This is a genomic window from Sulfitobacter guttiformis (assembly GCF_003610455.1).
Taxonomy (GTDB): domain Bacteria; phylum Pseudomonadota; class Alphaproteobacteria; order Rhodobacterales; family Rhodobacteraceae; genus Sulfitobacter; species Sulfitobacter guttiformis.
Map to the genome: position 1 here is coordinate 286,748 of NZ_RAQK01000001.1, position 57,671 is coordinate 344,418.

Sequence of the window (57,671 nt, forward strand, 5' to 3'; positions counted from 1 at the left end):
CTCGTTGTTCCATGCGACCGCATACCATTCGAGCGAAAAGCCACCCCACTGGTTTACCGAATTGCCGCCGTTGAATGAATAGATCACCAGCGTGATGATCGGCGCATAGAGCAGCACAAATGCCGTGATGGCGATAACCGTGAAGCCCGGCAGGGTCGTCACATCGAACGCGCGCCTAGCGGCCATTCTGACCCTCCTTCGAAGTGACCCGAGTATACAAAATAAGTGAGCCCAGCACGATCAGAAGCAGCACGGTCGACAGCGCAGCACCCAAAGGCCAGTTCTGGCCCTGCCCGAATTGCAACTCGATGAAATTACCGATCATCATATTCTTGCCCCCGCCCAGCACCCGCGGCGTCACATAGGCGCCAAGGCTCGGGATGAAGACAAGTATGGACCCGGCCACAATGCCCGGTCTGATTATGGGCAATATCACCCCGCGCAGCACCTGCCACCGTGAGGCGTAAAGATCATACCCCGCCTCGATCAGTTTGAAATCGAACCGGTCGATGGCTGCATAGAGTGGCAGGACCATCAACGGCAGATAGACATAAGCCATGCCGATGAGAACCGCAGTATCGGTATAGAGGATCTGGATCGGCTCGGAGATAAGCCCGAATTTGATCAGAGCGTTATTGAGAATACCCTGATTGCGGATGACCTCCATAATCGCGAACGTACGGATCAAAAGGTTTGTCCAGAATGGAATGGTGATTAAAAACAGCCAGATTGCACGTGATTTTGCAGGCCGCGTGGCAATGAACCATGCCGTGGGTAGACCGAAGGCAAAAGTGATCAGCGTTGTTGCGATCGAAAGTTTGACCGAGCGCCAGAAGATCGACAGATTGGCATCCGCGAGGCTCACGGTTTGATCAAAAATATCGCGCTGAAACAGGACATTGAACCAGCCATCACCGGAAAGTATCCACCGAACACCTGAATAGTCACCCTTTTCCAGCACTGAATAAAGAGCCACAATCAGCAACGGGCCACTCGCCGCAAGCACCAGAAGTATAAGTGCCGGCGCTGACAACAGCCATCCGTTGGCCCCGTTGCTGCGTCGCCGCCTCATGATTTCAGCACCTGAACTGCACGCGCATCAATCCGCAGGCCGACCACATCACCGACCTTCAAGCCGCCAGCCGAATTTGACTGTATCCGCGCCACCATCCGGCTTTGGTCGCCCAGTTCCAGCATGTAATGCGTATCGGTCCCCAGATAGGTAGCGTCGATGATTTTTGCCGCGATCCCCATCCCCGCCTTTGTAATGCTTACCTGTTCCGGCCGCACAGCAAGGGTCACCTCCCCCGCCTGCCCGTCCAGCGTGACCGAAAGAACGTCGCCCGTCCCGATCCGGACGCCCTCTCCCTCGACACGGCCCTCCACAAAATTCGTCTCGCCAATGAAGTCGGCTACAAAACGGTTCACCGGGCGGTCGTAAATATCATGCGGTGTGCCCACCTGCAAAAGCGCCCCCGCGGACATCACCGCAATCCGGTCGGACATCGTCAACGCTTCTTCCTGGTCGTGGGTTACGAAGATAAACGTGATGCCGGTTTCGGTTTGCAGGCGCTTCAACTCGGATTGCATCTCCTTGCGCAACTTGAGGTCCAACGCCGACAACGGCTCGTCGAGCAACAGAACCTCCGGCTCGGGCGCCAGCGCGCGCGCCAGTGCAACCCGCTGTTGCTGGCCACCCGACAGTTGTGCGGGCAGGCGATTGGCAAAATCCTCCAGCTTGACCAGCGCCAGCACACGTTCCACTGAGGCCTTGATCTGCGCACGCGGCTTGCCCTGCATCTTAAGGCCGAAACCGATATTATCGGCCACACTAAGATGCGGAAACAGGGCGTAGGACTGGAACACGGTATTCACCGGACGCTCGTTGGGCGGCGTATAAGTAATGTCGCGCCCCGACAGCGAGATGCACCCCGATGTAGGCGTCTCGAACCCCGCGATACACCGCAGGAGCGTGGTTTTTCCACATCCCGACGGCCCCAGCAGGGTGAAAAATTCGCCCTGTTTTATCGCGATGGACACATCCCCGAGGGCGGTTACCGCACTTGCCCCCGCACCATAAATCTTGCCGACATTGCGTGCGTCAATCGCGATATTTTCAACCAAATTCAACGTCCCCCTGCTGCTACTGTGCGATTTGCGTCCCCATTAGGCAAGGTAGTTGCGCAACATTTCCGGTTTGCGCTGTGCCCAGGGCGCGCTCTGCTCAAGTTCTGCACAAACTGCGATCAATGTTGCATCCGCACCGTATGCCGCGGCCAGATGAACCCCCACAGGCAATCCACTATCGGTCCAATGCATTGGCATACTTGCCGCAGGTTGGCCGCTGGCATTGAACGCCGCACAGAAAGGCGAATATTCAAACACACCGCCCGCACCTACGCGATAGCCTTCATAATCATCGCGGTCATGGGTGAACCGCCCAACAGATGCGGGCGGCTCGGCCAATGTGGCTGACAGCAAAATATCATACTTGTCAAACGTAGCTGCCATTGCCCGCCCGTAGGCATGCACCTTGTTGACCGCCGCCAGATACTCCGCCCCCGAAATTCCGCTTGCGAAGTCTCGCGCACTTGCGGCCACCCCCTGCACATCGCCCTGCCGAAAGGCTCGCCCCTGCGCCTCAAGCGTTTTATCGATCCAAAGGGCTGTGCCGCAGGCCACGATTTTGGTCCATGCGTGCATCATGCCCGCATGATCCGCCACCGGACAGGCAGGGAACACCGCATGCCCCATCTCCTCCAGCAGCTTGGCCGTCTTTTGAACCGCCACGCGACATTCGGGATCAACCGCTCCACCAGAAAACGTAGTTTCGCATACGCCGATCCTCAACCGCTTTGGCGGGCGGGCAATGGACTCCATGTAAGAATACTCCATCGCGGGGGCTACATATGGTGCGCCCAGATCAGGCCCCGCACAGGCATCCATCATCGCGGCATTGTCGCGCACAGAATGGCTCAGAAAACCGTCAATCGCCATACCGGCCCAACCTTCGCCCGACGCAGGCCCGTCGGGAAAGCGCGCGCGCGTCGCCTTGAACCCGAACAAGCCACAACTTGAGGCAGGTATCCGCACCGATCCGCCACCATCCGAACCATGCGCCATCGGCACGATTCCAGCCGCGACCGCCGCCCCCGACCCGCCCGATGATCCACCACTGGTGCGCGACACATCCCACGGATTGCGCGTCGGGCCGCCATAGACAGCCGCCTCTGTCACCGGCCCGATGCCGCCTTCGGGCGATGTGGTACGCCCGAATGTCACCACGCCAGTGCTCCGCATCCGCTCGAATATCGCGCTGTCAAATCCGTATTTGGTACCCTGCAAAAGATGCGAGCCGCTGTGTGATGGGAAATCAATCGCCTCTGCGCCCAAATCCTTGATCAAAAATGGCACGCCGCGGAATGGCCCCTCGGGCAATCCGGCCTTGATCGCCCGCCGCGCTGCATCTTCCTGCACCAGCACCACAGCATTGAGCGCAGGGTTCAGCGCCGCAACCCGCGCCAGCGCCTCGTCGAGCAACTCATCAGGGGAGGCCTCACCGGAGGCCACAAGCCCCGCCAGATATGTCGCATCTTCGCGCAGGGCATCGGTCATGTTGGCAACTCCTATCAGCCGGACGCGGAGGGTAACACCGGATGGTGGCATCGCCCCGCCTCTCATTCCCGCTCAGCATAGGCTGGCCTGCGCGTCACACAAATATAATTTTCGCTATAACATCCGCCTTGAACCGCCGCCCTCGACCCATGAGGCGTATTGCTCCGTCTTGCTGTTGAAAACTGTCCCCGACAGTGAGACAAGCACGGCGAAAACCGCACACGCTCCCCCTGTCACAACGCGAAAGCATCCCCATGGCCCCCAAAATCCGCATTGCCCTGTCCAGCGATCATGCAGCTATTGAACTGCGCCAGATCATCGCCACCCATATTGCCGCAAAAGGTTTCGAGGCTGTCGATATCGGCCCTACCTCACCGGAAAGCACGCATTACCCACAGCACGGTGAAGCAGCGGCGCGCCTTGTCGCCTCGGGCGATTGCACGCTGGGTATTATTCTATGCGGCACAGGTCAGGGCATCATGATGGCAGCCAACAAGGTGAAGGGCATCCGCTGCGGTGTCTGCGCGGATACGTTTTCCGCGAAAATGATCCGCGAGCATAACGATGCAAACATGCTGTCTATCGGTGCGCGGGTGGTTGACGAAACAAAAGCACTCCAGATCGTCGACGCGTTTCTTGGCGCGCAGTTCGAAGGAGGCCGTCACGCCACGCGCGTCGATATGATCAAAGCACTCGAAGGCTGATAGCTGATAGACGAAGCTGCCGGACATCGCGGCCCCTTGAACCGCCGCACTCCCGCCGCTAAACCAAAATCACCAATCATTGATAAGGTGCCACACCATGCTCGACCTCAGCTACGACACACCAAAAGTTCGCACAATTGCAGGGGCCAAGCAGGACTGGGAGCTGGTGATCGGTATGGAGGTTCATGCGCAGGTCAGCTCGCAAGCCAAGCTCTTCTCTGCCGCATCGACCAAATTCGGCGCAGAGCCCAACAGCAACGTGTCGTTCATCGACGCCGCCATGCCAGGCATGCTGCCCACGCTGAACGAGTTTTGTGTCGAGCAGGCTGTGCGCACGGGTCTGGGGCTCAAAGCGAAAATCAACCTGTGGTCTGCGTTTGACCGCAAAAACTATTTCTACCCCGACCTGCCCCAAGGCTACCAGATTTCCCAGCTTTATCACCCCATCGTGGGCGAGGGTGAAGTGCTGGTCGAGATGGGCGATGGCACGGCGCGTCTGGTCGGCGTCGAACGTATCCATCTTGAACAGGACGCGGGCAAATCGATCCATGACATGGACCCCAATATGTCCTTCGTCGATCTCAACCGCACCGGCGTCGCACTGATGGAGATCGTCTCGCGCCCCGACATTCGCGGGCCGGAAGAGGCCGCAGCATATCTGGCCAAACTGCGCCAGATTCTGCGCTACCTTGGCACCTGCAACGGCGACATGCAGTCAGGTGCGATGCGCGCCGACGTGAATGTCTCTATCTGTGCCCCCGGTCAGTATGAGAAATACGCCGCCACCGGTGATTTCTCCCACCTCGGGACGCGCTGTGAAATCAAGAACATGAACTCCATGCGCTTTATCCAGCAGGCGATCGAAGTCGAAGCCCGCCGCCAGATTGCCATTGTCGAGGCAGGCGGCGAAGTCACGCAGGAAACCCGCTTGTTTGATCCCGAAAAGCAGGAAACACGCAGCATGCGGAGCAAGGAAGAGGCGCATGATTACCGCTACTTCCCCGACCCCGATCTTCTGCCGCTGGTGATCGAGCAAGCATGGGTAGACCAGATCAAAGCAACCCTTCCCGAATTGCCCGACGCCAAGAAAGCGCGTTTTATCAACGACTTCAGCCTGAGTGACTATGACGCCTCCGTGCTGACCGCCGACTTGGACAGCTCCGCCTACTTCGAGCAAACAGCCCAAGGCCGTGACGGCAAGATGACCGCCAACTGGGTCATCAACGAGTTGTTTGGCCGCCTCAAGAAAGACGAAAAAGACATTTCTGAATCTCCCGTGACCCCTGCGATGCTCGGTGGCATCGTGGACCTCATCGCTTCCGAGGCGATAAGCGGTAAAATCGCCAAAGACGTGTTCGAGATCACCTACACTACAGGTCGCGACCCCGCCGAGATTGTGGACACCGAAGGCCTCAAGCAAGTCACCGACACAGGAGCTATTGAGGCCGCAGTGGACGAGATCATCGCCGCCAACCCCGATCAGGTGGCGAAAGCGCTGGAAAACCCCAAGCTCGCAGGCTGGTTCGTCGGTCAGGTGATGAAAGCTACAGGCGGCAAGGCCAACCCCAAAGCCGTCAACGACTTGGTCGCAGCAAAGCTCAAAGGCTGACATAAAAACTGGGCGTCACCATCGGTGCGCCCAGTTCGATAAATCCTCGGTCTTTTTCTTTACAGTTAGCGAACCTGAATGATGGCTCTAAATTTCTACCTTTAGGATTTTAGGTAATGTTATAGCCCAACAAGATCGTCATTACCTCCAACACCATCGGGAGTTTCGTCTGGACCGGTCACAGCCACACCATCCCGCTGCGTCTTTACCCCACCAATCCCCACACCAAAATCAAACTCGCGGCTCTGTAGATCAAGCCCCATATCCAATCCGATATAGCTGCCGTCCATCAAATACGCCGCCCCCACCGTGGGCCGCAGGCTGCGCGATTTGAGCATGTAATCAAGCCCCAAAGTCGCGGCAAAACTGTCCTCGTCATCGTCCGAGAACAGGCGCACGCCCACACCCGCATCCGCCTGTCCACCGCCGAACGACAGACTGAAGCCCAGCCCCACAGCAGGATCCGCCGCCACAGGCAGGGCAAGGGTCAGCGCGAAGGCGGATACCGTGAAAAATGTCTTGGTCAAATCAAATTCCTTAAATTCTGCAAATTCTGCGCCCGGATCACACACGCGGCATTGCCAAAGTTTAGCTCCAATCCCCCCCCCCAACGACAACCCCTGACAAAATAATCGCGCCCGACTGTAGTCTGAAATACACATCGCATCTCGCCCTATCCAAAACGCCATGCTAGCCTTTGCTCATGACAAATACATTCCGCTCCACGCCCCTCACCGTCCTGCCTGAATGGATCGATTATAACGGCCACCTCAATATGGCCTACTACTCGGTGCTGATGGATCAATCTGCTGATCAGGCCTATCCGCTGTTGGGCTTTGGCCCCGATTACCGCGACCGCACCGGCTGTACGACCTATGTGGCCGAATTCCACATTTGCTATGTGCGTGAATTGCACGAAGGCGATCTGGTGACCTCGACCTTCCACCTCATCGACTATGACGCCAAACGCTTCCATGTATTTCAGGAACTCTGGCATCAGGATGGCTGGCTCGCGGCGACGGGTGAAGCCCTCACACTGCATGTGGATCAATCTGGCGATACCCCGAAGGTCGCCCCAATGCCCGACGATATCATGGCGAATATGGCCGCGATGAAGCAGTCACAGGCCCATCTGCCTCTACCCGAACGGGCAGGCCGGAAAATCGGGATCGTAAGAAAGTAGTGCAAGAGCGCGTGAAAGTGCTGCACGCAGTACTGTTTGCCTGTATTTTCTGCACAAAGCACACCCTCCCTTCCGACAGCAAATAGGCCGCTGCGCAGGTCGCGCTGCTGCGCTGAAACCGCTGTTCCCTTTCCGCCCGCGCCACGCTAAAACACATCAAACAGTCCGAAAGCATGCACATGCCCCGTTACGAATACAAGGTCGTTCCTGCCCCTACAAAAGGGCTTAAAGGTAAAGGCGTGCGGGGATCCGAGGCGCGGTTCTCCTTCGCGGTTCAGGAACTGATGAACGGTATGGCAGGCTACGGCTGGGAGTATCAGCGCGCAGAGACGCTGCCCTCACAGGAACGATCCGGCCTGACCGGCACCACCACCGAATGGCGAAATGTATTGGTGTTTCGCCGGATCCGCGCTTCAGACGCTTCGGAGTTCCAACCAGAACTGCTGCCTGCCCCCGAAGAGATAGCCGAAGACGACAGCGAGACCATCGAGCCCCCGACAATGGGTCAAGACACAAAGAATGCGCCCCTGACCGATAACGGCGTCGAGGATACGCAGGCAGACAGCTCTATCGGGGCCTCCCTCAGCATACTTGCCCGCGCCCGCAATCTGGCGCTGAGAACTCCCGAAGCAGACCCCAAAGAAGACACCGACCCTAAAAGTTAAGGTGCAATATCCAGTGATAGAGCATGGATGCGACCAATCAGCCCAGCCCCGAGCGCGCTGTGTACAGCGCGGTGCTTTGCCACACGGCTGAGGCCTGCAAATTCCGGTGCAGTGATCGCAACATCAAAATGCGTCTCGCCCCCTTCGCGGTGCCCTGCATGGCCGCGATGAGCTTCACTCACATCCTCGACCTCCAACCGCTCCACAGTGAACGCTGTCCGCAGCGCCGCTTCGATCTCGTCTTTGACTGGCATAAACCCTCCTACAGGAGCGATTTTTTTTCGCCGCCCCCTTCCCTCTGACAACCACACGTCTAGAGTGATCGCCTTGAGTCGGAAAGGTGTACCCATGCGAAAGAACGATCCCTTTGGTTTTGACATGTCGGTTTCTTCCGCGAAAAAGAAGAATCCGCGCGGCCGTCGCGGCATGTCCGGCGCGTCCGAGACGTCAACACGGGTCTGCGATCATGACGGATGTGACGAGGCCGGCAAATACCGCGCGCCCAAAGCGCCTGACGTGCTGGATGATTATTTCTGGTTCTGCCAGCAGCACGTCCGCGAGTATAATACGAAGTGGAATTTCTTCCACGGCACCACAGAAGCGGAGATGAACGCGCAGCTGTCCGAAGACAAGGTCTGGGATCGCCCGACCAAGCCTATGACAGATCCCGAAGCCCGTGCATGGGCGCGTCTGGGCATCGAGGACCCGCATCAGGTGCTAGGGGCCAATGCCACGCAAAACCCCGGCAAAGGTCCGCAGGCAGGCCGTCGTTTGCCGCCTACCGAGCGTAAGGCGCTGGAGGTTCTGGACGCTAAGGACAATCTGACAAAACCGGAAATCAGAAAGATTTACAAATCCTTGATCAAGGTTCTTCATCCGGACATGAATGGTGGCGACCGCTCGCAAGAAGAGCAGTTGCAGCAAGTTGTCTGGGCGTGGGATCAGCTTAAGTCGAGCCGCAACTTCAAAGACTAAAGCGCGGCAAAAAATCAGTCGGGTCACGGGCTTCTCCGTGCCCGATTAAACAAAAAGTAAAACCGTTTAGGCAGGCAATGTTTTACACCTGACCCAAACGCCGGAAAATCCCTTGTAGATCAACGGAAATCAGTCAGGTTTCGTGGCTGCCGGCATTGCGCGGTAAATTTTAGGCCTTTCCCTTGAACCTCTGCGCGATATGTTGCATCGCAGACGTGGTTGACCCCGAGCGGGGCATATAGATTTAGGATGATAAAGCATGGCTGACGGCGGACTGGACCTCAACGCAACCCCGACCAAGGAAATCTCGGTTCGTGAGGTGTTTGGCATCGACACAGACATGACGATCATGGGCTTCGAGCATCGCACTGATCGCGTGCCGGATTTGGACAGCACATATAAATTCGACGCAGACACCACGCTGGCGATCCTTGCAGGGTTTTCGCATAATCGCCGCGTTATGGTTCAAGGCTATCACGGGACGGGTAAATCCACCCACATCGAACAGGTGGCAAGCCGCCTGAACTGGCCAACCGTGCGCGTTAACCTCGACAGCCATATCAGCCGGATCGACTTGATCGGTAAGGACGCGATCAAGTTGGTCGATGGCAAGCAGGTCACTGCGTTTCAGGAAGGTATCCTGCCTTGGGCGCTCCGCACGCCGACTGCTATCGTGTTTGACGAATATGATGCAGGCCGTGCGGACGTTATGTTCGTGATCCAGCGAGTGCTGGAAGTAGATGGTAAACTGACTTTGCTGGATCAGAACAAGGTGATCACGCCTCATCCGTACTTCCGTATCTTCGCGACCGCGAATACGGTAGGTTTGGGCGATACCACAGGCCTTTACCACGGTACTCAGCAGATCAACCAAGGCCAGATGGACCGCTGGTCGCTGGTCTCGACGCTAAACTATCTTAGCATTGAGTCGGAAACACAAATCGTTTTGGCCAAGAACCCGCATTTCGACACCCCGGAAGGACGCAAAACGGTTAAGCAAATGGTGACCGTTGCAGACCTCACCCGCACCGCGTTCATGAACGGCGATCTGTCCACGGTTATGTCGCCGCGTACCGTGATCGCATGGGCGCAAAATGCCGAAATCTTCAAGAACGTGGGCTATGCCTTCCGCCTCAGTTTCCTCAACAAATGTGACGAACTTGAGCGTCAGACGGTAGCCGAATTCTACCAGCGTCTATTCAACGAAGAACTGCCGGAGTCTGCTGCAAGCGTCAGCTTGGGTTAAGGATAAAAGCGGCATCCGGTAGCGATCGTCCATCTTTATGTCATGCGCAAAATTGAACATGTAGAATTAAAAAAGGCCGCACCAGAGACCGGGACCGCGAAGTGAGACGCCATTGGCGTATGACTTTCGGTCCGGCATAATGACTAATCGCCGTGGTACCGGTATGGAGTTTATGTGATGTCTAAACCAACCGACAATCCTGCCGACGCGTTCAAAAAGGCGCTTGCCGAAGCGGCCAAGGTAATGGCCAACGATCCCGATCTGACGGTCAGTTATTCTGTCGATCCTTCGGGGTTGTCCGGTGATGCAATGCGCCTGCCGCAGGTGACCCGCCGCATGACGCGCGACGAAGTGATGCTCGCACGCGGTACGGCAGACGCACTCGCCCTCAATCGTCGCTATCACAACGGCCAGACCCACGCCCGCTATGAGCCGCAGGGCGAGATGGCGCGGGATCTGTACGAGGCGATGGAAACAGCCCGCTGTGAGGCAGTCGGTGCCCGTGACATGCCCGGAACTGCCGGAAATATTGACGCGAAGATTAAGCACGAGGCCCTGCGCAAGGGCTATGATCAGGTCAAATCTGCCTCCGATGTGCCGCTGGCCGTCGCCGCAGGGTATCTGGTACGCCATCTGGCCACGGGTCGCGATATGCCTGCCGGGGCAGATAACGTGATGGAGTTATGGCGCGGCTATATCGAGGACAGCTGTGGCGGCACGCTCGCTGATCTGGAAGACGCCCTCGACGATCAGGCAAAGTTTGCAAAATTTGCGCGTCAGATTATCACCGATCTGGGCTATGCCGACCAGCTGGGCGATGACCCCGACGGCGCGGACGACGATCAGGAAGATCAGGCCGAGGAAGGCAGCGACGAGCAGGACGACCCCGACAGCAGCGGCAACGACGAGCAGGACGAGGAGGATGCAGACGCCTCCCCCGAGCAGTCGCAGGACGAGCAGCAAGATGCCTCGCAGGCGCAAGTCTCCATGGATGAAATGGCCGATCAGGAGATGGGCGACGAGGCGGAAATGCCTGAGGGCGATGCCCCGATGGAGCCCCCTCAACCGCAGCCCGTCTCGGACGCCGATCCGAACTATACCGTCTACCGGACCGAAGATGACGAAGTTGTGGGCGCCGAGGAACTGGCAGAGCCCGCCGAGTTGGAGCGTCTTCGCGCCTACCTCGATCAGCAGCTGGAACCGTTGAAAGGTGCTGTAAGCCGTTTGGCAAACAAATTACAACGCCGCCTTCAGGCCCAGCAAAACCGAAGCTGGGAATTCGATCTTGAGGAAGGGACGCTTGATGCAGGCCGTCTGGCGCGGATTGTAGCCAGCCCGACAACGCCGCTGAGCTTCAAGGTCGAAAAAGATACCGAATTTCGCGATACGGTTGTAACCCTTTTGCTGGATAACTCCGGCTCGATGCGGGGAAGGCCCATCTCGATCGCGGCGATTTGTGCGGATGTTCTGGCCCGCACGCTGGAACGGTGCAACGTGAAGGTCGAAATCCTTGGATTTACCACACGTGCATGGAAAGGCGGCCAAGCCCGCGAGCATTGGCTCAATGAAGGTCGCCCTACCGGTCCCGGACGCCTGAATGATCTGCGCCACATCATCTATAAATCCGCAGACGCTCCGTGGCGGCGCACCCGTCCCAATCTGGGACTGATGATGAAAGAGGGATTGCTCAAGGAGAACATCGACGGTGAAGCGCTGGAATGGGCACACCGGCGGATGATGGCACGCTCGGAATCGCGCAAGATTTTGATGGTGATCTCCGATGGCGCACCTGTGGATGACAGCACACTATCGGTGAATCCGGCGAATTTTCTGGAAAAGCACCTGCGCGACGTAATTGGCATGGTCGAAAAAAAGAAAGCTGTTGAACTGTTGGCCATCGGGATCGGGCATGATGTGACCCGTTACTATGACCGCGCGGTCACGATTACTGACGTGGAGCAACTGGCAGGTGCCATGACGGAGCAACTTGCTTCGCTCTTTGATACGGACCCGCGCAAACGGGCGCGTGTCATGGGGATGCGGCGCACAGGCTGAGAAAGCACGATCCGCGGTTACAGGAAAAAAAATGAAGAAGAGGATGTCGGGTGTTTCAGTCATTTGAGGTCAAGGCACGGCCTGATCAGGGCCCGCCCCGTTTGGCACAAATACGTAATCAGATGAAGGCCGCTGGCCTTGACGGATTCGTGATACCGCGGGCAGACGCACATCAGGGCGAGTATGTGGCAGCACGCGATGCACGGCTGGCGTGGCTCACAGGATTTACCGGATCTGCGGGTTTCTGTGTGGCTTTGCAAGAACAGGCAGGTATGTTTATCGACGGGCGCTATCGCACACAGATAAAGGCACAAGTGGCGGATGTTTACACTCCTGTGCATTGGCCAGAAGTGTCAATGGCCGACTGGCTGCGCGCCCAGTTGCCGAATGGCGGGCGCGTGGGTTTTGATCCATGGCTGCATACAGTCGAGCAAATTGCGCAGGCAACCAAAGCCTTGGCAGGGAGCGGCGTCGAGCTGATTCAATCCGCCAATCTGGTCGATGCAATCTGGGAGGACCAGCCTGCCCCGCCGATGGCTCCGGCCAAAATACATCCTGTTGAATTTGCGGGAGAGACACACGAGGCAAAGCGCGCGCGGCTTGCCCGAACGCTGACGGAGGCTGGCGAAAAGGCCGCCGTAATTACCCTTCCTGACAGTATTTGTTGGTTGTTGAACATTCGCGGCGCGGACATAGAGCGCAACCCTGTCGTCCACGGCTTCGCGATTTTACACGCCGATGGGGTCGTTGATCTGTTCTCGGAGCCCTCGAAATACGAGGGGCTCGAGACGCATCTGGGAAGTGAAGTACGCCTGCATACCCCCAGCGCATTTCTGGATGTTTTGGAAGCGTTGGATGGCCCTGTGCGGATTGACGCATCGACCGTACCCCAGCTTGTCGCCGATGCGTTAGGCAACGCTTCCGTCAGCGGTCAGGAACCTTGCGCATTACCAAAGGCCTGCAAAAACAGCGCCGAGATCGAGGGCGCAGCCCAAGCGCACCTACGAGACGGCGCCGCTATAGTTGAAATGCTATACTGGCTCGACGCACAAGAGGCCGGAACACTGACCGAGAGCGAGGTGGTCACCCAGCTCGAAAGCATCCGGCGGCGCGACAACGGGCTACAGGATATCAGTTTTGAAACCATCGCAGGCACCGGTCCGAACGGTGCGATCATGCATTACCGTGTAACAACCGAGACCGACAGCGTGCTGGAGGACGGCCATCTTATTGTCCTCGACAGTGGTGGTCAGTACCTTGACGGTACGACCGATATTACCCGAACCATCGCCATCGGAACGCCCCCCTTGGAAGCAGCACAGGCCTTTACCCGTGTGCTGGCCGGCATGATCGCAATGAGCCGCCTGCGCTGGCCGCGGGGCCTTGCTGGTGCGCATATCGAAGCCATCGGGCGTATGCCTTTGTGGCTTGCGGGGCAGGATTTTGATCATGGGCTCGGCCACGGGGTGGGCGCCTATCTGAGTGTTCACGAGGGGCCTCAGCGCCTGAGCAAGGTGAGCATGGTACCGTTGGAGGCGGGAATGATCCTGAGCAACGAGCCGGGATATTACCGTGAGGGTGCCTTTGGCATCCGTCTTGAAAATCTGCTGGTCGTTCAGAAAGCCGCAGCCATTCCCGGAGGGGACGCGCACCGCGAGATGCTCGAATGGCGCACGCTTGCATTTGCGCCAATAGACAGGCGTCTGGTCGTTGCAGATATGTTGGAGCCTGCCGCACGTGAGTGGCTCAATGCCTATCACGCGCAGGTTGCAGAGAACATCGGGCCAAGGGTTACACCGCAGGCAAAAGAGTGGTTAGATAAAGCAACCGCGCCGATTTAGCGTGTTGTGATTTCATAATATTTTCGGGGGGAGAGTTGAAATGGTTGACTATATTACGATACGAAAAGCGCAAGGTACATGGACCGTGCGCGCGGGCGGTGCAGTGCTGGGAGAGAGCGCCCAAGCGCTGGAGCTGGTGGAAGGAGATTACCCACCGGTCATCTATTTCCCGCGCAGCGACATAGCGATGGCGTTCCTTGACGCCAGTGAAAAGACATCCCATTGCCCGCACAAAGGCGATGCACGCTATTTCAGTGTGGTGACAAAGAGCCGTACGCTCCAGAACGTCGTATGGTCGTATGAGGAACCCAACGATGTTGTTGAGCAGATCAAAGATTACCTCGCCTTTCACACTATCCCAGAAATAACTGTCGAGCAGATCTAGACCGATCGATTGCGCAATCATATCGCCGCTCAGGAGTGTTCCTCGGCGGCGGTTGCCGCGAGTGCGCGATTGTAGGCATTCAGGGCATCAACATGGAAAAGCGCGCCCAACAACTCAGGTGGAGCGGCATCTGCTGACAGGGTAACCACCGGCAAAAACTGCACGCCTGTTTTCTCGAATATCGGTATCGCTGTTTCGAGTGTTGCTGCACCGTCAATATAAAGCCCTTCCCCGATCATCTCCCAGCAGCGTGGCTCGTCTGCGGCACGTGGATGATCGAAGGAACGCATCGTTTTGAGTGCTGTGAACATCGCCAGAAGATAGGCCTGCGGCCCTTTTGCAAGGTGGATGCCACGCCGCTCGATCTGGGTCAGGAAAAAGCTGCGGTCCACAAGGTTCGACGAGAGCGCCGTTGACATGCTCACAGCGACCATAACGGCCAGCCCCGTCTGCCAGTCACCCGTCAACTCAAATACGATGAGGGTTGTCGAGATCGGGGCACCCAGCACGGCGGCAGCCACCGCCCCCATCCCTGCAAGCGCATAAAGCGAGGTCGAGCCCGAAACATCGGGCATCATCCCCGTGGCAATCAGACCAAAGGCAAGCCCCACCAGAGCGCCGACCATCAGCGAGGGCGAGAAAACTCCGCCGCCCATGCGACCACCAAGCGTAATCGCCACAGCAACGACCTTTAGCACGGCGAATACAGTTACTTCATGCAGTGCCAACTCTCCGGTGAGAGCCAGCGAAGTCGTCTCATAGCCTACGCCGATGATGTGTGGAAACCACAGCGCAATTATCCCCAACAGCGCCCCCGCAACCATAGGGCGGATGTAGCGCGGCAGTTTTGTGAGGTTCTGGATCTTGTTGCCAAAATCATCGGCCCAGAAAACCGCACGCATCAATGCAACGGACACAAGACCACAGGTCAGACCCAGCAACAGAAACGCGGGTAACTCGACGTAGAATTGCAGCTCAGTCACTGTGGGCAGTTTAAACTCTGTCACACCGCCAAATTCGAGGCGGTTGATGACCGTCCCCGCAACACTGGCAATCACGATCGGGGCGAAAGCGTGAACCGCGAAATGCCGGAGCACCACCTCAAGCGCAAACAGCGCACCAGCAATGGGCGCATTAAAGCTGGCCGAAACTCCCGCCGCCACGGCACAACCCAGCAAGTCGCGCCCCGTGATCCCGTCAGCATTAATCCGGCGGTTCACCCATGTCGAAATTACCGCAGCGAGGTGAACCACAGGCCCCTCGCGACCCGAAGAACCGCCAGTTCCGAGCGTCACCATAGAAGCCAGCGCGGAGGCTAAACCTGCTTTTGTCTCGACCCTACCCTCGTGCAGGGCCGCGCCCTCAATCACATCCGCAACCGACCGCGCACGGGCATCGTGTGTGAATTTGTGTAGAATAAGACCTGACACCAGCCCGCCGAATGTCGGGATCAGGATAATCCAGTACCAATCCAACCCGCTGATAAAGCTATGCAAATGTTGGACATCATCCGTACCGTAAAGCTTTGTCTGGAGGAAATAGATGCCTTTACGGAAAAACAGTGCCGCGAAACCGGCGGCAATGCCGATGACAAGCGCGATAAACCAGAAGGTAATTTTTCCGGGCCCTTTGTGACGCAAGACCCCCCAGCCAACGCGACAACTCGTGACAGCCAAATTGATCTGTTCTGACACGTAACTGCGGGCGGGGGCGTTCATCGGGGCCTCGGGTTCGAAAAGGGCATGGATCGGCTTCCCCAGCGGAAACCATATCGCGGGCCGGTATTCAAGGCATCAGGTGCCAAGGAGGGCGCGGGCGGCTTCGCGAGCGGCCTGCGTAATCGTATCGCCGGCTACCATCCGCGCAACTTCGTCAACGCGCTGATCCGGATCAAGGGGCACAACATTAGTGGTCGTCATGCCATCCGTAACCGATTTTTCGACCCGCCAGTGATGCGCGCCAAGGGCCGCAACCTGAGGCGAATGGGTCACGACCAGCACTTGGCCACCCTGTGCGATTGCAGCCAGACGACGACCAACCGCATCAGCAGTCGCCCCGCCTACCCCGCGATCAATTTCGTCGAAGATGAGTGTGAGGCCGGATTGGCTCTGGGTCAGGCATACTTTCAGCGCGAGCAGGAAGCGGCTCAGTTCCCCCCCCGAAGCGATCTTGTTAAGCGGCCCCGCCGGAGCGCCAGGATTTGTCGCCACGGTAAAGGATACCTCGTCGCGTCCCTCAGGCCCTTCCTGCTCTGGCGTGATGCGCGTTGCAAACACCGCACGCTCCATCTTGAGGGGCGCGAGTTCAGCGCTAACTGCTGTGTCGAGCTTGATTGCTACCGCCGTACGTGCCTCGGTGAGGGCGGTCGCAGCATTGGCGTATGCGGCTTCGGCAGCCTGCACATCTGCACGCAATTTGGCCTGCTGCGCATCACCTGCATCCAGTGCGTCGAGTTTTGCGCGCAGGGTATCCGCAAAGCCTGCCAGTTCATCCGGCTGGACGTCATGTTTCCGCGCCAGACCGCGGATGGCAAAAAGGCGCTCCTCGGTTTCCTCAAGCTCGGTTGTGTCGAACGACATCGCCTCGATGGCACGCACCACACCGTCCATCGCTGTGTCCAGCTCAATCATGGCACGATTAAGCGCCGCCATCGGCTCCTCCAGCGTACCATCTGCACGCGCTGCCGCCCCGTCGAGCCAACGAAACGCATCAGCGAGCTGCGCCTCGGCTCCGCTCTGGCCCATCGCTTCATAGGCGTTGACCACGTCACCGCGAATTTTCTCGGCCGATTGCATCATGCGGCGTTTGGTGTCCAAAATGGCCTCCTCCCCCTCTTCAGGAGAGAGCTTGTCCAACTCGGCAACGGCATAGCGCAAAAACTCTTCCTCGGCGCGGATTTCATCCTGCGCTTTGGCGGCGGCGGCCTCCACCTTGCGCGCGCGGGCCATGTCGGACCATGCGGCACGAACTGCTGCCCGTAAATCGTCAAGTGCGCCAAAACTATCCAGAATTGTCCGGTGGCCGCGTGGATTGAGCAGCCCACGGTCATCATGCTGGCCGTGTAATTCAACTAGTGTATCGCTGAGTGCTCGCAGCACCTCTCCGGAACAGCGGCGGTCATTCACCCACGCCGTTTTTCGCCCCTCTGCGGTATTTATGCGTCTTAAAATAAGCTCGTCAGCAACAGGCAGTCCGGCTTCTTCAAGCACGGCACGGGCGGGGTGGTTCGGGGCCAAATCAAACCATGCAGTAACCTCGCCCTGTGCCGCACCCTGGCGCACCAGATCCGCGCGGCCGCGCCACCCTAGAACAAAACCCAAACTATCAAGCAAAATGGACTTACCGGCTCCTGTCTCACCGGTAAGCACGTTGAGGCCCGGCTGGAAACTCAGTTCCAGCCGCTCGATGATAAGCATGTCAGAGATATCAAGGCCGCGCAGCATTAAAGGCGTTCCGTCGAAGATGTGCCGATGTGCACGGCTTAGATCCAGTCGCCCTTCAGGGTCTGGCGGTAAATGGCAGAAAGCCAGTTATTTCCAAGCGATTTCAACTCCAGACCGCGACCAGTGAGCAGCTTATAGCTGTCCTCGTACCACTCGGTCGAGCGGTAGTTATGGCCCAGAATGGCGCCCGCCGTCTGTGCCTCGTCGGTGAGACCGAGGCTGAGGTAGGATTCGACCAAACGGTGCAGCGCTTCTGCGGTGTGGGTCGTTGTCTGGAAATCTTCGACGACCACGCGAAAGCGGTTTATCGCAGCGGTGTAATGGTCACGGCGCAAATAATAGCGGCCAATTTCCATTTCCTTACCTGCCAGATGATCAAACGCAAGATCGAATTTTAGAATCGATCCACGAGCATATTCGCTGTCGGGATAACGCTCGATCACTTCGCGCAGGCTTTGGAGTGCTTGAAAGGTAAGCCCCTGATCGCGGCCCACATCGTCGATCTGGTCATAATAGCTAAGCGCCAGAAGATACGCGGCATAGGCGGCGTCATCATCATCGGGATAAAAGTCGATGAAGCGCTGCGCAGCAGACCGGCTGTTCGGATAATCGGCATCCTGATGATAGGCAAACGCCTGCATGATCAGGGCTCGCTTGGCCCACTCGGAATAGGGGTAAAGCCGCTCAATCTCTGCAAAATAAAAGGCGCCCTCGGCGGGCCGGCGGCGGTTAAGCTCGAACTCGCCACGCTCGAATATCTGCTCGGGCGTATACGTCTCGAGCGGGATTTCCTGCCGGTTGACAAAGCTGTTTGTAAAGCGGCCGGTGTCTTGCCCGCCGCCACAAGCCGTGAGCGATGCGACAGCCACAAGCATAACCGAAAGACGTCTTGAAGTCCCTCCAAATCCCATCTTAGGCTATCCTTACTCTACTACCGCTATGATCTTTTTCAGGAGTTTGCCCCCTGTTGTCCATGGTGTTAGCACAATAATCAGCGGTGCAAAACGCCCATTTCCGGATTTATCAAAAAGCCCGGAGCTTTCACACCGGGCCTTGTCATCTTCTAACTCTCTAATGGCTTTCAGGCAACTGCCGGAATTTCATCCCAGACAAGTCCATGACCCGGCAGACGAGACGCCATTTCTCCGTCACATTGCACCAAACGAACAGCATCCGGCGTTGCAAACAAGGCCCGTAGCAGCGTGTTGGTCAACGAATGACCGGCGCGAATACCGGTATAATGGCCAAGCAGCGGCGCACCGGCCAGCGCAAGATCACCCAGAGCATCCAGCATCTTGTGGCGCACAGGTTCGTCGGCGTGCCGCAGACCACCTGGACTGAGGACATCCGCGCCGTCGAAAACAACTGCATTTTCGCCTGCAGATCCACCGAGAGCCAAACCGTTCGCTTGCATCGTGTCTACATCGGCCTGACGGCAGAATGTACGACTGTCACACAATTCGCGGGCAAAGGAACCGTTGTTCATCACAAGGGACTTTTGCTGGTGGCCGATTGCGGCATCCGTGAAATCTATCTCGAAATCAATACGCAGCGTGTGGGAAGGTGCGATTGTCGCAGATGCATCGCCATCCCGAACAGTCACTTCCTTAAGCACTTCAAGGGCATAGACCGGTGCCGCTTGCATCTGCACGCCCTGCCCCATGATGCCGCGCACAAAAGGCGCAGCAGAGCCGTCAAGGATCGGCACTTCAGGACCGTCAATTTCGACGAGTGCGTTGTGTATGCCACAACCTGCAAGTGCCGCCATCAGATGCTCGACGGTCGAGATCTGTAGGCCGCTCTTATTTTCCAGTTTTGTGCACAACGGCGAGCGGTTGACTGCATCCCAGCGTGCCGGGATCATCCGGTCACCGACATCTACATCAGTGCGTTTGAACCAGATACCATGACCAACAGGCGCAGGCAGAACGGTAGCAGTCGCAGGCTTACCCGAGTGCAGGCCTTTGCCCGCAAAGCTGATCGCTGTTTTTACTGTGTTCTGCACGGTATCATCCTCGGTCCAAATTCAAGTTTAGCACTCGATTAACGTTTAACTACGCGCCCGGTTGCCAAGTCACAAATCAAGGATTGCAACCGAATGAAACATCACTGTAACAAAACGGCGCAATACCGCCCTTCACACCGTAATACGCTAATTTAAAACGAAAAAAGGCCTCCCGAAGGCGACCTTTTACATCACGATGTGATGGTATTTAGTTCGCCTGACGGCGCAAGAATGCTGGAATTTCGATGCGTTCCTGCTCTGGATCGGCTTCCTGACGTGGCTGCGGAGCTGCTGCTGCCTGCTGGCGCTGCACGGGCGGCTGCTGACGCGCGGGCTGGCTGGGGGCTGCAGCACGGGGCTGTGCTTCGGCCTCGGAACCAGTCATGCGATTGATCAGCGAGTTGATGCCAAAGCGCGGACGCTCTCCCTGAACCGTCGGTGCAGCGGCTTGCGGCTTGGGTGCAGGGGCGGCTGCCGCTGGACGCTCAACCGGCTGTGCGCGCTGTGCTGCAGCACGCAGGCGTGCCATAGCTTCGGGCGATGGTGTCCCCGGTGTCGGCGCACGCGGTGCGATGAATGCTTCCGGTTCTGCCTCAATTGCTTCTGGATGGGACTCGTAGGCCGTACGCTCGGGTGAATAGGCCGGTGCCGGAACATCGTCATGCGCGTCCTCGATAGGCTCATAGCGACGGCCCTCGAACATGTCGCGCGTATTATCTGCACGGGCAGCTTGGCGCGGCGCTTCGTCAAAAAAGCTTGGTGTTTGAGGTTCTTGCGGAGCCTGTGCAGCAGGTGCAGCAGCCGCAATCGGTGCCGGACGCGCCGGAGCGGGTGTGGGCGCCGGCGCTGCAATCACAGCAGCCTCGGCCACTTCATTGCTCAGCGGACGCGACATGGAGCGGCGTGGGACCGGAATATCGGTGTTCACGTCAACCGCATCAATACCGGTTGCCACAACGCTCACGCGCATAAATCCGCCGAGACTCTCGTCGAGCGTGGAGCCGACAATAATGTTCGCTTCGGGATCCACTTCCTCGCGGATACGGTTCGCAGCTTCATCGAGTTCGAACAATGTAAGGTCCGCGCCGCCCGTGATGTTGATGAGAACACCTTTGGCCCCGCGCAGTGAAATCTCGTCGAGCAGAGGGTTGGCAATCGCCGCCTCCGCTGCCTGAATAGCGCGGTTTTCGCCTTCGGCCTCGCCTGTTCCCATCATCGCCTTGCCCATCTCGTCCATCACGGCACGCACATCGGCAAAGTCGAGGTTGATCAGACCGGGGCGTACCATCAGATCGGTAACGCCTTTTACGCCCTGATACAGGACATCGTCAGCCATCGAGAAGGCCTCGGTGAAGGTGGTTTTTTCATTTGCCAGACGGAACAGGTTCTGGTTCGGGATGATGATGAGCGTATCAACAACCTTTTGCAGAGCTTCAACACCCTCCTCGGCCTGACGCATCCGCTTTGCACCCTCGAACTGGAAAGGCTTGGTCACGACACCGACAGTCAGAACGCCCAACTCACGTGCGGCCTGTGCGATGATCGGCGCGGCGCCGGTGCCTGTACCACCGCCCATACCAGCAGTGATAAAGCACATGTGCGCGCCGGCAAGGTGATCCACGATCTGCTCAATGCTCTCTTCGGCGGCCGCAGCCCCTACGGAGGCGCGCGCGCCCGCCCCAAGACCTTCGGTCACTTTGATACCCAGCTGAACGCGGTTCTCCGCCTTGGCTTGCTGCAGTGCTTGCGCATCCGTGTTGGCCACAACAAAATCAACACCATCGAGGTTCTTGTCGATCATGTTGTTGACCGCGTTTCCACCCGCCCCGCCGACACCGAAAACGGTAATGCGTGGCTTGAGATCTTCCTGTCCCGGCATCGAGAGGTTCAAAGTCATCTTGGTTCCGCCTGTTCTTGTGCCCGCACCGCGCGGGTCATTTTTGTCCCAAATTTATTTAACACTAGACGCCATGGAGTCTGTCGTCACGTAAAAAAGGGCTTTTTGGCGCTAAATATAGGCAATTTTTTGCCACTTTTCACCGCATTTCGTCTCGGGCACCCGATGTAGGGGTCACCAATTGTCCTTAAACCATTTTACAGCGCGCTTGAGCGACCTGTTCGGGTATCTGTCGGCAGGAATGTCAAAGTCCCACCACTCATCCTGTGGGTTGGCCGCAAACAGCGCGAGCCCGACAGCCGACGAAAAACCGGGGCCTGTTGCAGCCTGCGGCAGACCGTGCACACGCAAGGGACGACCAAGTCGGACCTGCTGACCAAGGATCTTGGCGGCCAGCCCGTCAAGGCCGGGGATCTGGCTGCCGCCGCCTGTCAGCACAATCTGCTGGCTCGGCAAATGATCAAATCCTGCAGCGTCCAGACGGGCACGCACTTCCTCGAAAATCTCTTCCACGCGAGGGCGCATAATGCCGATCAGCTCCGCGCGGCTGGCAGTGCGGCGGTCGTGCTCGTAATCACCGGTCTCGCCGCCAATCTCGATCATCTCGCGGTCGTCCATGCCCGTGGCATGCACACCACCATAAAACGTCTTGATACGCTCGGCGTTGGCCATTGGAACCGACAGCCCCAAAGAGATATCTGAGGTCACATGATCACCGCCCATGCGGATGCTATCCGCGTAAATCATATGCTTTTTAATAAAAATTGACACGCTGGTGGCACCGCCCCCCAGATCAATACATGCAGCGCCCAGTTCTTGCTCGTCCTCCACCAGTGCAGCAATTCCAGACACGTAAGCCGACGATGCAATGCCTGCGAGCTCCAGATCACAACGCTTGATACAATAAGCCAGATGCTGCACTGCAGCGGCGTCTACTGTCAGCATGTGCATATCAACACTCAGCTCGTTGCCGAGCTGCCCGCGCGGATCAATCAGACCGCTGCGGTGATCGAGCGCAAAATTCACAGGCTGGGCATGCAATACTTCACGCCCTTCTCCGTATTCAGGCACATCACATGAGGCCAGCACGCGGGCCACATCCTGCTCGGTGACCACCTGATCCTCAAGAACCAGCTGCGCATCCAGGCCGTAGCTGCGCGGCTCCCCGCCCGAAAAGCACGCTATCACATGATCGACACGGATCCCCGCCATCTTTTGCGCGGCCTGCAAAGCCGTGCGAATGGCGCGCTCTGTTTCGCCCATCGCCGTGATTTCGCCAAAACGGACACCGCGCGAGCGTGTCGTTGCAGCACCGATGATCCTAAAGCCGGACTGACCCGCGAGCGAGCCGAACTCCCCCCCCTCGTCCATCCGCGCAGAGCCGTCAAAGCGCAGCACAAGCGCCGCAATCTTCGAGGAACCTACATCAAGGATAGCAACCACACCGCGCTGCATTGCGACCTTGCGCATCTGCCGCATCGTGCGTTGGCTCTGGTAAAGATCATTCATTATTTATTCGCCCCAAACGCTGCCTGTTGGGCCAACCTTTCTGCGGCGGCCTCATTTGTCATTTGCACTGTTGGACGGCGTGCTAGCCGCATGTCTACCCGCGCGACATCGCGGGTCAGAATATCACTTGCACCTTCCAGTGCGATCACCCGCTCGAGCGCGCGCAGCGGCTCGGTTGTGGGCAGCAAAATGCGCTGGCCACGGTCAAGGACAACATCCCAACGCCGTTCGCCCATACGCACCAAACCGCGCAAGCGGTCCCCCAGAGGCGCCGCAGCATTGATCAGCTCAAGCGCTTCGGCCACATTCTGGTCCGCTCCCTCGCCTGCGATCAACGGCAGATCAGGGCGGGCATAACGGCTGGTGGCAGCGGCGACATACATTCCGCCCGCATCGATCAGGGACAGCCCGCTCTCGTTGCGCCACAGCACCACCGCTTCTCGCGGCTCAATGTCAACTTGCAGCACGCCGCCCGGACGGATCCGGATGGATGCGGACTTAACGGCAGAAATCCCAGATACTGTGGCCCTCATTGCATCCAGATCCAGATCAAAGCTGGAAACCGGAAATTCAAGCGGCAAAGTTTCGCGGATGTATGTTGCGAGCTCGTCTTTTGCGCCATCCACAGCCATCAGATTGACCATAAATTCAGGGCGCGTTTCGATGCTGGCGCGCGCTTCGTCGACCGCCTGCTCAATGGCACCGCGGCGGCCCTCGTCGGACAGATACCATGTGCCTGCAGCCAGTGTGATGCAAAACGGAATGCCTGCGCGTAGTGCCAGACGGATGCCCGGCGTCAACATCAGGCGCTGCATACGCCACGCCCAGCGCGAGGGTGACGGATCGGCCCGTCCAACGGGTGCTTTTTTAGCTATCAGCGCGCGCATGAAGCATCCTCCACCATCCACGCGCACAGCGCCGGAAAGCTGATACCTGTGGCCTGCGCCTGCTCTGGCGTGAGCGAGGTACTCGTCATTCCGGGCTGCGTATTGGTCTCGAGCAGGATCAAGCCTGCCGCACCACGCGTCTCGTCCCAGCGAAAATCGGTGCGGCTCACACCGCGACAGCCTAATGCAATATGCGCCCGCAGGGCATAATCGAGGCACAGATCAAAAATCTCTCGGGGAATGTCCGCAGGTACAATATGGGAAGACCCTCCCTCTTTGTACTTGGCATCATAGTCGTACCAGCCCGTGGTGACGATGTCAGTGACAGTCAAAGCGCGGTCACCCAGCACAGTCGTCGTCAACTCGCGCCCCGGCGCGAATGCCTCGACCATGACCATCTCGGGCATGCTATCGTCCAGCTGTGGCGGGCCGTTGTTTGAATCCGCCACCAGATACACCCCGACAGACGAGCCTTCGTTGTTGGGCTTCACAACATAGGGCGGTGTCATCACATGGCCGCCGCGCACTTGCTCGGCGGGAACGATAATGCTGTCAACAACGGGCAAGCCAGCAGCGCGAAAGACGTCCTTGCAGCGCTGTTTGTCCATCGCCACAGCAGAGGCCAGCACGCCAGAATGGGTATAGGGAATTTTAAGCCATTCGAGGATACCCTGAACGCACCCGTCCTCGCCCCAGCGACCATGCAAACAATTTAGCACGGCATCGGGCGCAAGGCCCGTCAAAACGGCATAAAGATCGGGGCCTGCATCGACCTCGACCACCTTGTATCCGCCATGTTCCCGCAGTGCAGCCGCGCATGCGCGCCCCGAATTGAGCGATACCTCGCGTTCAGCCGAGGGTCCGCCCATGAGTACTGCAACCGTGGGGTTTGTCCTGCTCGACATACCCTTGTGCCTTCAATGTCCCAGAGCTCGAAAAGCTCTTTTATTATTTGTAGGAGCCTTTTGGCCCATCAGATTTTTTGTGCCACTTTTTGTGGCATTAACACCGCAAATTAGACGCTTATTTTTCGCCTATTCGCATTATCTCCCACTCTAACGTGATACCACTCTTATCGTAAACCTTTTTTCGCACTTCTTCGCCCAATCCCTCAAGATCGGCAGCTGTGGCACCGCCCGTGTTGATTAAAAAGTTGGCGTGTTTGACGGACATCTGTGCGCCACCGCGTGTAGCGCCCTTCATGCCAGCGTCCTGTATGACCTTCCATGCCTTTAGGTCATGCACCTCGTCTGCCTGTCCCGTAGAGCTGAACCCCGCAGGATTGCGAAATGTCGAGCCTGCACTGCGCTCCTTAGTGGGCTGGGTGGCATCACGTTTCTGCAGTTGGTCTTCCATACGCACATGAAGCGCCGCCGGCTCCCCGCGTGGCGGGGCAAAGGTGGCGCTGACAATGACAGCGCCTTCGGTCAATGCGCTCTGGCGGTAGGCGAATTTGAGGTCATCCGCTGTGAGTGTCAAAAGCTCACCGGTGCGGGTCACTGCTTGTGCGCGCACAAAATGATCCGCCGTGTAGACGCCATAACAGCCTGCGTTCATTCGCACGGCGCCGCCGATGCTGCCCGGAATTGTGCGCAGGAACGTCAGATCAAGGCCCGCATCTGCCGCCTTGCGCGCCACATGTGCGTCCAGCGCGGCGGCACCTGCCGTAACCTCGCCGTCCGCAATCTCGATGGTGTTGAACCCACGCCCCAGACGGATCACAACAGCCCGCAGACCGCCATCGCGCACAATCAGATTGGAACCTACGCCCATGGCAAATACCGACACAGATTGGGGCAGGTCGCGCAAGAAGCATTGCAAATCATCCAGATCGGCAGGCTGGAAAAGGTAGTCCGCAGGACCGCCGACACGCAGCCATGTCAGATCGGATAAGGTGCGTTGCGGCGTCAGCTTTCCGCGCGGGAGGGGCAGTTCAGTCATCCGCTGTGACCCTGCTGTCGCGAAACCCGCGCACGATCCGGCCCAACAAGAACCCCAAACCGACCGCGGATATCGCATACATGAGTGCCGCTGCGTGGGCGGTGATCGCTGGCGGCGATAGCGGCCTGGCGTCCAGACCGAACATCATCCACAGAGTATTGAGGCCCATGCCCGTCAAAAGCACAATTACAAACAGCCCAAAACGTTTATGGTAGCCGGAATAGCCACAGCCAAACATCCAGATGGCAAGGCCCACAACAAGAATGTAAATCATCGCCAGTTACTCCGCGGGGGTATTACGGCCTGCACGGCGCAGCCAGCGGCCCAGATATATAACTGGCCAACGCAGGACCGAACAGCCCCCCGCCAGCACCAGCATTCCCACCCAAGGTCCGTGCTGATACGCAACGAACCCGACGATCGGAATGCCGACAGTGATCAAGATATAGGCGTTGCGCCAGTGAAAATCACGACTGGGGGTCATGGCCAGAATATTGGCCACAAGTGCCCAGACACAAGCAAGTGTAAGTGACAGGCTTATCATTCGGGAATCTCCGGATGTTCGCCGCGCAACCGCGCCGCGATATAGCGCAACGGGTTACGGAACATGGAAACAAAGGCCGCAAGACCCAGTAATGCAAAGACCCAACCAAACTGGATCCCTACCATAACGATCAATACAGGGGCAGCCAGCAGCAAAATAACGCCTGGAACATACTGCCGGCGCATCGGCAGCATCGCCACTGCAGCAGACGCAAAAACCCAAGCGATCAGGAGCCACACCAGCATCATGCGACGCGCATCCGGCGCAGTGTGGCACGGGCCAACAGTCCCACCAGCCAGCCGGCAATAAGCGGTGGCATCGTCAGCAGGACCAGCGGCTCCCACACGTTAGAGGGCAAGAGGAAATAGGAAGTCGCCCATAGGCCTGCAAGGATGACCAGCCAAAGAGCCACCCGCCGCCACGGCAACAGGGCAAGTCCCAGACCGACCATCAGGAGCAGGACAATCGCGATCACGCCGCCACACCTTTAAGCGCGCGCAATGCCTCCGGTAGGGCATTGGCCCAACCGCTGATCGTGCCTGCCCCGAGGCAGACAACCATATCACCGGGCCGTGCCTGCTCTGACACCAACCGCGCCAGATCTTCTGGTCCATCCAGACGGCGCGCATGGCGGTGACCGTGCTGGATCAATCCCGCAACCAGTGCATCGCGGTCAGCGCCCTCGATCGGCTCTTCACCCGCGCCATAGACATCCAGAATACCCACAACATCGCAATCGTTGAAGCAGGCGCAAAACTCGTCGAAATGATGGCTCAGACGGGAGTAGCGGTGCGGTTGATGCACCGCAATCACGCGTCCGTCAGTGGCCTGGCGCGCTGCTTTGAGAACCGCAGCGATTTCGACCGGATGATGACCATAGTCATCAATGATTGTAACCCCGTCGACTTCACCGACTTTGGTGAACCGCCTGTTTACGCCACCAAACCCTTTAAGGGCCGCGCGAATTTCCTCGGCCTTCATGCCCAGATGCCGCGCCACAGCAACGGCCGACAGTGCATTGGATACGTTGTGATCCCCCGGCATCGGCAGCTGGCAGTCCTTGATCGTGATATCCTCGTTTTGCAGGTGGATATCAAAATAGGCGACCCCAGCCTTATAGTGCAGGCCCACGGCACGCACATCGGCCTGCGGGCTAAAGCCATAGGTGATGACGCGGCGGTCGGTAATCTTGCCCACCAGCATCTGTACCTCGACATTATCGATGCAACACACGGCCACACCGTAAAACGGTATGTTGGACGTAAAATCCAGAAACCCCTGACGCAGGTTCTCGATTGTGCCCCAATGGTCCATATGCTCGGGGTCGATATTGGTCACAATTGCAACGGTAGCCGGCAGCCGGTTGAACGTGCCGTCACTCTCGTCGGCCTCGACGACCATCCATTCCCCCTCGCCCTTACGCGCATTCGAGCCGTAAGCGTGGATCACGCCGCCGTTGACAACAGTCGGGTCAAATCCGCCACCATCAAGGAGGGCAGCGACCATGGTTGTCGTTGTGGTTTTGCCGTGGGTACCCGCGACGGCAATATTGGATTTGAGGCGCATCAACTCTGCCAGCATCTCGGCGCGGCGCACAATCGGCAGGCCAGCCGCGCGCGCAGCGTCCAGCTCGGGGTTGCCGCGTTTGATCGCAGAGGAAACAACGACAACCTGCGCGCCTTCGATGTTACCCGCCTGCTGGCCCTCGAAAATTTTCGCGCCCAACTCCGCCAGACGGTCAGTGATCGGGGTACATTTAAGGTCGGAGCCCTGCACGGTATAGCCATGATTCAGCAACACTTCAGCAATGCCGGACATACCAATGCCGCCAATGCCCACGAAATGGATGGCGCCCACATCACCGGGCAGTTTTGTTGCAGCGTTCATGCGCGCGTTTCCTTCGTCGTAAGATCAAGTATCAGATCGGCCAGTATCTGGGCCGCTTCGGGTTTACCAAGGGCGAGTGCACGGTTTGCCATTTTGGTAGCCGAAGCGCCATCAGACAGAACCATCAGGATCAGTTCGGTAAGTTTGTCAGGATATGCCGCATCCTCGCGAACCATGATTGCGGCATCCGCATCAACCAAACCGCGCGCGTTCGCGACCTGATGATCGCCCGCAGCTGCGGCAAACGGAATAAGAATAGAGGGGCGGCCTATCACCGACAGATCGGCAATCGAGGACGCGCCTGATCGGGTAATGATAAGCTGCGCCTCGGACATACGGCGTGGCACATCGTGGAAAAACGGCTGCACATCGGCATTGATACCGTTTTGTGCGTAATACTCGGCAACGCGTGTACCGTCCTCCTCGCGGGCCTGATGGCTGACGCGGATGTTGCGCAGGATGTCCATGGGCAGCCCTGCAATTGCGGGTGGCACGACATCGCTCAGAATGCGCGCCCCTTGGGAGCCGCCCATCACTAAAAGCTCCATAGGGTAATCCCCCGGCGCGATATAACCCGCACCGGCACGGTCCAGCACGGAAGCACGGACCGGATTACCCACATGCACCCCTTGCACACCGTCGGGCAAAGTCGTGGGCCATGTGCCACAGGCTACCCTGTCAACGCGGGTGGCAAAAATCTCGTTCACGCGACCCAGCACGCCGTTCTGCTCGTGTATCATGCGCGGACGGCGCAGCAGCCACGCCGCCCCCAGTGCTGGAATGGTCGGATAACCGCCAAACCCGATTACAACATCCGGGCGGTCGCGCAACATGCGAAATGCAGCACTCAACGTGCCACCCGCAATACGAAACGGAACCATCGCCTTAGCAAACAGACCGCCACGGGCAAAGGTTGCACTTGCAATTTGCTCGACTTCGACAGCCGAGGGAAAGCCGGAAGTATAGCGCGCGCCGCGCGCATCCGTGCTCAACTTGACGCGCCAGCCCCGTGCTAACATGACCTCGGCCAATGCCTGTGCAGGAAACATGTGCCCGCCCGTACCACCGGCCGCGATTACAAGGAGGGGCAGACGGCTCATGACCGGCTCCGCCCCAGCAGCGCACTGATCTCGCCCTGTGGACGGCTGCGCGTATAGGCCAACAGCATGCCAAGGGCGATCCCGGACGCAATTACCGAAGAACCACCGTAACTAACAAAGGGTAAGGTCATACCCTTGGCGGGCAAAAGACGCACGGCTACGCCCATGTTGATCATCGCCTGAACTCCGAACATGCAGGCCAGTCCGGTACCTGCAAGCCGGATAAACGGGTCACGCTCACGCACCAGCCGCATTAGCGAACGGACGACAACGCAAGTGTAGAGCGCGATGATGCACAGAACGAGGACCAGTCCATATTCTTCGGCAGCGACCGCGATAATGAAATCTGTATGCGCGTCTGGCAGTGACCATTTCACTTCCCCCTCGCCCACGCCAACACCAAACAGACCACCCTCGCGGATTGCATTGGTGGCATATCCCAGCTGCGTCGTCGGATCGACATCCACGCTGAGAAAACCGTCAATCCGTCGGGCAAAATGCTCGGAATTTGAATAGGCAACCGTGCCTGCAAGTACAACGAGGCCAGCCATCCCGACCAGCAGGACGATCGGCGCACCGGCTACGAAATACATCACACCCCAGCCGAACAGAACCAGACAGGCCTGACCGAAATCAGGCTGTAGCGCCAGCATGAGCACAATGGTGATACACAGGCCGAATGACCATGCTTTGCCGGGAGGGCCGTTGATCTCGAGACTGGCGGCCATCATCCACGCGGCGATGACAACAAAACCAGGCTTGAGAAATTCCGATGGCTGGAAAGATGCAAACCCGAGGCTGTACCAGCGTACGGCCCCTTTGCCAAAATCAGTGCCGAAAAACGGCAGGAACAGCAGTGCAACAAAAGATGCAAGAAATCCGACGACTGCAAGTCTGCGCACCAAAGTGGGCGACATCATCGAGGTCAGAAGCATGGCAATCATCGCCAGACCGCCAAAAAAGGCCTGACGTTGCACATAATGGAAGGGGTCAAACCCGTTTTTTTCCGCCAGTGGCGGCGAGGCCGCAAGCCCCAGCAACATACCGACGCCAAACAGCATCAGAATGCAGGAAAGCGCCCATTTATCGAGCGTCCTCCACCATTTCGGTAGGATGGGTTCGCCATTCCGCACGGGAACCGCGCCAAAGACCATTTCTGTCATGGGTACGTGCCTTACACTGCCTGTCTCGCCTCCTTTTCGGAGGTCTGATAGGCAGTGTAGCGCGATTTTCGCCTCACGGCTAGAGTCTTTGCACCCTTTTGCGGGGCCTATTAGCCCTCAAAGGTGCCGCGAATAGGATAATCGTTATTCCGCACGAATTTGATCCCGTTGGCAAGACCCTCAAGATCGGGCCGCGCAAACGGCGCATTGGACACGTCAATGATCTGCACTGCGCCTTCGGCGTTGATCACAAACACGCCCGGCTCCGCAAAAGGGCGATCGGTTTCCTGGGGGCTGCGCGGCTCGGAGATATAGAGACCAAGGGTTCCCATCTGCTCGAGCGTAAGACCATATCCCATTGCAATCGTAAGATCTTTTTCATCGGCAAAGGCCTGCGCCTTCTCTTTGGGGTCAGCAGATACGGCAATCACATCGACGCCCTGCGCATTGAACGCCTGCTCGACCTCCTGCAGCTTTGCAAGATAGGTTTTGCAGATTGGGCAATGCAGGCCGCGATAGACCACCACCAGCTGCCAGTCGTGACCGCCCCTCGGCGTGCCCAGCACTGTCGTCTCTCCGCCCAGCGTGTGAACTTCGGTTTTGGGAAAAATGCTTCCTGCAGCAAGAGCTGTCATCGGGTCGTCTCCTTTATGTGTTTTCGAATATCTAAACAATACGCGGACCATCACAAGGGCGGTTCACGAATGCTTGACCACGTCCCCCCGATGAGGCACCAGCACGTATGGAATTCGAGACAGCAATCATTGGCGCGGGCGCCGCAGGCATGATGTGTGCGGCCCATCTGGAGGGGCGCACGCTGGTTGTGGATCACGCCAAGGCGGCGGGAGAGAAAATCCGTATTTCAGGCGGAGGCCGGTGCAACTTCACCAATCTCTATACCGATGCGGAGGCCTTTATCTCTGCCAACCCGCATTTCGCCAAATCCGCCCTCGCACGCTATACCCAATGGGACTTTATCGCACTGGTAGACGCGCATAAAATCGCGTGGCACGAAAAAACCCTTGGGCAGCTTTTTTGTGACAACAGCGCTAAAGACATTATCGCGATGCTCCAAAGCCTGATGTCCACACGCGGAACCGATCTGCGGCTCAACAGCACTGTGCGTGATGTGCAAAAAGACGGTGATCATTTCACCTTCACCCTGCAAACGCCTGATAAGACGCATCAGGTTAGGGCGAAGAACCTCGTGATCGCCACAGGCGGTAAATCCATTCCCAAGATGGGAGCTACAGGCTGGGCCTATGACATCGCGCGCCAGTTCGGCCTCCCTGTGACAGATATCCGCCCTGCGCTGGTACCATTCACCTTTGCCGAGGGCCGCTTTGCGGAAATTTCGGGGGTCGCGGTGCCATCCCGCGTACGCGCAGACGGACCTGCCTTCGAAGAGGCACTTCTTTTCACTCACCGCGGCCTTTCGGGACCGGCGATTTTACAAGCGTCATCCTACTGGACCGAAGGCGCAACCATTACCGTCGATATCGCACCGCCCGACATGTACGAGGCCCTGCGCACCCAGCGACAGGATACGGGCCGCCGGAACTTCACCACCGAGTTGTCGCGCCACCTACCCGCGCGCCTCGTCGATCATCTGTCAGGCGTTTTTGATCTTGGTGGAAACCTGGCCGATTGGTCGGATGCTCGCCTTGGTGCGCTAATCGACAATCTGCGCCAGTGGGAATTGCTGCCCAATGGTACCGAAGGTTACCGCACCGCCGAAGTGACAGTTGGCGGCGTCGATACCGACGCACTCAATGCGCGCACCATGGCGGCAAAAAACCATCCGAACCTCTATTTCATCGGAGAAGCCGTGGACGTGACCGGATGGCTGGGCGGCTATAACTTCCAATGGGCATGGTCCTCTGGAATGGCAGCCGCCCAAACAATGAACGAAGCGCGCTAAAGCTTCAGCCCAGATGCGCCCGCACAAGCGCTACAAAATCATCACCACGCTTCTCGAAGCTGTCATATTGATCAAAGCTCGCTGCTGCAGGTGCCAATAATACAACATCCCCTGCCTCGGCCTCGGCAATTGCGCGTGCCACAGCGACAGCCATCGTGCCGCAGACCTCAGCCTCGACCTTGAGCTGCATGGCAAACCCCGCCGCCTCGCGCCCGATGACATAAGCTTTACGCACCGTATCGACTGCACCAGACAGGCCTTCCAACCCGCCTTCCTTTTCGAGGCCGCCGCAGATCCACCGGATTGATCCAAACGCGGTCAGCGCTTTTGCCGCCGAATCCACATTTGTGGCCTTGCTGTCATTTACAAACCGCACACCGTCTTTTTCGCCGATCGTCTGGCTGCGGTGTGGCAAGCCCGCAAAACTGTGGAAAGCCGCCTCTATCACGCGTGGCGCAATCGCCAGTGCGCGGCACGCAGCATAAGCACTGCAAGCATTCTGGTGGTTATGTGCACCAGGTAATCCGGCCACCCCGCGCAGATCGATCGAAGCCGCCTGCTTGCCGTTGCGGTACTCGCTCAGGAACCCCTTGCGCGCAAAGACGTTCCAGCCGGGACCACCCAGCTTGCGGTCCACACTTACGCGGATCACACGGTCATCGACCGCCCCCTCGCTCAGCTGCCCCGCTAGAAACGCGCCTTCCTGCTCGTCCACGCCAATAACAGCACGGTCTGGCCCGCCTTCTGCAAACAGCCTCCGCTTGGCCGCGAAATACCCGCCCATTCCTGCATGCCGATCCAGATGATCGGGACTGAGATTTGTAAAAACTGCAACATCAGGCGTCAGACTTCGCGCCAGATCCGTCTGATAGCTCGACAGCTCCAGCACCACGACACCCCCATTTGACGCAGGCTCGATGTCCAGAACCCCACGCCCGATATTGCCTGCCAGCTGCGAATTACGCCCCGCATGCTCCAGTATGTGGTGGATCAGCGCCGAGGTCGTGGACTTACCGTTCGATCCGGTCACCGCGATCACCCTTGGGGCCACATCGAACATGTCCCACTCGGAGGTTGCAAAACTCTGGAAGAATAATCCGATATCATTGTCTACCGGCACACCGGCATCCAGCGCCGCCACAACAACGGAATTAGGCGCCGGATAGAGATGCGGAATACCTGGGCTGACGATCAGCCGCGCAATTCCGTCAAAGGCATTGGCGCGTGCCAGATCAAGACATTCAAACCCTTCCGCTTCGGCCACTTCCCGTGCGGGCGGGTTATCGTCCCAGCACACCGGCACGGCATTCCCTGCCCGCAGTGCACGGGCCGCCGCAAGGCCGGAGCGACCCAAGCCCAAAACCGCAACACGCAAACCACTCAAGCCCTGAACTGGTATCATCGTCGAACTCTCCCCGAGGGCATCGCGTGCCCAAATTTATCTGAACTACAGGTGTATCTGGAAAAAAGCGTCTGTTACGGCGGACCGTACATCAACATGGTCCACAGGCTTTATTATTTTTCCCGAAAAACTTTGCCGTATGATGCAAAGCGCCAGCATTGGCTTGCCGCAGTGCTAGCGTACTTTCAATGTCGCGAGGCCGATCATTGCCAGAATCAGCGAAATAATCCAGAACCTGATTACGATTTGCGGCTCGGCCCAACCTTTTTTCTCATAGTGATGGTGGATCGGCGCCATTAAGAAAACCCGCTTGCCCGTACGTTTAAAGTACAGGACCTGAATAATCACCGAAAGCGCCTCGACCACGAACAGGCCGCCGACAATTCCCAGCACCAACTCATGCTTGGTGGCGACCGCAATAGCACCTAATGCACCGCCCAACGCAAGCGATCCGGTGTCGCCCATAAAAACCGCCGCAGGAGGGGCATTATACCACAAAAAGCCTAATCCGCCGCCAAAGATACCGGCCGTAAATATCAGGATCTCACCTGTGCCGGGCACGTAATGCACATCCAGGTAATCCGTGAAATCCACACGCCCTACTGCGTATGCAATCACTCCCAGCGCACCCGCTGCAATCATCACCGGCATGATCGCCAAACCATCGAGGCCGTCCGTGAGGTTCACTGCATTCGCAGAACCCACAATCACGATCATCGCGAAAGGAATAAACAGATACCCTAGGTTGATGAGGGTATTTTTGAATACCGGCAGCGCCAACTGGTATTGCAGCGTCTCGGGGTGGTATTGCGCTGCCCAAAACGATGCGACGCCCGCAATGGCAAAACCCAGCAACAGCCGTATTTTCGAGGAAACGCCCGCGACAGTCTGCTTGCTCACTTTGGCGTAATCATCGGCAAAGCCGATGGCGGCAAAGCTCATTGTGACGAAAAGCACCATCCAGATGAACGGATTGTCGAGCCGCGCCCATAGCAGTGTCGAAGTGAGCAGCGCGCCCACAATCAACAGCCCCCCCATGGTTGGCGTTCCCGCCTTGGCGAAGTGGCCTTCTGGACCGTCACCGCGGATGGGCTGGCCCTTCCCCTGGGTGCGGCGCAGCATGTCGATCAGTGGTCTGCCAAACAAAAATCCGAATACAAGGGCAGTCAGAAATGCGCCGCCTGCGCGAAAAGTGATGTAGCGAAACAGGTTAAAGAAATCGCCGCCATCCGACAGCAGGGTTAACCAATAGAGCATACATCGTCCTTACCAATTCAGCAGCGCACTGATCCACATCTTGTAGGATCGTGGTCTGCTCCCCCCGCATAGGGGCGTCACATATCTGTTACCGGATGGCCCATTTTACGGATGGCGTCAACGACCAGACCCAATTTCATACTGAGCGAACCTTTGGCCAGCACAACATCGCCTGCGTCGAGTTTGTGGCTTAGCCCATCGCACATTTCCGCCGCCGTCTCGGTCCAGTCGCCGCGCTGATGTGCGGGTAACAGATCATAAAGTGCGCGCATCAAGGGACCGACACAGTGGATAACATCCAGCGTTTTGGTCGCCTCCAGATGGGCAAGGCCCGCATGCAAAGCGACAGCATCGTCGCCTAACTCTTTCATATCGCCCAAAAAAGCAATCCGTCTGCCTTTGCCGATGCGGCCCACACCGTCAATCGTCTTGGCCCCGGCCAACACTTCGAGCGAAGCCGCAACTGAAGTGGGGTTCGCGTTATAACTGTCGTCAATCAGCGACAAACGCACATTAGCCTCGATCGGATCAAGTTGGATGACCTCGCGCTGGCCGCGCCCTTTATAGGGCGTCCAACGGCCAAGAACGACAATAGCCTGTGCCAGATCAGCACCGATCGCCTGTATGATGGCCAGCGCGCCCAGCCCGTTCATTGCAAAGTGCCGGCCCGGCGTGGCGAGTTTGAACAAAACAGGCTTATCGTCGAATTCAGCCTGAACAACAGTGGTATCGCCCTGAATGCTCAGCTCTTTGAGCTTCCAGTCAAACCCGTGCTCGCCAAAGGCGATGCCGTGCAGCCGTTTATCCAGCGTCTTTGCGGCCAGAATAGGCGAGGTTTCCACATCGGCGTTATAGACCGCAGGTGCGCCCCGTTCGAGGCTGTCAAAAATACTGGCTTTTTCCAGCGCAATGCCGGTGATGTTGTCAAATGCCTCAAGGTGGGCTGCGGCGACAGTGGTGATCAACGCGGCATGGGGCCGTGCCAGCATCGTCAGCGGTAGAATCTCGCCGGGATGGTTCATTCCCATCTCGATGATAGCATATTCCGTATCGGCAGGCATCCGCGCCAGCGTCAGCGGCACCCCCCAGTGGTTGTTGTAGCTGGCGATGGAGGCATGGGTGCGCCCTTGCGCCGACAGCATCGCCAGAAGCATCTCCTTGGTCGAGGTTTTGCCCACCGATCCAGTGATCCCGATGACCTTTGCCTGCGTGCGGGCCCGTGCCGCCGCTCCCAGCGCCTCCAGAGCCTTAAGGACATCATCCACAATCAACAGCGGCGCATCTTGGGCGACACCTTCTGGGATGCGGGACACCAACGCAGCTCCCGCCCCTTTTTCCAGCGCCATCGCGACGAATTCGTGACCATCGCGCACGTCTTTGAGTGCTACGAACAGGTCGCCTGCCTCAATCGTGCGGGTATCGATCGAGACACCATTCACGGCCCAATCGCCCTGAACACTGCCGCCCGTTGCTGCCTTCGCCTCTGCTGCTGTCCACAAACTCATGCCGGTTGCCCCATTACGCCAGTCTTCCGTCCAGTGCCGCGACCGCAACACTGGCCTGCTCCACATCATCAAAAGGCAACACATCGTCGCCAATGGTCTGGCCCGTCTCATGACCCTTGCCAGCGATCAGCAGGGCATCGCCGGGCTGTAACACGTTGACCCCACGCAAGATCGCCTCGGCACGGTCGCCCACTTCAGTGGCGTCAGGACATCCCGCCATTACCGCAGCGCGGATGGTTGCAGGATCTTCGGAACGCGGATTGTCGTCGGTTACAAAAACCACATCGGCGTTTTCATGCGCCGCAGCCCCCATAAGCGGGCGTTTTGCACGGTCACGGTCACCGCCGGCCCCCACAATCGCGATCAGACGACCCATGACATGCGGACGCATTGCGGATAGTGCGGTTGCGATAGCATCGGGCGTATGGGCGTAATCCACAAACACCGCCGCGCCATTGTCGCGGGTCGCGGCCAATTGCATCCGGCCCCGCACAGTTGTGAGGTGGGGAATAGTGTCGAACACGTCCGCCGCATCCGCGCCGCAAGCAATCACCAGCGCCGCCGCGAGCAGCACGTTATCGGCCTGAAACCCCCCGATCAGCTCCAGCCGTTTTTGGTAGGTCTTTCCGCGCCAGTCAAACCGGAGGTCCTGCCCCGTTGCATCAAAGCGTTGTGCACGAAGGTGTAGATCACCCCCGTCACGGCCAACTGTAATCACACCACAACCGCGCGCAGTGGCAATCGCTGCCATCTCTACACCCTTGGCGTCGTCAATATTTATCACTGCCGTGCCATCTTCTGGCAGCACCCGCGCAAACAGCGCGGCTTTGGCATCGAAATAGGCCTCGAAGGTTTCGTGATAATCAAGGTGGTCCTGGGTAAAGTTGGTGAACCCGGCCGCTTTAAGCGTCACACCGTCAAGGCGGCGCTGGTCAAGACCGTGAGAAGACGCTTCCATTACAGCATGGGTAATACCGGCCTGCGCAGCCTGCGCCAATGTGCGGTGCAATGTGATCGGCTCCGGCGTGGTATGGGCCAGCGGGGCGGACCATGCGCCCTCGACCCCTGTGGTGCCCAAATTGACCGCAGCCAATCCCATCTCTATCCAGATTTGCCGCACAAATGTGCTTACGGATGTTTTGCCATTGGTGCCCGTGACAGCAATCATAGTTTCAGGCTGCGCGCCGAACCACAGCGCCGCACTGCGCGCAAGCGCCTCACGCGGGTTCTCGGAGATTACAAGCGCAGCACCTGCCGTCCGGACCGCGACGCCGGCAAGCTGGGCGCCTTTCGCATCCGTAAGGATAGCAACCGCGCCCCGCTCAAGTGCTGCATCAACAAAGGTAGCGCCGTGCACTTCTGTCCCGGGTAGAGCGGCAAACAACTTGCCAGCGCCCACGCGGCGGCTGTCGACTTCGATCCCAGTGAGATCGGGGTTTTCCCCCCCTGCGGCCATCAGCCCCAAGGAATTCAACGTGCTGCGGGATGGGGTGGTCATAGGGGCGCCTGCGGGATCAGTTACTGCTGGTCAGCGTTATACCAGCGAGTTGTGCAGGTTCAATGGCCGGCCGCATATCAAGAAGGGGCGCGACACGGCGGATCATTTCTGCCGCGATTGGAACGGCAGTCCAGCCAGCAGTGCGGCGCGGCTCCCCGCTTGACGTTTCGACAGGTTCGTCGAGCGTTACAATCAGCACAAATCGCGGGTTCTCCGCAGGGAACATCGACGCAAATGTCGTGATCGTCTTGTCCTTGTAATAACCGCCCCCGCGGGCCTTTGGCTTGTCGGCCGTGCCGGTTTTGCCAGCCACAAAATACCCCGGCACTTCGGCAAACGTCGCCGTGCCATCATCCCCGATAACAACATCGCGCAGCATCCGGCGGGAAGCGGCAGCCACGTCCTCGCGCATCACGCGCTTGCCCAGTTGCGGGCCGTTTTGTTTAAGCAGGGTCGGCTTGACCACGCGGCCCCCGTTTGCGATCGCGGCATACCCTGCCGCAAGATGCATCGCGGTCGTCGAGATCCCATGCCCGTAAGAAATGGTTACCGCAGACAGGTCGGTATAGCGCGCGGGCAGCAAAGGCATACTACCGGAGGCTTCGATAATCTCGAAAGACGACTTATCAAATAGGCCCAGACTGCGCAAGAATTCCTGCTGGCGTTCTTTACCGATCATAAGCGCAAGGCGGCCAGTGCCCCTGTTCGAGGACTTTTCGATGATCTGGGAAACCGTAATGGAGCCGTAATTCTTGTTCCCGAATTCGCCGATCCTGTGGCCGCCGACCTTCATCGGACCTGCCGTATCAATCACTGTGTCGGCATTCACCAGCCCCAACTCCATCGCTTGGGCTACAGCAAAAATCTTGAACGTAGATCCAAGTTCGTACACCCCCTGAACCGAGCGGTTGAACAGCGGACTGTCGGACGGATCGCCATCGAGTGCGGGCCGCGGGCGGTTGTTAGGATCAAAACTGGGAAGCGAGACGACACTGACGATTTCGCCGGTCTGGACGTCCATCAGGATAGATGTCGCCCCCTTGGCGTTCATCAACTTCATCCCGCCATCAAGCACCCGCTCGGACGCGGCCTGCACCGACAGATCAAGGCTCAACTCAAGCGGCTTACCTGCATTGGCCGGATCTCGTAGGTAATTGTCGAAATATTTCTCCGCGCCTGCCACGCCGATCACCTCGGCGGCGCTCACTCCCTCGCGGCCGAAACTGGAGCCGCCCATGATGTGCGCGGCCAATTTACCATTAGGGTAGAGCCGCATGTCACGCGGCGCAAACAACAGACCCGGATCACCGATGTCATGCACGGCCTGCATCTGCTCGGGGCTGATTTTCTTTTTCACCCACAAAAATTTGCGCGAGCCGGTGAAATCCTTGACCAGTCGCGCTTCGTCCAGATCGGGGAATATCTTTGCCAGCTTTTTCGCTGCCGCTTCCTTGTCGATCATATGCGGCGGCTGGGCATAAAGCGCGTGCGTGTCCAGATTGGTCGCAAGAATACGTCCGTTACGGTCGACAATATCGGCGCGGGTGTTGGCGATCACCGAGCCGGGCGCATGGGCTCGTGGCTCAACCGGATCGGAAACCGACAAAAGCCCCATGCGGGCACCCACAACGGCGAAGGCACAGAAGAAGCACACGCCCAAAACCAGCAGGCGGCCCTCCGCGCGGCTTCGATCTTTGTCGCGCATCTGCTCGTGGCGGATGCGACGATTTTGATGCTCGATCGCGTCGGGGTTTTCGCCTTTGGCGCGGGCCTCGAGGATACGCGCAAGCGGACGCAGCGGGGTGCGGATCATAGGTCATTCTCCGAATTCATCGTGGAGACATCGACAGGGTTGGTAATCGGGAGCAACTCCGGGATCGGGTACTGCACCTCGTCTACCTGTCCGAACTGGTCAGGATGCAGCGGCAAAAGCTGCAAGCGTTCGAAATTCATTTCCGCCAGCTCCCTGATGCGGTCGGGACGGTTGAGATACGCCCATTCCGCGCGCAATACGGCCAGCCGCGCATGCGTGTCACGGATCTGGGAATGCAATCTATCGGTCTGGTTCAGTACCGCCTGCGTGGCATAGTTTTCGCGGTAGGCCCAAAACGCGAGCCCAATAACGCCCAAAGCTGTCAAAACGTAGATCACGGATCTCATTGCTTCTTTTCCTTCATCATCGGCATGCCGATTGCCTTTGCCTCGATTGTGCCACTCGGGGCGTCCGTGCGCGTGGCGACCCGCAGTTTGGCACTGCGCGACCGCGGGTTTTCCTCCAGCTCCTGCGCGTCGGGTCCTATGGCCTTACGCGACTTGATCTCGAACTGCGGTGCATCCTGCTCGATCTCGGGTGCAAAACGGTTTGCATTACCCCCTGCCCCCGCACGTGCGGTCAGGAACCGCTTTACCATGCGGTCCTCGACAGAGTGGAAAGTCACCACTGCCAGCTTACCGCCAGGCTTCAGCGCGCGTTCGGCGGCCATCAGACCCTCCCAAAGCTCGCCGTATTCGTTGTTTACTGCGATGCGCAACGCCTGAAACGTTCGGGTAGCAGGATGGCTCTGCCCCGGTTTGGCGCGGGGAAGACAGCTCTCGACCAGACGGCTCAACTCGGCCGTGCGCACGATCGGCGCTTCGGTGCGCGCAATGCACAACAGTTTTGCGATCCTGCGGCTGGCGCGCTCTTCCCCGTAGAGGAATATAATATTGGCCAGCTCCTCCTCAGAGGCTTCATTGACCAGATCAGCGGCAGAAGGCCCGTCTTGGGACATGCGCATATCAAGCGGCCCATCGCGCATGAACGAAAACCCGCGCTCTGCCAGATCAAGCTGCATGGAGGACACGCCCAGATCCAGCACGATGCCATCAAGGTCCTGACCATATTCATCCATCTTGGAGAACACGCCGTGTTGCATGATGATCCGGTCGCCAAATTCACCGGCCCAAGGCTTTGCCATCTCGTGCGCCATTGGATCCCGGTCAACGGCAATCACCCTTTGCGCGCCTGCATCAAGTAGACCGCGAGTATAGCCGCCCGCACCGAATGTACCATCCAGCCATGTGCCGGCCACTGGCGCTACAGCCGCAAGCAGCGGCCTCAGAAGTACGGGGATATGGGGGGAGGTCGGGGTGGCAGCCATGACCTGTTACGCTCCCGGCGTTCCGTCCAGGAACTCCATCGGGTCAAAATCCTCAGGAAGCTCGTTAAGCCATGCCTCTTGCTTGGCGCGCTCTTGCGTATCATAGGTCTCGGGGTTCCAAATCTGGAAGGTATCGCCCGTTCCCATAAAGAAGGCCTCGTTGTCGAGGTTGATTTTCGAACGCAGCTTGGCTGGCAGCACAAGGCGTCCGGTTTCATCAACTGTGGTTGGAAAGGATTGTCCGTTGAACATAGCCTGAAGCATTTTGCGCTGCATCGAGCCGCGGGGAAGCGCGTCGATCTTTGCGTCCACTTCCTCGATCGCGGCCATTGTATAGCATTCAAGGTAAGCGCGACGGTGATCGCCATAAACAATCACCAATTCAGGGTTTTCACCGTTTTCCCAGTTCGGATCGGAGGCTTCCAGCACACGCCGAAAAGAGGCAGGTATAGATACCCGCCCCTTTGTATCGACTTTGTGCTGGCTTTCGCCTCTGAACCGTCGGCTCACTATACTGTCCCTATTTGCGCGACTTGCGCTGTTATCGTCCTGCCTGCGCACACGTTGGTGCCTGTGAAGGTCCACAATTTTTGTGTGACCCCTTGGAAGTAAAAAGGGCGGGTTGATCTGCTGCCACTGATCAACCCGCCGCTTTATTCCCGCCGCGAGGGTGGGGAAGTCCGACTGCGCGCGCCACCTGGGGGGATGTCTGCTCGCTCGCGCGCCGGATCTCTTGGTCTGATGAATTCGAGGCCTGTATGAAACCTGCTAGAGTTTTATTTAATTTTGGGGTCGTTTGGTGCCCCGTGTCTCGCTCTCATCCGATGCACTAGGGATGCCATGGGAAATCATGGGCGTCTACAATTAATTTAAAATTTCGCCATAGATCCTAGTCGGAATCTGCGCGCCCAATTGAAATATTAACTTATGTTTTGAAAAAAAGAGGCATACCTAGCGATATATAAACAGATAGTCACTACATATGGTGTCAGAATAAGTGTGCTTAAATTTCCCACAAATTCCCAGAAAAGTTACACGTCAAAGTTATCCACAAGCTATATTCCCGTTCTGTTCCTATGTAAATCCAATTCCAGACGCCGAATCGAGCATGAGTTCCCAAAACAAGCTGATTCCAGCCCATTGATTCACAGCGCCGAAGCGAAGCTTCCCATCATTTCCCACCACCTCGCCCATTATTTCCCATGACGACGTTCTCGGACGGTTTGAGCCACCTCGGAGCGAAGCGGCTGAGCGCCTCCCCCCGAGTTGCAGTGACCCATTTCGACCACACACACGCACCGGTTGGAGAGCTTGCCTTGTGAAATCGCTTACAAAGGGCCAAAAAGGTAAAATATAGCCCCGGAACGATTTCAAATGTTAACCACGCTTAGCCTCCTTCGCCACACGTTCAGACTGTTGCTAAAAGAGCCACTCAAAACCTTACAGGTGGTGGGTCCCGCACTGTTGGTTTTGATCGTTATCAGCATTATCGCGAGCGTGACCTCGCCCGAGATAGCAATCGGCAGCTTTGAAGGCAGTCGCATGAACGCCGTGCCTTTGAATTGGATATTTCTGACAGCAGTTGTTCTGGGCTATTCGATGATGGCGATCGCATGGCATCGTCACACCCTGCGCAACACCGAAACACCGCGGCCTTTGACCGTACCGCTTGTTTTGGGATACCTTTGGCGCATTGTCATCCTGACGACCGTCCAGATCACGATTTATGTGGTCTTAATGACGCCCCTCATGGTGTCGAACCACTCAGCCTCCGCACTCAACGCAGAACCGGGGTATATTTCTGTGTTAATGACGGGGTTCGTCGCTGAGCTCTCGCTGATCTGGTTGTCATTGCGGCTTAGCCTGATCTTGCCTGCGGCGGCAGTCGGCCACCCGATGTGTCTGACAGACAGCTGGCGTTTCACTGCGCCCGTCTCGTCACAGCTTATGGGCGTAGCTGCCATTCTGGCACTTGTGAGTGGTGTTCAGACAGCCGCCAGTGCGCATTTTGACCTCACGCAGCCGCGCCACCTGCTGCTCCTTGATCTGCCGTCTTTTGTAATCGAAGGACTGCTGATCTTCAGCTTGCTGACAATCCTCTATGCCGCCTTGGTACACAAAGCCCCGCTAGACAATACAGAGCGCCCGACAGACGCATGAACTAGGGAGCGCCAGCCGCTATTACTGCCGGCGCAGCCCTTTTGCTCAGGCCATACCGCCCTTGATCAGCCCCTCCGCAATGCGCGCATACGCCAGCGCCATCGGGCTATCGCCCGCAGCGACCGGCGTGCCATTATCACCTGCCAGACGTGTCTCCAGATCAATTGGCAATGTCCCCAACAGTGGTACTCCCATCGTTGACGCCTCTGCCGCGACACCGCCGCGCCCGAAAATCTCGTGCTCGGATCCGCAGTCGGGGCAAACAAACATCGACATATTCTCGATCAGGCCCAGAACTGGCGTCTTCAACGTGGCGAACATATCGAGCGCCTTACGCGCATCAATCAAGGCGACGTCCTGCGGCGTACTCACCACGATTGCGCCTGTCAGCTCCGACTTTGTGCACAGCGTCAACTGCACATCGCCGGTGCCCGGCGGGAGATCGACGATAAGCACATCAAGTTCGCCCCACTCTACCTGACCCAGCATCTGCTGGAGCGCGCCCATCAGCATGGGACCACGCCAGATCGTGGCTTTCCCTTCCTCCATCATGAAACCGATAGACATAAGAGTGACGCCATGAGCATGCAGCGGAATAATGGTTTTGCCGTCGGGACTGGCAGGACGTTTGTTCACACCCATCATGCGCGGGATGCTGGGACCATAAATGTCGGCATCCAACAGACCCACCTTACGCCCCTGTTTTGCCAAGGCTACGGCGATATTTGTGCTTACAGTAGACTTGCCCACCCCGCCCTTTCCCGAACCGATGGCAACAATACGTTGCACGCCGCTGGGTTTGGTGGGACCGTCCTGTGGTTTGGGATGGCCGCCAATCTTGAGGCTGGGGGGCTTGGCCGCTGGCCCATGCGCAGTCAGTGCGACACTCGCTTGACTAACACCTTCGATCTCCGACACCAGTTTTTCTGCCGCATCGCGCAGCGGACCCATTGCACGGGCGACCTCGGCGTTGGGCGCCTCGATTACAAATCGCACAACGCCCTCCTCGATCGTCAGGGCGCGCACCAGATCATGGGCCATCAGGCTCCGGCCATCAGGCAGATTGATCCGTTCGAGTGCTGCGATTACGTCATCTTTGGTCACGGCCATGGTGCTTCTCCTCTGGGTCGGTTCTGACATCGCAGATTGCACAAAAACCGCAAGGCCACAGCACCGCGTTATCATACCGCACACAGGTTAGCCCTCACCAAGCCTGTTTGCACAAAAAACATGCGCTACCCACTTATGCGAATGCTGCATAGCAGAAATGCGAAATAAATGATTGTGCAGCTGCAGAAAGAATTGGTAAGACTGATCTTGAAAACAATCCTCCCGAGAGTTTTCTTTAATACCGAAAAGTACCTCACTCTCCTCCCGAGGCTGCTTTTCACTTTTGGCGGCGATATCTCCTCCCAGATATCGTCGCCCTTTTTTCAAACTTCAGAAAATATTCATCTTCACACACCCGTGATGTGATCTTGATTTAATTTATCTATAATTCAATACATTGACCCAACGTCGCATATGCAGCAAACGCATAGCCGCATTGCAGCATTGCAGGTTGAACACCCCCCGCAGAGGTTTAAATATTGGTCACAACAAGACGCAGACGCATGAAAGAAATTGATATGACATATTTTACAGACACACACGCAGCAGTATCCCAGCAGCCTAGCCGCATCGCAGCATTTTTTGCCGCAATCGCGCTGAAGGCGCGCCAGCGCAAGGCATACCGTACGACCTATAACGAGCTGTACACCTTGACGGCGCGCGACCTTGCCGACCTCGGCATGAGCCGTGGTGACTTTCGCCGCCTGTCGCGCGAAGCAGCCGAAATGGTGAAGTAATATTGAATTCCTTGCGGTCTGGTCCTCCCACCGGCTCGTTAGGATAAATGTGACGCGGCAGAGTCTCGCCTCCCCGATGACCCCGCGTTGCAACAGTGCCGCTTTCGTTCCTCCCGATTGAAAGTCGCACGTGATAGAACGGCGTTTCCCACCTCCCTGGGAAGCGCCGTTTTACTTTCAGACGGCTTCCGTCACACATTTCACTTCTACCGTGGCGAAATGATAAAATCGGCTCTCGGTGATTGCATAAGAAATTATGGAGTCTCAGAACGGCACATCATCCGCCGCGACCAAAAACCGTGCGACGACCTTCTTGTCACCCGCTTTCTCAAAGGCGACCTCCAGCTTGTCACCTTCAATACCGATAATGGCCCCGTAACCGAATTTTTGGTGAAACACCCGCTCGCCCATGGTGAAACTGCTGGTCGCAGTCATGTCGATAGTCATATTTTTGGATTCTGACGGCTGGCTTATGCCACGCTGGCTGGCCCTTGATTGCAGGCGCCGCCAACCGGGAGAATTATAGACATTCGCCTCCGCTGCCGCATCGTGCAGCGTACTTTGGGGCATGGCGGCCGCCCCGAAACCACCACCGTAAAGGCCCGGTGGGGTAAGCACGTCAACATGCGCCTCTGGCAACTCGTCTATAAACCGCGACGGCATAGCGTTTTGCCACTGGCCGAAAACGCGGCGGTTCGCGGCAAAGGAGATTGTGCAAATTTCTTCGGCCCGCGTAATGCCCACGTAGGCCAGCCGCCGCTCTTCTTCGAGGCCCTTCTGCCCGCTCTCGTCCATGGACCTTTGGGAAGGGAACAACCCATCCTCCCAGCCCGGCAGGAAAACCGCGGGAAACTCCAGACCCTTGGCAGCATGCAACGTCATGATGCTGACCTTTTCGCCCTCGCCTTCCTTCTCGTTGTCCATGATCAGGCTGACATGCTCCAGAAATCCTTGCAGATTTTCAAACTGGTCAAGCGCTTTGACAAGCTCTTTGATATTTTCAAGGCGCCCCGGCGCTTCGGGGGTTTTGTCATTTTGCCAGTGGGCGGTATAGCCGCTCTCGTCCAGAATAATCTCGGCCAACTCCACGTGGCTGATCTCGGGCGGGGCAAATTCCATCCGCACTGGACCGCCGTCGTCCAGCACCGCGTCATCGTTCACTTCGATGCGAGGGCCGTGTAATTTAGATGACCAGCGGTCGATTCCTTCAACCAACAGGCGCAATTCTGTCGCCCCTTTGCCTCCTATGCCTTTTTCCCCAAGCAGGCGCCGCGCACCCTCCACAAGATTCGTACCGTGCTGCCGCGCCGTACCCTGAATTTTCTGCATCGCAACTTTGCCAAGACCCCGCTTCGGCGTGTTCACCACCCGCTCAAATGCCAGATCATCGTCGGGCGAGGTCACGATACGGAAATAGGCCATGGCATCGCGGATTTCGAGCCGCTCGTAGAATCGCGGTCCGCCAATGACACGGTAGGGCAAACCAATGGTGAGGAAGCGATCCTCAAAGGCACGCATTTGGTGGGAGGCCCGCACAAGAATTGCCATATGATCGAGCGAGAATTTGCGCAAGCCACGTGTGCCACGCTGCAATCCCTCGATCTCGTCCCCGATCCAGCGGGCCTCCTCCTCGCCGTCCCAATGCCCGATCAGGCGCAGCTTTTCGCCCTCTTGTGCATCGGTCCACAATGTTTTGCCCAATCGCCCCTCGTTGCCAGCGATGACACCCGAAGCAGCAGCAAGAATATGCGGCGTCGAGCGGTAATTCTGCTCAAGTCTTACGACGTGGCTTCCGGGAAAATCCTTCTCGAATCGTAAAATGTTGCCCACCTCGGCCCCGCGCCAGCCATAGATCGACTGGTCGTCATCGCCCACACAGCAGATATTCTTGTGCCCGCCTGCCAGCAGACGCAGCCACAGATACTGGGCCACATTGGTATCCTGATATTCGTCCACAAGGATGTATTTGAACCAGCGCTGGTATTGCTGCAGCAAATCCTCGTGGTTCTGGAAGATCGTGACCATATGCAGCAGCAAATCACCAAAATCACAGCAATTAAGCTCGCGCAGCCGGACCTGATAGGCCGCATATATTTTAGGCCCAAGGTGATTATACGCTCCCGCATCCGCAGCGGGCAATTTATCCGGCGTCAGCGCACGGTTTTTCCAGTCATCAATAATTCCCGCAAGCATCCGGGCAGGCCAGCGCTTGTCATCAATACTCTCAACTGCAACCAACTGCTTGAGAAGGCGAAGCTGATCGTCCGTGTCAAGAATGGTGAAGTTCGATTTCAACCCCACCAACTCCGCGTGACGGCGTAGCAGCTTGACGCAGATCGCATGGAAGGTGCCTAGCCACGGCATCCCCTCGACAGGCTGGCCCAGCATGCTGCCCACACGGTTCTTCATCTCGCGGGCTGCTTTGTTGGTGAAGGTCACCGCCAAAATCTCGTTCGGGCGGGCGCGCCCTGTGTTCATCAAATGGACAATTCGCGCCGTCAGCGCACGGGTCTTGCCCGTCCCTGCCCCTGCCAGCATCAAGACAGGGCCGTCCATCGTCTCGACCGCTTCGCGTTGCGCGGGGTTGAGACCGTCCAGATACGGCTGCGGGCGCGCCGCCATGGCACGTGCAGACAGTGAGGCGCCTTCGAAGGCGGCATTTTCATCAAAATCGTTCATGAGAAGTAAGGTAGCGTGATCTGGCCGCAACTTAAAGAGACGTTCGCACAATGTTCCATGACGAAACGCAGATTACCTGACCTCATGTCAGTAACTGGACATTATTCGAATATGCTTAATTTTACTCGACTTTACTTGCATTTACCTCTCGCTAACCAAGTTCTAGTGGGAGTTTCCCAGCGAAAACTGGAGTTATGAGCAATGCGTTCACACCAAAAGATCCCGAAGTGCTTCGTCGTCAGCTTGACCGATTCACGATACCGATGTTCTTAGCCAAGCTTAACGTATCTACTTCCAAATTCGTGATGGTTACGATCAACGACGCCCAGGAGGAAGGTTCAGGTCTGTTGATGAATACCGCAATCGACCGCGCGCTCAGCGATCTTTTACCGCCCGAACAGACAGCAAATTCGATCCAGCATTATTCTGAATGTTTGCGCAGCGACGCGCCCGTGCGGCACCCCGAGAAATTTAAGCTGCAAGGCGGCACGACCATCTGGGATACATCCCTGTGCCGTTTAACCCTGCCCTGTCGACGGCTTCGAAATATTGGTACAACCCTTGTTGTGCACCTTGTCACCCGAAATGCGGCTGAAGCAGGTTTCGGACATTCTCAGCGCTGTCGAGGACGGTGCGCTGGCACCGGACCAGTTGGTCGGCACTGCAGGTGTTTTTGGCCGAATTGTCTCGCAGCATGAACGAGACCTAGGCAGAGATGCGCAGGATCGCCAAAAAACGTCTCGCACAGGAAAATGCGTCTGTGCCCCTGATTTCCTCGAACACCACAACGGCGCAAGAAGACAACCGCGAGGTGGATAGAACTGTTCGATCTCTCGTTCTGGCCGCACAATACCTGCCTTATTCAAGAGTGTCCAAAAGGTCCGGAATGTCTCCTGATTAAACAACGTATAAGGAACTACACCGCAACGGATAAGATCAACGAAACAACCGGATCAGACCTCAAACGGACGCTGGACAACGACACGCATACTCTGACAAATGCGAGGATGGATTTGCACTCAAAATACCCCGCCCTGTCCGATCTACGCGCCCGCGCACAACGGCGTATTCCCAAATTTGTTTGGGAATATCTCGACAGCGGTACCGGTGACGAGGCCACAAAGGCGCGCAACCGCGCAGGACTGGACCGCATCGGTATGATGCCTTCGGTCTTACACGGTGAATTCACCCCAGATCTGAGCACAGATTTTTTGGGCAAAAAGCTGCCGCTCCCCTTTGGTATCGCACCTATTGGCATGTCGGGCCTGATGTGGCCCGATGCAGAGGGGCATCTGGCACGTGGCGCTGCCCGCGCAAACATTCCCTACTGCATTTCCACTGTCGCCACTCAAAGCCCTGAAGACATCGCCCCCCACCTGGGCACGCATGCATGGTTCCAGATGTACCCGCCGCGCGACGCAGATATTCGCCGCGATATGCTCGCGCGGGCAAAGGCCGCGGGGTTTTCGACGCTGATCCTTACGGTGGATGTGCCTGTGGCCAGCCGCCGCGAGCGGCAGGTGCGCTCCGGCCTCACCAATCCCCCGCGACTGACCCCGCGCCTTCTGGCACAGGTGGCGCTGCGTCCTGCATGGGCAATGGGTATGGCCAAACGCGGTATGCCCCATATGCGTGGCCTTGATAAATATGCAAATGCGGCGACCAACGGCCTCTCGCCAACGGCGCATGTTGGGTATTTGCTACGTACCGCGCCCGACTGGGATTATGTCGGTTGGCTGCGCGAGGAATGGGATGGTGATTTTCTGGTCAAGGGCGTGCTGCGCCCCGAAGACGCCGTACGACTTGAGGGTTTAGGGGTTGATGCAATCTGGGTCTCCAACCATGCGGGCCGCCAGTTTGACGGCGCACCACCGGCAATCGACGCGCTCCCACAGGTGCGCGCGGCAACAAAACTGCCCCTGATTTTCGATAGCGGCATCGAGGGCGGGCTGGATATCCTGCGCGCACTGGCGCTGGGAGCGGATTTTGTGATGCTCGGCCGCGCGTTCCACTTTGCGCTCGGCGCGCTCGGGCCGCAGGGTGTAGACCACCTGATCGATATTCTGGCCAAGGATATGGCCTCGAACATGGGTCAAATCGGTGCGCGCACCCTGTCAGAGCTGCCCGCCACGATCAGGCTCTAATAATTTGGAGGATCTGCCCAGGTTCAATGAGGCAGACCTACTCGTCTAAATTTACTGGGCCCGCAGCTTGAGATCACCAAGGATGAATTGCACCCGCTTGTCCCCCGGGGGGAATGGCGCGCCATTGGCAGCAATCGGGCTGATCACATAACCGTCACCCGAGCGATGATAAGTGCTGCACACCATCCCGCCCATTTCGTTGATCTGGTCACCGGTTACCGCCAGCAGCGCCGTTGACATGCTGTCGCGCCCTGTCGTGCTCAAATCCGGCGCGCGAAAACACGCCTTTTCGCCCTGCAAGAGATTGCGGCTCACAATTTCTACGTTTTGCACACTCGTCGTGCCCGGAATACTCAGCGCAGTGATCTCTTTTGTCGTCATGATGGTGCCATCAATACTGGTGCTAATAATTGAGGCACAGGTATTGCTGGCAGCCTGATACTCTACACAGGCGGTTTTGTTAGGATGGGCTGCAAGGATATTGCGAATGTCTAGTTGCTCACCCTTGGGTAAAGTGCTGACCGCAGCAGTATCGGGGGCACGTGCACACCCGGCAACCGCCAAAAGCATGCCCAACAGACCTACCGTTTTAATCAATTTACTTTGAAAAATAGCCATTTGAATAATTCCCTGCTCGTTTTTTTGTTTTCGCGATATCGCCACTGGCCTTTTGCAAATGCAACGAAAAATGCACATTTAGGAAATCGCTTTGCCCCGATTGTCGCACTTGCGCACCAAATTTGCTGAATATTGTCCATTTTGGTTATAAAAACCGTGGCACTACCCAATCACACGCATTGCGACTGTCGGTAACTTGCGCCTACAAATTGCCCGTACCCCATTGGGAAAGGCCTGCCTCCATGACTGACTTCCGCAAAATCCTGATCGCCAACCGTGGCGAGATCGCAATTCGCATTATGCGTGCCGCCAACGAGATGGGCAAAACCACTGTTGCCGTCTTTGCCGAGGAGGACAAGCTGGGGCTGCACCGCTTTAAGGCAGACGAGGCCTACCGCATCGGCAAGGATTTAGGTCCTGTGGCAGCTTACCTGAGCATTGACGAGATGATCCGCGTGGCCAAAGCCTGTGGCGCAGATGCAATTCACCCCGGATATGGCCTGTTGTCAGAAAACCCTGAATTCGTAGATGCCTGCGCACAAAACGGCATTACCTTCATCGGTCCCAAAGCAGAAACAATGCGCGCCCTCGGCGACAAGGCATCGGCGCGCCGTGTTGCCATGGCCGCAGGCGTGCCGGTAATCCCCGCCACCGAAGTGCTGGGCGATGATATGGCTGCGATCAAGAAGGAAGCAGCCGAGGTCGGTTATCCCCTGATGCTCAAGGCGTCTTGGGGCGGCGGTGGGCGCGGCATGCGCCCGATTTATTCCGAAGCGGAGCTGGAGGAAAAGGTGCGAGAGGGCCGCCGCGAGGCTGAAGCCGCCTTTGGCAACGGTGAGGGCTACTTGGAGAAGATGATTATGAAGGCGCGCCACGTCGAGGTGCAAATTCTGGGCGACAGCCATGGCGATATCTATCACCTGTACGAGCGTGACTGCTCGGTCCAGCGCCGTAACCAGAAAGTGGTCGAGCGCGCGCCAGCGCCTTACCTGACCGAAGAACAGCGCGCCCACGTCTGCGAGCTGGGCCGCAAAATTTGCGCCCATGTAAATTACGAATGTGCGGGCACGGTCGAGTTTCTTATGGATATGGAGACCGATGAATTCTACTTCATCGAAGTCAATCCGCGTGTGCAGGTCGAGCATACAGTGACCGAGGAGGTTACAGGCATTGACATTGTACAGGCCCAGATCCTGATTGCCGAAGGCAAGACACTGGCCCAAGCCACCGGCAAGGCATCACAAGCAGACATCCAGTTACAAGGTCACGCGCTTCAGACCCGCATCACCACCGAGGATCCGCTCAACAATTTCATCCCCGATTATGGCCGCATCACCGCATTTCGCGAAGCCACGGGCATGGGCATCCGCCTTGACGGTGGTACCGCCTACAGTGGCGGGGTGATTACCCGCTATTATGACTCGTTGCTGGTCAAAGTCACAGCAAAAGCACAAACACCCGGACAGGCGATTGCCCGCATGGACCGCGCCCTGCGCGAGTTCCGGATCAGGGGGGTGAGTACAAACATCGCCTTTGTCGAAAACCTGCTCAAACACCCGATGTTTCTGGACAATACCTACCACACCAAATTCATCGACGAAAATCCGGATCTGTTCATCTTTGAGAAACGTCTGGATCGCGGCACCAAGGTGCTGACCTATATCGCCGATATCTCCGTGAACGGTCATCCCGAGACCAAGGACAAGCCGCTGCCCGTTCGTGCATCACGCGCGCCCCAGCCCCCCGTCGCCCGCGCCGAGCCTATGATGGGCACCCGCAATCTGTTGGAGCAAAAAGGACCACAAGCTGTGGCCGATTGGATGGGGCAGCAGCGCCAACTGCTGATCACTGATACCACAATGCGCGATGGCCACCAAAGTCTGCTGGCGACGCGTATGCGCAGCCATGACATGATCAAAGTGGCCCCTGCCTATGCCGCCAATCTGCCCACGCTCTTCTCGGTAGAGTGCTGGGGCGGCGCGACATTCGATGTGGCCTACCGGTTTTTGCAGGAATGCCCGTGGCAGCGCTTGCGCGACATACGCGAGCGTATGCCGAACATCATGACCCAAATGCTGCTGCGCGCCTCCAACGGCGTGGGCTATACCAACTACCCCGACAACGTGGTGCAGCATTTTGTAAAAACCGCCGCCAGCAGTGGCGTCGATGTCTTCCGCGTTTTTGACAGCCTCAACTGGGTCGAGAACATGCGCGTGGCCATGGACGCGGTTCAAGAGGCAGGCAAGGTCTGCGAAGGAACAATCTGCTACACAGGCGATATTTTCGATCCCGAGCGGGCCAAATACGACCTCAAGTATTACGTGGCTATGGGCAAGGATCTGAAGGCGGCTGGTGCGCATGTGCTGGGCCTTAAAGATATGGCAGGCCTGCTGAAACCTGCGCAGGCCCGCGTGCTGGTACGCGCACTCAAGGCAGAGGTTGGTCTGCCGATCCACTTCCACACCCATGACACAGCAGGCATCGCCACCGCCACCATCCTCGCCGCGTCAGAAGCGGGCGTGGATGCGGTAGATTGTGCTATGGATGCGTTTTCGGGCAACACGTCTCAGGCGACACTCGGATCAGTGGTCGAGGCACTGCGCCACACCGACCGCGATACCGGTCTGGACATTAATGCCGTGCGGGAAATTTCGGATTATTGGGAAGACGTCCGCCATCAATACCGCGCCTTCGAGACAGGGATGCAGGCCCCCTCATCGGAAGTGTACCTTCATGAAATGCCCGGCGGCCAGTTCACCAATCTAAAGGCTCAGGCCGCGAGCCTTGGCCTCGAAGACCGCTGGCCCGAGGTGGCGCGCACTTACCGCGATGTGAACCAGATGTTTGGGGATATTGTTAAAGTCACGCCTTCATCCAAGGTCGTGGGAGACATGGCCCTAATGATGGTCTCGCAGGGTCTAACCCGTTCGCAGGTTGAGGACCCTGCAAGCGACGTGTCCTTCCCCGAATCTGTAATCGACATGATGCGCGGAAATCTTGGCCAGCCCCCCGGTGGCTTCCCCTCCGCCATCGTTAAAAAGATACTCAAGGGCGAAGTGCCCAACACCGAGCGCCCCGGTGCACATCTGGCACCCGTCGATCTTGAGGCCGTGCGCGGCGAACTCTCCAAGCAGCTGGACGGAATGGTCATCGATGACGAGGATCTGGCAGGCTACCTTATGTATCCCAAGGTCTATACCGACTATATGGCACGCCATGCGCTTTATGGGCCTGTACGCACCCTGCCGACGCCTACTTTTTTTTACGGCATGGAAGCGGGACAGGAAATTGCCGCTGAAATCGACCCTGGCAAGACGTTGGAAATTCGCCTGCAAGCCATCGGAGACACCAATGAGGACGGCGAGGTAAAAGTCTTTTTCGAGCTTAACGGCCAGCCCCGCGTGATCCGCGTGCCAAACCGTCTTGTCAAAGCAACTACACAACAGCGCCCCAAAGCCGAGGTAGGAAACCCCAATCACATCGGAGCACCGATGCCCGGCGTTGTCGCCTCTGTTGGCGCTGTTGTCGGCGCTGCGGTAAAAGCGGGCGATCTGTTGTTGACGATCGAAGCGATGAAAATGGAAACCGGCCTACATGCCGAACGCGATGCGGTGGTAAAGGCCGTGCACGTCACCGCAGGCGGTCAGATCGACGCAAAAGACCTCTTGGTAGAACTGGAATAACGAAAATGCTAATTATTACGCCGATTTACGCAGGCCTACTGGCGCTGGTGTTCGCCGTGCTCAGCGCACTGGTTGTGCGACAGCGGGTCACGCTTTCTAAGGCCGCCGACAAAACCGACGAAGCCACCTTACAAACGGCGGTGCGTGTGCAAGCAAATTTCGCGGAATACGTGCCACTGGCCGTTATCTTGATGATTTGTGCAGAGCTGCTGGGCGCGCCGTCTGTTGCAGTTCATGTCATGGGCATTTCGCTGCTGGCCGGGCGTCTGTGCCACGCCATAGGAATGTCGGCCACCCCGCAAATTGGCGTTCTGCGCGCATCAGGTTTTTTGCTCACTTTCTTCATGCTTGTCCTGTCAGCACTGGCGGTTTTGGTCCACGCACTGCTCTGACAAAACTTTTTACACAACAGGGCAATTTACCTCTTGCGGCACAAGGCGCGTAGGGCTAAATCACCCCCACTAGCTGATGCGGGCGTAGCTCAGGGGTAGAGCATAACCTTGCCAAGGTTAGGGTCGGGCGTTCGAATCGCCTCGCCCGCTCCAGCTAGACCATCCATACCCCGGATGGACATTAAATAGGTCGCCCTCGGGCGGCCTTTTTTGTTTGTGGTGGTATGGTTTGGTAAAACCTCCCGCCAGCATCATTTCAAACACGCAGTTGAATGCGGCTCTCGGTCCTGTTTTTGAGAACACTCACGGGACAATCCAAGCGAATATCAAAAGCTTAAATAGGGCGTATAGCCGAACGACGTGAAGCAAACCCATCCTTGAGCCTGGGTGGAAGAACAACATCTCGGAAATGGTGCGAGCGGGCGGCGTAGACAAACGCCGCCCTCTTCGTGGACCTAAAGGCCTTCTTTTTTTATGCGCTGACAGCTTTCATAAAGCGGTCGCGGATCACAACGGGGTCCATTGTGATTACCGGCAGTTTGATGTTGCCACTGTCGCATTTCACAACGATTACAGTCATCTTTTTGCTATCAATCGCTTCTTGCAGCACTTTGCCGGTGTCTACATCACGGCAGACCAGCACGTTTTCGCAGCCGCAGGCAACCGCCACTTTTTCCAGCTTGGTCTTTTTACCTGCATAGGTCGGCTGGTCGCCGGTGGAGCCATACGAGCCGTTGTCGATGATCAGCAAGATATAGTTATCGGCCACGTTGTTGGCGATGGTCGGCAGCGTGCCGAGGTTGGTTAACACCGATCCGTCGCCGTCGATGGAAATAACGGTTTTGGGCTGTGATAGCGCAAGCCCAAGACCGATGGAGGATGACAACCCCATGGTTCCCAGCATGTAGAAATTAGTGGGCTGGTCGTCGATCATATGCAGCTCTTGGCTGGGCAGACCGATGTTGCAGATGACCAGATGGTCACGAAGAATAGGCGCGATATCGCGCAGGATTTCAGAGCGTATCATTGGTCGCCATAGCCTCCCCAGAAGTTGGCATCGGTCAAAATCGCGACCGGTTTATTGCACATGAAAGTATATTTCAGAATGGCATCGAATTCCTCGACGTCTGATTGCTTGTGAAAATGATAGGTCGGGATTTTCATCTCGGCCAGTAGTGCCTTGGTATGCACAGCCATCTCGACCTGACATGCCACCGGCTCGCGCAACTCCCCGCGATAGGAAATGATCATCGGTAGCGGCATGCGGTAATACTGGATCAGGGTGGCAAGCGTGTTGATCGTAACCCCGATTGCGGTGTTTTGCATGATGATCGCAGGCCGTTTGCCCCCCATAAACGCACCGGCACACAGGCCCATACCCTCGTCTTCCTTATTCGAGGGGATATGGAAAATTTTGTCACATGCCTCGATCTCTTCGATCACACCGGCCAGCTGCTTGCAGGGAACGGTGGTCACAAAGGAGACGTCATTAGCGACAAGATCATCGGTGATCTTTTTGTCGATATTCATATTTAAAGAGCCTTTCCAGAGAATTATTAAGAGAGAGACGTAGCACGTAATCCCCGAGCCATCTGTGTTAGGTCCATGGGGAAAGAATGATTTTGGGCTCTGCCACCTGCCCCTCCCGAAGCGCCGCAAAGGCCGCGGCACCTCCCGACAGGGGGCGATGCTGACACCAGCCCAAAGCGCCGAGGCGTCCGTCAAATATTGCTGCGGCGGTATCACGAAAATCTTGCGGTGTGTAGGTATACGTGCCGATGAAAGTCACCTCCTGCAAAGTCATACGCCGCACGTCAAGGCCGCCCGCATCCTCGCCCAACCCGACGTGCGCGATCACGCCGCCCGGCTCGACACTGGCCGACGCCGCCGCGCGCGTGGCGGCGAAACCGACCGCGTCGATCACCACCGGATATGAACCGTTCGCCTGTGCCAGCGTCTGCTCGCCTAGCGCCGTCAGATAGGTGCGGCGCATCTCGTTGGGCTCCACGATCGTCACATCGGCCACATCCATCGCCCGCAGCGCCAGTGCCGCAGCAAGGCCGATAGCACCGCCACCAATGACCAGTGCACGGCGTTCTGCAGTTGGGTGCGACGCCTCCAGCGCCAGTCGCACGGCGTGCCAGCTCACGGCCAAAGGCTCTGCCAGCGCGGCATGGGCCAGCGATACGTCATCGGGCACCGTGACAAGATTACTTTCCGGCATGGTGACATACTGCGCAAACGCGCCCTGCCTTGGCAACATTGAGATGATCTCGCGCTTGGGACACAGATTTTCGCGCTGTGCCGCACAGGCCGGACAACTGCCACAGGTCACGAGCGGGTTTACCGTCACACGCCGCCCGTCCATGGCGCCACCCACGATCACACCTGCCGCTTCGTGCCCCAAGATCAACGGCGCGGGACGGCGCGCATCATGGCCCAGATAAGCGTGCATGTCAGAGCCGCAAATGCCGACGGCCTCTACACGGATCAGATGCTCCCCCGCGCCTGCGACCGGATCGGGCATATCGACAAATTTCAGCGTCTCCACCCCCTCATAGACCAGCGCTTTCATTTTGCTGTAAACCCCCCATCAACCATCAGGATCTGCCCCGTCACATAGGCCGACGCATCAGAGCACAAAAACAACAAAGGCCCGTCCATATCTTCCATCCGGCCATTACGCCCTGCGCAGGTTTGCGCCGCATTGCGTGCCGCACGCGCGGGATCGTCGAACACTGCCGCCGTCAACTCGGTGGGGAAAAACCCCG

General features: G+C 57.6%; 54 protein-coding genes and 1 tRNA gene (2 of these 55 running past the window's edge). 16 read left to right on the top strand and 39 right to left on the bottom strand.

All coding sequences use genetic code 11. The features are described from left to right. The 4 genes in view from C8N30_RS01360 to C8N30_RS01375 are tightly spaced (at most 42 nt apart) and all read right to left on the bottom strand, a layout consistent with a single transcriptional unit that may run on beyond the window. Nucleotides 1-186 carry the 5' end (the start) of an ABC transporter permease gene (locus tag C8N30_RS01360; RefSeq protein ID WP_025062697.1) on the bottom strand. It extends 621 nt beyond the left edge of the window, so the window shows 186 of its 807 coding nt (coding positions 1-186); the start codon lies at nucleotides 184-186; the stop codon falls past the left edge of the window. Then, on the bottom strand, nucleotides 176-1,072 hold the full coding sequence (locus tag C8N30_RS01365; RefSeq protein ID WP_025062698.1) for an ABC transporter permease: 897 nt from the start codon (nucleotides 1,070-1,072) through the stop codon (nucleotides 176-178). Before C8N30_RS01365 ends, C8N30_RS01360 begins: the two co-directional genes overlap by 11 nt. Next, nucleotides 1,069-2,124: an ABC transporter ATP-binding protein gene (locus tag C8N30_RS01370; RefSeq protein WP_025062699.1), complete on the bottom strand. Its 1,056-nt coding sequence runs from the start codon at nucleotides 2,122-2,124 to the stop codon at nucleotides 1,069-1,071. The genes C8N30_RS01365 and C8N30_RS01370 overlap by 4 nt, the downstream gene beginning before the upstream one ends. Nucleotides 2,125-2,166: 42 nt before the next feature. Then, nucleotides 2,167-3,615 (bottom strand): amidase, encoded by a 1,449-nt coding sequence (locus C8N30_RS01375; protein WP_025062700.1) that lies wholly within the window; start codon nucleotides 3,613-3,615, stop codon nucleotides 2,167-2,169. Nucleotides 3,616-3,869: 254 nt separating this feature from the next. On the opposite strand from C8N30_RS01375, the gene rpiB reads away from it, so the two are divergent. Both rpiB and gatB read left to right on the top strand, forming a co-directional pair. After that, nucleotides 3,870-4,319 (top strand): ribose 5-phosphate isomerase B, encoded by a 450-nt coding sequence (gene rpiB / locus C8N30_RS01380; RefSeq protein ID WP_025062701.1) that lies wholly within the window; start codon nucleotides 3,870-3,872, stop codon nucleotides 4,317-4,319. A 97-nt stretch (nucleotides 4,320-4,416) separates the two neighbouring features. Beyond that, nucleotides 4,417-5,928, top strand: a complete 1,512-nt coding sequence (gene gatB, locus C8N30_RS01385) for an Asp-tRNA(Asn)/Glu-tRNA(Gln) amidotransferase subunit GatB (RefSeq protein WP_025062702.1) — start codon at nucleotides 4,417-4,419, stop codon at nucleotides 5,926-5,928. 119 nt (nucleotides 5,929-6,047) lie between these two features. Here the strand turns inward: gatB and C8N30_RS01390 are convergent, their stop codons facing one another. After that, nucleotides 6,048-6,455: a hypothetical protein gene (locus C8N30_RS01390; RefSeq protein ID WP_147419665.1), complete on the bottom strand. Its 408-nt coding sequence runs from the start codon at nucleotides 6,453-6,455 to the stop codon at nucleotides 6,048-6,050. A 176-nt stretch (nucleotides 6,456-6,631) separates the two neighbouring features. Here C8N30_RS01390 and C8N30_RS01395 point away from each other — a divergent pair, with 176 nt between their 5' ends. Beyond that, entirely contained in the window at nucleotides 6,632-7,111 is a 480-nt protein-coding gene (locus C8N30_RS01395) for a thioesterase family protein (RefSeq protein ID WP_025062704.1), read from the top strand. A gap of 179 nt (nucleotides 7,112-7,290) precedes the next feature. After that, nucleotides 7,291-7,776 (top strand): DUF4177 domain-containing protein, encoded by a 486-nt coding sequence (locus tag C8N30_RS19550; RefSeq protein WP_025062705.1) that lies wholly within the window; start codon nucleotides 7,291-7,293, stop codon nucleotides 7,774-7,776. Here the strand turns inward: C8N30_RS19550 and C8N30_RS01405 are convergent. Further along, complete coding sequence (locus C8N30_RS01405; protein WP_025062706.1) at nucleotides 7,773-8,030, bottom strand: BolA family protein; 258 nt, start codon at nucleotides 8,028-8,030, stop codon at nucleotides 7,773-7,775. The two genes, C8N30_RS19550 and C8N30_RS01405, sit on opposite strands and share 4 nt — an antisense overlap. 94 nt (nucleotides 8,031-8,124) lie before the next feature. On the opposite strand from C8N30_RS01405, the gene C8N30_RS01410 reads away from it, so the two are divergent. The 5 genes from C8N30_RS01410 (at nucleotide 8,125) to C8N30_RS01430 (ending at nucleotide 14,278) form a co-directional block, all read left to right on the top strand. Then, nucleotides 8,125-8,751: a J domain-containing protein gene (locus C8N30_RS01410; protein WP_025062707.1), complete on the top strand. Its 627-nt coding sequence runs from the start codon at nucleotides 8,125-8,127 to the stop codon at nucleotides 8,749-8,751. A gap of 259 nt (nucleotides 8,752-9,010) precedes the next feature. Next, the gene (cobS, locus tag C8N30_RS01415) at nucleotides 9,011-9,997 is read left to right on the top strand and encodes a cobaltochelatase subunit CobS (RefSeq protein WP_025062708.1); all 987 of its coding nucleotides are present in this window, start codon (nucleotides 9,011-9,013) and stop codon (nucleotides 9,995-9,997) included. 177 nt (nucleotides 9,998-10,174) lie between these two features. After that, entirely contained in the window at nucleotides 10,175-12,052 is a 1,878-nt protein-coding gene (cobT, locus tag C8N30_RS01420) for a cobaltochelatase subunit CobT (RefSeq protein ID WP_025062709.1), read from the top strand. 50 nt (nucleotides 12,053-12,102) lie between these two features. Further along, complete coding sequence (locus tag C8N30_RS01425; protein ID WP_025062710.1) at nucleotides 12,103-13,893, top strand: aminopeptidase P family protein; 1,791 nt, start codon at nucleotides 12,103-12,105, stop codon at nucleotides 13,891-13,893. A gap of 40 nt (nucleotides 13,894-13,933) precedes the next feature. Next, a complete protein-coding gene (locus C8N30_RS01430; RefSeq protein ID WP_025062711.1) occupies nucleotides 13,934-14,278 on the top strand; it encodes a DUF427 domain-containing protein in 345 nt (114 codons plus the stop codon). 29 nt (nucleotides 14,279-14,307) lie between these two features. On the opposite strand, the gene C8N30_RS01435 is transcribed toward C8N30_RS01430, so the two are convergent. The 17 genes from C8N30_RS01435 to C8N30_RS01515 all read right to left on the bottom strand — a co-directional run bounded on the left by C8N30_RS01435 (nucleotide 14,308) and on the right by C8N30_RS01515 (nucleotide 31,289). Next, nucleotides 14,308-15,996 carry a chloride channel protein gene (locus C8N30_RS01435; protein ID WP_025062712.1) on the bottom strand — a complete coding sequence of 563 codons (1,689 nt, stop codon included), beginning with the start codon at nucleotides 15,994-15,996 and terminating at the stop codon, nucleotides 14,308-14,310. A 75-nt stretch (nucleotides 15,997-16,071) separates the two neighbouring features. Further along, nucleotides 16,072-17,721 (bottom strand): DNA repair protein RecN, encoded by a 1,650-nt coding sequence (gene recN, locus C8N30_RS01440; RefSeq protein WP_025062713.1) that lies wholly within the window; start codon nucleotides 17,719-17,721, stop codon nucleotides 16,072-16,074. 38 nt (nucleotides 17,722-17,759) lie between these two features. After that, entirely contained in the window at nucleotides 17,760-18,632 is an 873-nt protein-coding gene (locus tag C8N30_RS01445) for an outer membrane protein assembly factor BamD (RefSeq protein ID WP_025062714.1), read from the bottom strand. A gap of 170 nt (nucleotides 18,633-18,802) precedes the next feature. Next, complete coding sequence (gene lpxC, locus C8N30_RS01450; protein ID WP_025062715.1) at nucleotides 18,803-19,726, bottom strand: UDP-3-O-acyl-N-acetylglucosamine deacetylase; 924 nt, start codon at nucleotides 19,724-19,726, stop codon at nucleotides 18,803-18,805. Nucleotides 19,727-19,934: 208 nt separating this feature from the next. Then, nucleotides 19,935-21,623: a cell division protein FtsZ gene (gene ftsZ / locus C8N30_RS01455; protein ID WP_025062716.1), complete on the bottom strand. Its 1,689-nt coding sequence runs from the start codon at nucleotides 21,621-21,623 to the stop codon at nucleotides 19,935-19,937. Between the two features lie 174 nt (nucleotides 21,624-21,797). Beyond that, nucleotides 21,798-23,132, bottom strand: a complete 1,335-nt coding sequence (gene ftsA, locus C8N30_RS01460) for a cell division protein FtsA (RefSeq protein WP_025062717.1) — start codon at nucleotides 23,130-23,132, stop codon at nucleotides 21,798-21,800. Further along, nucleotides 23,132-24,019, bottom strand: a complete 888-nt coding sequence (locus tag C8N30_RS01465; RefSeq protein WP_025062718.1) for a cell division protein FtsQ/DivIB — start codon at nucleotides 24,017-24,019, stop codon at nucleotides 23,132-23,134. The genes ftsA and C8N30_RS01465 overlap by 1 nt, the downstream gene beginning before the upstream one ends. Beyond that, on the bottom strand, nucleotides 24,007-24,888 hold the full coding sequence (locus C8N30_RS01470) for a D-alanine--D-alanine ligase (RefSeq protein ID WP_025062719.1): 882 nt from the start codon (nucleotides 24,886-24,888) through the stop codon (nucleotides 24,007-24,009). The genes C8N30_RS01465 and C8N30_RS01470 overlap by 13 nt, the downstream gene beginning before the upstream one ends. Nucleotides 24,889-25,042: 154 nt before the next feature. Beyond that, a complete protein-coding gene (gene murB / locus C8N30_RS01475; RefSeq protein WP_025062720.1) occupies nucleotides 25,043-25,960 on the bottom strand; it encodes a UDP-N-acetylmuramate dehydrogenase in 918 nt (305 codons plus the stop codon). Continuing rightward, complete coding sequence (locus C8N30_RS01480; protein WP_025062721.1) at nucleotides 25,953-26,234, bottom strand: hypothetical protein; 282 nt, start codon at nucleotides 26,232-26,234, stop codon at nucleotides 25,953-25,955. Before C8N30_RS01480 ends, murB begins: the two co-directional genes overlap by 8 nt. Before the next feature lie 6 nt (nucleotides 26,235-26,240). Further along, entirely contained in the window at nucleotides 26,241-26,501 is a 261-nt protein-coding gene (locus C8N30_RS01485) for a DUF2484 family protein (RefSeq protein ID WP_025062722.1), read from the bottom strand. Further along, a complete protein-coding gene (locus C8N30_RS01490) occupies nucleotides 26,501-26,752 on the bottom strand; it encodes a DUF2484 family protein (protein WP_037967945.1) in 252 nt (83 codons plus the stop codon). The genes C8N30_RS01485 and C8N30_RS01490 overlap by 1 nt, the downstream gene beginning before the upstream one ends. Then, nucleotides 26,749-26,979: a hypothetical protein gene (locus C8N30_RS01495; protein ID WP_025062724.1), complete on the bottom strand. Its 231-nt coding sequence runs from the start codon at nucleotides 26,977-26,979 to the stop codon at nucleotides 26,749-26,751. Before C8N30_RS01495 ends, C8N30_RS01490 begins: the two co-directional genes overlap by 4 nt. After that, complete coding sequence (gene murC, locus C8N30_RS01500; RefSeq protein ID WP_025062725.1) at nucleotides 26,976-28,391, bottom strand: UDP-N-acetylmuramate--L-alanine ligase; 1,416 nt, start codon at nucleotides 28,389-28,391, stop codon at nucleotides 26,976-26,978. The genes C8N30_RS01495 and murC overlap by 4 nt, the downstream gene beginning before the upstream one ends. Next, on the bottom strand, nucleotides 28,388-29,491 hold the full coding sequence (locus C8N30_RS01505) for a UDP-N-acetylglucosamine--N-acetylmuramyl-(pentapeptide) pyrophosphoryl-undecaprenol N-acetylglucosamine transferase (RefSeq protein ID WP_025062726.1): 1,104 nt from the start codon (nucleotides 29,489-29,491) through the stop codon (nucleotides 28,388-28,390). Before C8N30_RS01505 ends, murC begins: the two co-directional genes overlap by 4 nt. Continuing rightward, the gene (gene ftsW, locus C8N30_RS01510) at nucleotides 29,488-30,654 is read right to left on the bottom strand and encodes a putative lipid II flippase FtsW (protein ID WP_025062727.1); all 1,167 of its coding nucleotides are present in this window, start codon (nucleotides 30,652-30,654) and stop codon (nucleotides 29,488-29,490) included. Before ftsW ends, C8N30_RS01505 begins: the two co-directional genes overlap by 4 nt. A 110-nt stretch (nucleotides 30,655-30,764) precedes the next feature. After that, entirely contained in the window at nucleotides 30,765-31,289 is a 525-nt protein-coding gene (locus tag C8N30_RS01515) for a peroxiredoxin-like family protein (protein ID WP_025062728.1), read from the bottom strand. A gap of 107 nt (nucleotides 31,290-31,396) precedes the next feature. Between C8N30_RS01515 and C8N30_RS01520 the strand changes: the two genes are divergently transcribed. Then, entirely contained in the window at nucleotides 31,397-32,575 is a 1,179-nt protein-coding gene (locus tag C8N30_RS01520) for a BaiN/RdsA family NAD(P)/FAD-dependent oxidoreductase (protein ID WP_025062729.1), read from the top strand. Between the two features lie 4 nt (nucleotides 32,576-32,579). On the opposite strand, the gene murD is transcribed toward C8N30_RS01520, so the two are convergent. The 8 genes from murD to mraZ form a co-directional block, all read right to left on the bottom strand. Further along, on the bottom strand, nucleotides 32,580-33,977 hold the full coding sequence (gene murD / locus C8N30_RS01525; protein WP_025062730.1) for a UDP-N-acetylmuramoyl-L-alanine--D-glutamate ligase: 1,398 nt from the start codon (nucleotides 33,975-33,977) through the stop codon (nucleotides 32,580-32,582). A gap of 174 nt (nucleotides 33,978-34,151) precedes the next feature. Beyond that, nucleotides 34,152-35,234 (bottom strand): phospho-N-acetylmuramoyl-pentapeptide-transferase, encoded by a 1,083-nt coding sequence (gene mraY / locus C8N30_RS01530; protein WP_025062731.1) that lies wholly within the window; start codon nucleotides 35,232-35,234, stop codon nucleotides 34,152-34,154. Between the two features lie 77 nt (nucleotides 35,235-35,311). Next, nucleotides 35,312-36,739 carry a UDP-N-acetylmuramoyl-tripeptide--D-alanyl-D-alanine ligase gene (locus C8N30_RS01535; protein ID WP_025062732.1) on the bottom strand — a complete coding sequence of 476 codons (1,428 nt, stop codon included), beginning with the start codon at nucleotides 36,737-36,739 and terminating at the stop codon, nucleotides 35,312-35,314. 13 nt (nucleotides 36,740-36,752) lie between these two features. Then, complete coding sequence (locus tag C8N30_RS01540; protein ID WP_025062733.1) at nucleotides 36,753-38,237, bottom strand: UDP-N-acetylmuramoyl-L-alanyl-D-glutamate--2,6-diaminopimelate ligase; 1,485 nt, start codon at nucleotides 38,235-38,237, stop codon at nucleotides 36,753-36,755. Nucleotides 38,238-38,253: 16 nt separating this feature from the next. Continuing rightward, a complete protein-coding gene (locus tag C8N30_RS01545) occupies nucleotides 38,254-40,050 on the bottom strand; it encodes a peptidoglycan D,D-transpeptidase FtsI family protein (RefSeq protein ID WP_025062734.1) in 1,797 nt (598 codons plus the stop codon). Beyond that, a complete protein-coding gene (gene ftsL, locus C8N30_RS01550) occupies nucleotides 40,047-40,397 on the bottom strand; it encodes a cell division protein FtsL (RefSeq protein WP_025062735.1) in 351 nt (116 codons plus the stop codon). Before ftsL ends, C8N30_RS01545 begins: the two co-directional genes overlap by 4 nt. Then, nucleotides 40,394-41,377 (bottom strand): 16S rRNA (cytosine(1402)-N(4))-methyltransferase RsmH, encoded by a 984-nt coding sequence (gene rsmH / locus C8N30_RS01555; protein WP_025062736.1) that lies wholly within the window; start codon nucleotides 41,375-41,377, stop codon nucleotides 40,394-40,396. The genes ftsL and rsmH overlap by 4 nt, the downstream gene beginning before the upstream one ends. Nucleotides 41,378-41,383: 6 nt before the next feature. Then, nucleotides 41,384-41,887, bottom strand: coding sequence for a division/cell wall cluster transcriptional repressor MraZ (gene mraZ, locus C8N30_RS01560; protein ID WP_025062737.1), 504 nt, complete (start codon nucleotides 41,885-41,887; stop codon nucleotides 41,384-41,386). Nucleotides 41,888-42,751: 864 nt separating this feature from the next. Between mraZ and C8N30_RS01565 the strand changes: the two genes are divergently transcribed. Further along, nucleotides 42,752-43,537: a hypothetical protein gene (locus tag C8N30_RS01565; RefSeq protein WP_025062738.1), complete on the top strand. Its 786-nt coding sequence runs from the start codon at nucleotides 42,752-42,754 to the stop codon at nucleotides 43,535-43,537. 45 nt (nucleotides 43,538-43,582) lie between these two features. Here C8N30_RS01565 and C8N30_RS01570 read toward each other — a convergent pair whose 3' ends face one another. Further along, nucleotides 43,583-44,647: an Mrp/NBP35 family ATP-binding protein gene (locus tag C8N30_RS01570; protein WP_025062739.1), complete on the bottom strand. Its 1,065-nt coding sequence runs from the start codon at nucleotides 44,645-44,647 to the stop codon at nucleotides 43,583-43,585. Between the two features lie 518 nt (nucleotides 44,648-45,165). Here C8N30_RS01570 and C8N30_RS01580 point away from each other — a divergent pair. Continuing rightward, nucleotides 45,166-45,384: a DUF1127 domain-containing protein gene (locus C8N30_RS01580; RefSeq protein ID WP_025062741.1), complete on the top strand. Its 219-nt coding sequence runs from the start codon at nucleotides 45,166-45,168 to the stop codon at nucleotides 45,382-45,384. Nucleotides 45,385-45,648: 264 nt separating this feature from the next. Here C8N30_RS01580 and C8N30_RS01585 read toward each other — a convergent pair whose 3' ends face one another. Beyond that, the gene (locus C8N30_RS01585) at nucleotides 45,649-48,063 is read right to left on the bottom strand and encodes an ATP-dependent helicase (protein WP_025062742.1); all 2,415 of its coding nucleotides are present in this window, start codon (nucleotides 48,061-48,063) and stop codon (nucleotides 45,649-45,651) included. Nucleotides 48,064-49,070: 1,007 nt separating this feature from the next. Here C8N30_RS01585 and C8N30_RS01590 point away from each other — a divergent pair. After that, on the top strand, nucleotides 49,071-50,207 hold the full coding sequence (locus tag C8N30_RS01590; RefSeq protein WP_025062743.1) for an alpha-hydroxy acid oxidase: 1,137 nt from the start codon (nucleotides 49,071-49,073) through the stop codon (nucleotides 50,205-50,207). 51 nt (nucleotides 50,208-50,258) lie between these two features. On the opposite strand, the gene C8N30_RS01595 is transcribed toward C8N30_RS01590, so the two are convergent. Together C8N30_RS01595 and C8N30_RS19915 are read right to left on the bottom strand one after the other, a co-directional pair. Beyond that, on the bottom strand, nucleotides 50,259-50,825 hold the full coding sequence (locus C8N30_RS01595; RefSeq protein WP_025062744.1) for a hypothetical protein: 567 nt from the start codon (nucleotides 50,823-50,825) through the stop codon (nucleotides 50,259-50,261). Then, a complete protein-coding gene (locus tag C8N30_RS19915; protein WP_120222832.1) occupies nucleotides 50,801-50,965 on the bottom strand; it encodes a hypothetical protein in 165 nt (54 codons plus the stop codon). Before C8N30_RS19915 ends, C8N30_RS01595 begins: the two co-directional genes overlap by 25 nt. Nucleotides 50,966-51,067: 102 nt before the next feature. Between C8N30_RS19915 and C8N30_RS01605 the strand changes: the two genes are divergently transcribed. The 3 genes from C8N30_RS01605 (at nucleotide 51,068) to C8N30_RS01615 (ending at nucleotide 55,053) form a co-directional block, all read left to right on the top strand. Continuing rightward, nucleotides 51,068-54,508, top strand: a complete 3,441-nt coding sequence (locus C8N30_RS01605) for a pyruvate carboxylase (protein ID WP_025062745.1) — start codon at nucleotides 51,068-51,070, stop codon at nucleotides 54,506-54,508. Nucleotides 54,509-54,513: 5 nt separating this feature from the next. Further along, nucleotides 54,514-54,900, top strand: coding sequence for an MAPEG family protein (locus C8N30_RS01610; RefSeq protein WP_025062746.1), 387 nt, complete (start codon nucleotides 54,514-54,516; stop codon nucleotides 54,898-54,900). A 78-nt stretch (nucleotides 54,901-54,978) separates the two neighbouring features. Next, nucleotides 54,979-55,053, top strand: a tRNA-Gly gene (locus tag C8N30_RS01615). Nucleotides 55,054-55,372: 319 nt separating this feature from the next. On the opposite strand, the gene comE is transcribed toward C8N30_RS01615, so the two are convergent. The 4 genes from comE to C8N30_RS01635 form a co-directional block, all read right to left on the bottom strand. Continuing rightward, nucleotides 55,373-55,927: a sulfopyruvate decarboxylase subunit beta gene (gene comE / locus C8N30_RS01620; RefSeq protein WP_025062747.1), complete on the bottom strand. Its 555-nt coding sequence runs from the start codon at nucleotides 55,925-55,927 to the stop codon at nucleotides 55,373-55,375. After that, nucleotides 55,924-56,430, bottom strand: a complete 507-nt coding sequence (locus C8N30_RS01625) for a decarboxylase (RefSeq protein ID WP_025062748.1) — start codon at nucleotides 56,428-56,430, stop codon at nucleotides 55,924-55,926. The genes comE and C8N30_RS01625 overlap by 4 nt, the downstream gene beginning before the upstream one ends. A 67-nt stretch (nucleotides 56,431-56,497) precedes the next feature. After that, a complete protein-coding gene (locus tag C8N30_RS01630) occupies nucleotides 56,498-57,475 on the bottom strand; it encodes an alcohol dehydrogenase catalytic domain-containing protein (RefSeq protein ID WP_025062749.1) in 978 nt (325 codons plus the stop codon). Next, nucleotides 57,472-57,671, bottom strand: partial view of an SDR family NAD(P)-dependent oxidoreductase gene (locus C8N30_RS01635; RefSeq protein WP_025062750.1) — the 3' end only. Its footprint extends 577 nt past the window's final position; 200 of the gene's 777 nt are visible here — the last part of the coding sequence; its start codon lies beyond the right edge, outside the window; it ends in the stop codon at nucleotides 57,472-57,474. The genes C8N30_RS01630 and C8N30_RS01635 overlap by 4 nt, the downstream gene beginning before the upstream one ends.

Coding starts and splice junctions, on each gene's coding strand:
- C8N30_RS01365 (WP_025062698.1), bottom strand. CDS start 1,072: ATGAGGCGGCGACGCAGCAACGGGGCCAACGGATGGCTGTTGTCAGCG.
- C8N30_RS01595 (WP_025062744.1), bottom strand. CDS start 50,825: ATGGCTATTTTTCAAAGTAAATTGATTAAAACGGTAGGTCTGTTGGGC.
- C8N30_RS01480 (WP_025062721.1), bottom strand. CDS start 26,234: ATGATTTACATTCTTGTTGTGGGCCTTGCCATCTGGATGTTTGGCTGT.
- murD (WP_025062730.1), bottom strand. CDS start 33,977: ATGATACCAGTTCAGGGCTTGAGTGGTTTGCGTGTTGCGGTTTTGGGC.
- murC (WP_025062725.1), bottom strand. CDS start 28,391: ATGAACGCTGCAACAAAACTGCCCGGTGATGTGGGCGCCATCCATTTC.
- C8N30_RS01465 (WP_025062718.1), bottom strand. CDS start 24,019: ATGCGCGCGCTGATAGCTAAAAAAGCACCCGTTGGACGGGCCGATCCG.
- C8N30_RS19550 (WP_025062705.1), top strand. CDS start 7,291: ATGCCCCGTTACGAATACAAGGTCGTTCCTGCCCCTACAAAAGGGCTT.
- C8N30_RS01490 (WP_037967945.1), bottom strand. CDS start 26,752: ATGATGCTGGTGTGGCTCCTGATCGCTTGGGTTTTTGCGTCTGCTGCA.
- C8N30_RS01545 (WP_025062734.1), bottom strand. CDS start 40,050: ATGATCCGCACCCCGCTGCGTCCGCTTGCGCGTATCCTCGAGGCCCGC.
- C8N30_RS01535 (WP_025062732.1), bottom strand. CDS start 36,739: ATGAGTTTGTGGACAGCAGCAGAGGCGAAGGCAGCAACGGGCGGCAGT.
- C8N30_RS01565 (WP_025062738.1), top strand. CDS start 42,752: ATGTTAACCACGCTTAGCCTCCTTCGCCACACGTTCAGACTGTTGCTA.
- C8N30_RS01605 (WP_025062745.1), top strand. CDS start 51,068: ATGACTGACTTCCGCAAAATCCTGATCGCCAACCGTGGCGAGATCGCA.
- C8N30_RS01625 (WP_025062748.1), bottom strand. CDS start 56,430: ATGAATATCGACAAAAAGATCACCGATGATCTTGTCGCTAATGACGTC.
- C8N30_RS01520 (WP_025062729.1), top strand. CDS start 31,397: ATGGAATTCGAGACAGCAATCATTGGCGCGGGCGCCGCAGGCATGATG.
- C8N30_RS01540 (WP_025062733.1), bottom strand. CDS start 38,237: ATGACCACCCCATCCCGCAGCACGTTGAATTCCTTGGGGCTGATGGCC.
- rsmH (WP_025062736.1), bottom strand. CDS start 41,377: ATGGCTGCCACCCCGACCTCCCCCCATATCCCCGTACTTCTGAGGCCG.
- C8N30_RS01405 (WP_025062706.1), bottom strand. CDS start 8,030: ATGCCAGTCAAAGACGAGATCGAAGCGGCGCTGCGGACAGCGTTCACT.
- C8N30_RS01435 (WP_025062712.1), bottom strand. CDS start 15,996: ATGAACGCCCCCGCCCGCAGTTACGTGTCAGAACAGATCAATTTGGCT.
- ftsL (WP_025062735.1), bottom strand. CDS start 40,397: ATGAGATCCGTGATCTACGTTTTGACAGCTTTGGGCGTTATTGGGCTC.
- C8N30_RS01395 (WP_025062704.1), top strand. CDS start 6,632: ATGACAAATACATTCCGCTCCACGCCCCTCACCGTCCTGCCTGAATGG.
- C8N30_RS01590 (WP_025062743.1), top strand. CDS start 49,071: ATGGATTTGCACTCAAAATACCCCGCCCTGTCCGATCTACGCGCCCGC.
- C8N30_RS01430 (WP_025062711.1), top strand. CDS start 13,934: ATGGTTGACTATATTACGATACGAAAAGCGCAAGGTACATGGACCGTG.
- C8N30_RS19915 (WP_120222832.1), bottom strand. CDS start 50,965: ATGGACAATATTCAGCAAATTTGGTGCGCAAGTGCGACAATCGGGGCA.
- cobS (WP_025062708.1), top strand. CDS start 9,011: ATGGCTGACGGCGGACTGGACCTCAACGCAACCCCGACCAAGGAAATC.
- gatB (WP_025062702.1), top strand. CDS start 4,417: ATGCTCGACCTCAGCTACGACACACCAAAAGTTCGCACAATTGCAGGG.
- C8N30_RS01570 (WP_025062739.1), bottom strand. CDS start 44,647: ATGGCCGTGACCAAAGATGACGTAATCGCAGCACTCGAACGGATCAAT.
- murB (WP_025062720.1), bottom strand. CDS start 25,960: ATGACTGAACTGCCCCTCCCGCGCGGAAAGCTGACGCCGCAACGCACC.
- C8N30_RS01515 (WP_025062728.1), bottom strand. CDS start 31,289: ATGACAGCTCTTGCTGCAGGAAGCATTTTTCCCAAAACCGAAGTTCAC.
- ftsW (WP_025062727.1), bottom strand. CDS start 30,654: ATGACAGAAATGGTCTTTGGCGCGGTTCCCGTGCGGAATGGCGAACCC.
- C8N30_RS01470 (WP_025062719.1), bottom strand. CDS start 24,888: ATGGGCGGACCCTCGGCTGAACGCGAGGTATCGCTCAATTCGGGGCGC.
- comE (WP_025062747.1), bottom strand. CDS start 55,927: ATGATACGCTCTGAAATCCTGCGCGATATCGCGCCTATTCTTCGTGAC.
- mraY (WP_025062731.1), bottom strand. CDS start 35,234: ATGCTCTATTGGTTAACCCTGCTGTCGGATGGCGGCGATTTCTTTAAC.
- rpiB (WP_025062701.1), top strand. CDS start 3,870: ATGGCCCCCAAAATCCGCATTGCCCTGTCCAGCGATCATGCAGCTATT.
- C8N30_RS01580 (WP_025062741.1), top strand. CDS start 45,166: ATGACATATTTTACAGACACACACGCAGCAGTATCCCAGCAGCCTAGC.
- C8N30_RS01610 (WP_025062746.1), top strand. CDS start 54,514: ATGCTAATTATTACGCCGATTTACGCAGGCCTACTGGCGCTGGTGTTC.
- recN (WP_025062713.1), bottom strand. CDS start 17,721: ATGCTGCGCGGCCTTGATATCTCTGACATGCTTATCATCGAGCGGCTG.
- C8N30_RS01585 (WP_025062742.1), bottom strand. CDS start 48,063: ATGAACGATTTTGATGAAAATGCCGCCTTCGAAGGCGCCTCACTGTCT.
- C8N30_RS01375 (WP_025062700.1), bottom strand. CDS start 3,615: ATGACCGATGCCCTGCGCGAAGATGCGACATATCTGGCGGGGCTTGTG.
- C8N30_RS01505 (WP_025062726.1), bottom strand. CDS start 29,491: ATGAGCCGTCTGCCCCTCCTTGTAATCGCGGCCGGTGGTACGGGCGGG.
- C8N30_RS01630 (WP_025062749.1), bottom strand. CDS start 57,475: ATGAAAGCGCTGGTCTATGAGGGGGTGGAGACGCTGAAATTTGTCGAT.
- ftsA (WP_025062717.1), bottom strand. CDS start 23,132: ATGAATGATCTTTACCAGAGCCAACGCACGATGCGGCAGATGCGCAAG.
- ftsZ (WP_025062716.1), bottom strand. CDS start 21,623: ATGACTTTGAACCTCTCGATGCCGGGACAGGAAGATCTCAAGCCACGC.
- cobT (WP_025062709.1), top strand. CDS start 10,175: ATGTCTAAACCAACCGACAATCCTGCCGACGCGTTCAAAAAGGCGCTT.
- C8N30_RS01410 (WP_025062707.1), top strand. CDS start 8,125: ATGCGAAAGAACGATCCCTTTGGTTTTGACATGTCGGTTTCTTCCGCG.
- C8N30_RS01445 (WP_025062714.1), bottom strand. CDS start 18,632: ATGGGATTTGGAGGGACTTCAAGACGTCTTTCGGTTATGCTTGTGGCT.